Raw genomic sequence first — 57,671 nt, 5'->3', positions numbered from 1 at the left:
TTGATCATATGTGGTTAAATAAATAAATTTTGAATTTTTAGTATTTGTTAATCCTTCTCCAACAACTTTCTCAACATTTTTATATGGATTTAATGAGTTTGTTGGATCTTGAAAAATCATTTGTACTTTATTAACCATAAAGTCAATTATATCTTTATGTTTTTTACTAAATTTTCAACCTTTTTCAACATTTTTAGGAATTACTCTATCAAGTATTTTTATGTAACCAAATGAATGTGGAGTTAACCCAATAATAGCTCTACCTGTTGTTGATTTACCTGAACCTGATTCACCAACTAAACCTAATATTTCACCTTCGTAAACATTTAAATTTAAATCTTTTATAGCTTTAAATTTTTTAAGTCCCACACCATAATCAACATCTAAGTGTCTCAATTCAACAACAGTTTTAGAATCAGGATAAGCATTTAACATTTCCTCAACACCTTCCCTTATTGGACGAACAATTTTCTTAAATCCCTTTTTCTCAACATAATATTTTTGCATATTATTTCTCACTTTCTTGTTGTTGAACTAACTCTTCTACTTCTTTATTATATTTAAGTGATTTGTTTTTGTAAAACTGATATGTTGCAGGTCCTGCATAAGACTTTTCTTTTGAACCATAAATATTGATTAAATTAGATTCATATTTGTCTCAAAGCATTTTAATAATTTTTGGAGGTTCATACTTTGGTGCTTCTTCATTAATTAAATTTGATTTAACAAAATGCGTTGTGGAAATTTGATAAAATGGAGGTTCTTTTTCAAAATCAATTCCTAGTGCATAATCATTACGAACTGCAAAAGCATCTCCTTTTATACTATTTAAATTTGATGGTACAGCCCCACGTATAACTTGAAGTTTTGTGCCTTTGTTAAAATCAGGCATAGAAACAATTAATCCTCAAGTATATGGATGCTGTGGATTAGTTAAAATTTCTTCTTTTGTTCCACTTTCAACAATTTGTCCTGCATACATAATATTAATAAAATCGGCAATGGATGCAACAACACCTAAATCATGAGTAATGAATGCAATAGAAATATTGAATTTTTCCTGTAATTCGCGAATTATATCTAAAACTAAGGCTTGTACTGTTGGATCAAGTGCTGTTGTTGGCTCATCCATAACTAAAATTTTTGGTTTTAATGAAACTATTGCTGCAATAGCAATACGTTGAATCATACCACCTGAAAGTTCATGTGGGTATAAATTCATTACAGCTTCTGGATTTGAAATTTTAGTCATTTCTAAATATTTAATAGCCTCTTCTCTTGCTTCTTTTTTGTTTTTAACAATTTTGTTAATTAACATTCCTTCCATAATTTGTTTTCCAACTTTCATAGTTGGGTCCAAAATGGACATAGGATTTTGAAAAACAGCTGAAACAACACGACCACGTAATTTAGATTTTTCTCAATTAAATAATGAAAATTCTTGAACCTCTAAACCATATAATTTAACTTTACCACTCTCAATAATAGCATTTGCTCCAGTTAATCCATATAACAATGATGTTATAACAGATTTACCTGAACCCGATTCACCTATAATCGCATGTATTTTACCTTCAAAAATTTTAAATGATGGTCCTCTTAAAACCAAATTCTTTTCTTTAGGATCGGCAGGATTTTTAAATGTTAAATAAATATCTTCAATTTCTGCAGCTATTTTTGTTTCTTTGCCAAAAACAAATTCTGTTTCTGCATTCTCGATATATTTATCTATATCGACACCGTTTTGGTTTGTTTTTTTGACAATATGTAATAGTTCACCAATTTTTCTAAAGCCTTTTGCTATGCTTTTGAAAAAATTAGCCCAAAAATCTTTTATTCTTTTTAAAATATTATTTTTTTTGTCTTTTTTTACCACCATCATTTCTTTAGGTTCTGGCTTCAAATTATAAACTAATGGCTTCATAAAACGTTTTGAATAACCATAATGATTATCAACACTTGTATTTATCTCACCATATTCAGAAACTACATCCTTAATATTCGGATTTTTGATTGATGTGTTTTTATATTTTTCGATATCCATATTTTTTTCTTCTCTAAATTTACTTTCTTGAACAAATTCAATTCTATCTCCAGAAATGCTTTGTTCATTAATATTCACATTTTCTTCTTTTGCTGTAGCGTCAAATGTATTATTAGAAATGTTATTTTCCAAAATACTTGTGTCTATTATCATATTATTTTCGTTTTGTTTTATTGCTTTTTTTGTTGGAGCACTACTTTTTCTAGCTTTGCTCAATCTTGATCTTTTTTTTGCCATAATTATCTTTGTCTCAATAAACTATCTTGAACAGCAGCAGACATCAATTGAATTGATGTTGTTACAATTATTAACATAAATGATGGAATTAAAACAAAACGAGGATAGGTTGTGAATATTTTTGAACCTTCAGTGATTAAATTACCTAAAGTTGGAAGAGAAGGAATAGAAAGTCCAATGAAAGCTAACGATGTCTCTGAAAGTATAATACCCGGAATATGGAAAACAATTTCAGTAACTAATAAAGGAATAACAACTGGTAAATAATTTATAAGAACTTTATATGTAGGTGTTCCTAAAATTTTTGAAGCTGAAACTCACTCAAATGTTTTAGCTCTCATAACTTGTGAACGCATTTGATTTGCAATACCTGTTCATGAAGTAAAAGTCAATGCAAAAACAATTACTCAAAATGTAGGTTTTAAAACAATTGTAAATACAATAAGAATAATTATTGAAGGAACATTTGACACTATTTTGATGAAAAAGGTCATAACTTTATCAAATATTCTAAAATGTCCCATCATAATTCCAATTATTAAACCGATGAAAACTTGAATAAATGTTGCAACAAATGCTAATGCTAATGAATATCTTAAACCTCATCATAATCTTGCGAATAAATCTCTACCTAAAGCATCAGTACCAAAAATATGGCCGTCGGTAAAAAAGGTAAGAAATCTATCTTTTTCTTGAACCAATAAAGGATCTTGTGTAAAGAATGGAATAACTAATGCACATATTATTAGTAATAACAATGTAACAAATCCAAATACTCCCGCAAATGAACGACTAAAACGATAAAAGAATTCAACAAATGGTTTTTTTTGTTTATGTAGGGTTCCTGATTCATGATATTCAAAAATATTACCCATAATTTCTCACTTTTTATAGTTAAGTGGTTGCAATATTGGATTTGGTGCTAAATCGCGACCATGAACATTATTAGGGCTTTCTTTTGCCCTTTTGTTATTAAACAATTTCATAAAACAACCTCCTAACTTCTTCTTCTAATACGTGGATCAATAATTTGATAAAGAGCATCACGCATTGTAAATGATAATATTGTAATAAGTGAGAATAATGTAACCATAAATAAAATGATATTATAGTCTTTTGATGTGATAGCTTGTAATAATAAACCACCAGAACCAGTAATAAAGAAGATTTGTTCAACGAATAATGAACCAATAAAACTTCCGAAAATAACTACTGGGAAAAATGTTGCAATTGGAAATAATGATGGTTTAAGAGCATGAGTTCAAACGAATCTAGTTTTGCTTAAACCTTTTAAATAACAAAATTTAGCATGTTGTGAATTTAACTCACGGTTTAATTCTGTTCTTATATATTTTATATAAACAATAATCGAACCAAGAGATAAAGCTAAACCTGGTAAAACATAAGTTGCAATATTTCGTTCATCAAATAAATATGGTAAATTCATTTTACGGCCAATTAATAATAATCATAAAGCAAATACTAATGAAGGAATTGATGAAAATATTGAAACAACTAGTGTTGCCAAATGATCAGGTAATTTATCAGGATTCATACCAACATAAACTCCTAATGGAATACCAATTACTAAAGTTAACATAACTGAAAAAATTCCAATTAAAAAACTTTTATAAAATCTAATTCAAACAAAATCATTAATTTCACTACCTGGAAATACAGATAAAGAAATTCCAAAATCGCCATTAAATATATTTTTTATATAAATTAAATACCTTTGAAATAGAGGTAAATTTAATCCATATTTAGTTTCAACAGCAATTCTAGCTGAATCATCCAAACCAGCAGTTAATGTTGTTGCACCTGGAATAGAATTAATTAAAAAGAATGTAATTGTAATAACTATTCAAGCAACAACTAAGAATTCGATTAGCATTTTAGCAGTATTATATAATATCTTAGAAGTTGATGATTGTGGATTAAACATTTTTTCGTATCACGTCATTTTACGCCTTTTGCCAACAAAATCAACGTGAGCATTTTGAAGAATATATTTACCTTTTATTTTTTTAAGATTATCTTCATAATTATATCTTGTTTGTTTTTTCATTTTATCCTTCCTTTGTTACTCTTGGTAAGTTTGGTCTTGATGGATTAGCTACATCATAAGCAAATTGTAATGAATATGTAAATAATCCTGCCACGCCACCAACACGAGAAACTTCTCAATATGTATCAACTTCCATAAGTGGAACAACTGGTGCTCCATCACGAATAATTTTTTCTAATGCCGCAATAACTGCGAATACTTTTTTCTCGGTTCAACCTTCAATCGTTTCTTCCTTAGTAAATTGATTTGAAAAGAAACTCAAATGACGCTTATTAAAATCACTAGCATCTTCATCGTCTTTTACAAATACTAATTCAAGAATTTTGCTTCAAATTGAACGATCTCAAATTCTTAATCTCTTTCTAGTTTTTTCTGCTAATTCAGGAAAAATAGAAATAACTTTATCAATACTTTTTTCATATCTAAAACCTAATTTTTCGAAATATTTTTGATATGTTCAGCCACCTGAAGGATTGTTTCTAAATCCTGTTTGTTTTTGATTAGCTTTATTTATTTCATCTGTTTTGAAAAAAGCTTTTACATAACTATATGTATCAGAACCGAAGGCATCAAAGTTACGATACAATAAATCAAATTGACCAGTTGTTCTTGAATCTTCATAAACATTTTCTGGTAACCCTTTAATTTCAATTTCTACAAAATCACCAAAAGCTTTTTTCATAAAGTCTTGTAATGCTATACCAGCGTTTTGTTGTTCATCTGTTGAGTTAGAAATATATTTAAGATGAACTTTTTCAACACCAGGGTGTGTTTTTTTAAATTCTTCTAAGTAGAATCTTGCAATATCTAAATGATATGCTTTATCAGTTCTATCAACATGTTCAAAATTATAAATTTTAGACAAGTGATCAATATGTGAATAATTTTGAACTGGGATTGATTTTAATTTTTTATTTAAATTTAATTTTTGTTGTTTTTCAACTTCGGTTAATTCACTATCTTTTTTACCTTTAAATGCATTATAAAATTCATCAAATTGATATTTAGTATACATAAAATCATGATCAAAAGACATTTCAACAGGATCTCCAAAACTTGAAGAACCGTTACCAAAAGCGGTTCAAGTTATAACAGGATAAGAAGAGTTTCATCCAACAATATTTAGCATTGAATCACGATCTATAGCATAATAAATTGCATTTCTTAAATTCTCGTCTTGAATATATGAGGAACCATTAGTTTCTTGATCTAAATTAAACGCAAGAGCAATAGTACCAAATCCTGCTGACTTATTCATATTTTTTCTATATTCTAAATTTGTTCAGTAATTTAATTGTTGAACAGCAGGAATTCTTGTTGCAGCAATATAATTATCATCATACATTGCTGAATTAATATTTGGATCTGAACTAAAGAAAATTTTTATTTTATTACTAATTGTTTTATCAGCTGAATAATATTGATTGTTTTTCTTTAACATTATATATCCTTGAGGACCTAATACTAAATCATCAATATCAAAAGCACCATTAGTTAAAAACTTAGATTTATCTAAACCAAATTCAGTTATTCCACCGATACTTTCAACAAATTTTCTATTTATTGGAATTAAATCTGTTAAATCACGATAGCCATTAGTAATAGAAGTAGGTTGATATGAATCATATTCAACTCTTACAGAATACTCATCAAAAGCAAATGTTCTAAATTCAAAGAAATCTCTTGGTTTGAAATTTAAAATATCATCATTAGAAAGAACATTCTCACCTTTATATAATTTGTTTACTGCATCATTATAAATGTTTGGATTTTCTTCATCAAATTTAATATTATTTAATCTTATTTTTAACAATTTGCTTGCTTTAAGTAATTTAGCAAATTCTTTATTAGTTTTTGATAAAGGATCTGAATATAAATATTTTCTTACTTTCACAGCAATACGTTGATTAATGTTTTTCAACTCTTCTTTTGTGTGTTTTGCAAGAGAATATTCAGGATTAGGCAGCATAACAATAGTTTCCTCTGCATTAAAATCAAAATCAGGTGAATATTTAATTGCATCAAATATTTCTTTATTTGAATGATTTCAATACATTCTACCGTTATAAATACCCAAATTTAAGGCAGCTTTTTTAATCGCTGCAACTTCTTCATCATCATTTGGATTTTGTGAAGATCATGGTTTATATGAAGAACTAAATACATCATATACATAATGATCACCTTGCTTTATTAATTCAGGGTAACCAAAAGGATTGATATATGGCTTTTTATGTTTTTTAATATATTGTTGTTGCGCTTCAATCATTTCACTACTTGATTTAAATTTACGTTGTAATGTAGCAGTTTGTTTTTGACTACCAGTATTTAAATCTAAAATATAATGCATTGCATCAACATAATCATCTGCTTGAACTGGGTCTCCATTACTTCATTTACTTTCACCTTCATTTAACAAAATGTGCATAGATAAAATATTGTTATTTTTTGTAAAAATACCTGAAATAGGTTGATATTCACCAGTTTTGCCAATAGAATTTCCTGTTGTTGCTCCAAATTGATCTAATGAATAAAAACGTCCAGACACTGATTTTGCAGCATTTTCATGATTTTTTAAAAAGTCTTCCATTGTATTACTATTAGCATCATTACCAAAAATACCCATTGGAATTTCTGGTAAGTTCAAAATTCTTTTTACAGATTCATTTGGACCTGTTTTTAAAGGACCTTCTACAAGAGTGGGTAGTATTTTATTTACTGAAGCAAATTTAATGTAATTTAAAGAGTTAATAGGATTTGTTGCTAAACCTAAATCATAAGTACTAGAATCTCTATTATATTGTTTAGTAGTTGGATTTTGCTTTTCACTTGCGTTTGAACAGCTGGCAATCATCAATGTTGAACCAACTACAATAGGCATTCCTAAATTTAATAATATTTTTTTTCTCATATTTTATCTCCTAACTTATGAATTAAGCTATAACACCATTAAATTGGTGATCAACTTTAATTCTTGTTTCATACTCTTTATTTACATTAGGGTTTGTTCAGTGTTTAAATACTGCTATTGGTGCTTGAGAAAATGTTTTACCATTTTCAGATACTGATTCATTTTCTCCTAAATCCATTTCTAAGACTTTATTACCTTTTGCATCAGCAAAATACACTCTATATTCATGTCCTGGAGTTAATAATCTATCACGATATTGTGACATTACTGCATAATCAGACACCCAAGCTGTAAACCCTTTTCCTATATGTGTTCCATTTTTATCAGTGTAATTATATTCTTCATCATCTAATGTATGACGAACACTCTTATCACCATTCATGAATTTTTCTTCATTTTCAGGATTTTGTGTTTTGTAATAAAACATATTATTAGTATGTTGTTTAGTTATATGTAATTTTTTCACTTCACCTGTTTTTACATCTTCAAAAGCAATAAATTCTGCTTGACTTGCAACATCGTTTGATAAATAACCAAACATTGCAACAGCATCTTTATCACTATCTCTTCAAATTGTTGATAATGTTCTCTTACCTACACCTTGTGATTGTATATAAAATTGTCAATAAGCTTCAACTCTATTTGTTACTTTTTCATTCTTAAGGTTTTTAATTCTAATTGTATCATCTTCAACAGGTTTTCCTTGATCATCATACATTTGGAAGTTTAAAAATTCACGATATCATCTATCTTTAAATCAACCATTATTTATTGTTCTAAATGAACCAAAGAAACTATTACTATATGCACTAATACCATCGTTGAAATCTTTATTATTTGCAAACACTTTTTGTTTATATTTTAAACCTAAATTATCAGCAACACGTTTTCTTTCTTCATCATCATATGTTTCTGATTCAAAAATAATATTCTTGATACCAATTTTACTTGAGCCAGCATCAAATTTATTTAATAAATTATTTCACTTAGCAGTGGCTTCTCCATCAACAACATATTCTAAACCGGTTGTAGCTTCAGAAATACCTGTAAGAAAACCAGGCATATTTCCAAACTGTTCACTTGATGGTGAATATGTTATTTGTAAATTATCACGGTTGATAATTTCTGCATAATTATATGTATAATCTGAGAAAAATTCGTTAAATTTACGTTCTGTTTTAGCCGCATAATATTCAATAACATTATTAGTTGGTTTTGCTTTTTTAAAGAATCCATTGATCATATTTGACATAACGCCAATTAATGACGTATCATTATGATTTATATAACGCGCTATAACTTGATCACTAAATGTTTGAATTTTATTTTCAAATATCATAACTTCAAACATACCTAATTGATTTAATTGTAAATTATTCTCATAAGCAAATGATTGAAATGTTTTTAAGAATTCATCAATATCGATTTCTCATTTTTCTTTATTAGGATCAATAACATTAAATCCTTCAACTTTTAATAAACCATAACCAAGTTTTTGATCAAATACTCATGCTAAATCATGGTTATCTAAAATATCTTGCATTGTAAAATATTGAATATTCATAGCTAATTTACTTTCACTATATCTTCTCATAATTTCATTAGCTAATCTTTGTTTATCATTTGAATTCAATAATTCTAAATATTTATCTTTCGATTCTTGATCTAAAATTTTATCTTTATCTAGGGCTTTTTGGAAATTCAATTTAAATAAATCTATATCAAATTTTTGTTGCACATATGAAATATCTCAATTTACTACTTTGTTTACTTTATCTAAAGTTGCTTTAGATAAATCGATAGATGTAAAGTCAATAAATTCATCAAAATTATCTTTAAATTTAATATTTTTACCAAATAGTTTTGTTCCGCCTTGATTTACAAAAAATGAATCAAATAAACTATTATCAATATTATCACTTAAACTATTTACATTTAATGCTAAATTATTAAAATTAGTAAAATCAGGAACATTTCCCAAATAAGAACTATCTTTTGGCAAGACATTATTTTTATTGTCTTGCAACAATCATGTTGATTCTGATTTATTAATACCAATAATTTTTCCAACATATTGACTATAGTTAGATAAAAGTTTTCTAAATTTAAATATCTCATCATACCCAGCTGGTAAATAGCTTAAAAAACCTATTGTATGTAATGAATCATCTAATTTAACATTAGGAATAAATTGTTTTTTATTTGCTACATGTAGCACTTGGCCCATAGATCTTGAAAATTGATCTAAATTATTAGGTGGTTGCGCAGCTATAAACATATATTTAATTTTATCTACCAAATTAGGTAATGGAACTCTTGGTATTTTTTCAACATTTAAGAAGAATGATCTATCAGTAAAACTATTTTCGTTTAATTCGTTACCTTCTTTGTCATAAATTTTAACACGTCTATTTGGATCTAATAATCCACCATTTATTACATCTCTGTTTCTAATTTGATCCATAAATGACAATTGAGCAGGTATATTAAATCCATCCGGAAAACTCTTTGGCAATAACGATTTTAGATGTGAATATTCTAATATTAATTTACTATCTAAATCAATGTTAGTATCTGAATCATCTCAACCATTTATTGAAAATTTTTCAACTATTAATGATTTAATTGATGATCTAATTGTTTCAATTTGTTTATTTACATATTCTAACGCGCCAGCATCATAATATGGAGAATTTGTATCTTCTAAATCAACATTTAGTGGAACTTTTATAACAGGTACTAATTCGTAAATATCATTACCATTAGCATCCTTCACAGCATTACCATTAGCATCTAATTTTAGATGTTTAGTTTTCATAGCAACTTCTGTAATTTCGACATATTTTCCATCTGCGTTTTTTCTACCCTTAACAATTATTGGTTCAACTTCACCATTAATGTTTTCGAATTCAATTTCTTTGCCGCTACCATCTTTTAAAATACCTTTTAAAATTGCTAAAGAACCTGGTGTAAATACATAACTTTGTTTTGTTTCATCTCATACTAAATATTTAGCAGTTCCATTGAACACACTAGGATTTAATGTTCCTGATAAATGATCCAATGAGTTCATAATTCAAATATCAAATGCTTGTAAATATTTTTCATCCTTACCAGTTAAATTATTTGCAGCTCTACGGGCTCTTACAGCATCAATAATGCCTTTAAATGTTAATAAGAAACGACGTTTTTTATTATTAATTGTTTCTTTAATATCATTGTCATCTAATTTAGTTCCTCAAATATCAGCTTCTTTTTCATCTTCATACTCAAGTTTAAATGAACCATCAGATTGTTCAACCATTTTTGGTAATTTTCAAACACCATATTCACCATAGTCTACAACAACATTATTTTCATCTAATAAACGTGTAGTGCCAATATTTAAGTGTGTACGTGCTTTTAAATATAATTCTAAAACATTCTTATTGTAATAATTATCAATTCTTGAAGGTGTACCAGGTGTTAATGAACTAACATACAATGGATTAGAACCTTTATCCCCTAAATCACTTGCTGAATTTAATGTCATATGGTGGCCATATTCATGAGCTCCAACAAATTTTAAGAAATCAGTTGAAATACCTTTAAAATTAGGATCACTCATTTTTAAAATAGCTCATAAACCAACACGTGTATCTTTTGTAAATCCTAAATAAGGACCATTAACAATTCTATAATCCATAACGCCTTTTTCATTAATAAATGACTCTAGGTGTTCCCCATTTAATCATTCCCCTGAATAAGGAACGTTTGTTAATAATTGTCTTGTCAATCCTTGATATGCATCAGCAAACACACTATAACCTTTTACAGATTTATTTGTAATTGGATCTTTAACTTTACCGTCTTCTTTTATGATAACTGGTGCAACTGTTTTATTATATTTTAGTGTTGCAAATAAATCATTAATTGCACTTAGTCTTCTATCATTTTTAGTATCTTCAACATTTGCGTCTAAATGGTATTTTAAATAATATTGATTATAATTATCTCCAAAATCAACTTCACCAGGTTTTCTTGTTTCTCTTAAGGTAATTACTAATTTTGAATCTTTTTTATCAATATTTGTTAAATTCATTTTATGAATAAATTTATTAATTTCTTCAGGTTGAGCATTTTTGTCTACAACACCTTTTTTAGTTAAAATGTCAATCAATTCAATTCTAGATTTTGCAACAATTAAATCATTAGCACTTTGTAATTCGTCACCTAAATTATTAGAATCATATAGTGTTTCTTGTCTATTTTTATTAACCAATAATTTAACTTTAATTTCTCTCATTTTTTCAACAGAAAACTTAATAGCGGTGCGATATACTTCATCTAATCTAACATCTTTGTCACTGTCAGAAATATATAATTTAAAGTAATTTTTAAAATCTAATAAAAATTCCTTAACTTTTAAAATTTTATCATCAAGATTTTTAATACTTGAAATATATTTATCAACTGCTGAATTTAGAAAAACTCTACGATCAAATGGACTTGTAATAGTTGCTGGATCATATTTAATAGAATCATCAATTTCGTATTCATTGTCTCCAAAATATTCAAGCAAATTATCATAACTATCTTTTAATTCTTCTATTTCATTATATCTAGTTTCAATATCAGATATTTGTTGTTCTAAATCAGCAATACGTGTTTCTATATTATTAAGTTCCACATCAATTTCTGCTTGTCTATCTAATTTATCTTTGTATGCTGATTCAGGTTGTCCTTGATTTTTTAACTCATCTATTTCTTCTTGTAAAGAATTTCATTCATCTTCTAATTCAGATTTAGTATTTTCTTCAGTTTCTTTTTCATTATTAATTGGATTATATTCGTCTTGTTCAATTTTTGTTAATTGTTCATCTAATTCATCAATTTTGTTTGAATTATTTTCAACAAATCATTTTCCATACATTAAATATAAATATTTATCTTTATTATCATTTTGAAAATTTTTATTATTCATTATTGAACGTAAATAACTTGTTGTTGAATCAATAGCTTTTTCAAAATCTAATTTTAAATAAAGTTCCTTCAATAATTTTTGAACATTATCGATTTTTGTTTTATACTCTTGAATTGATTTATCTTTTTTAAATGATTTTGAAAGTTCTCGTGTAATATTTGCAATTTTTACACCTAAATTAGATAATTCTTCGTTTATGAATTCTTTTTGTAAATCGTTAGCATCAAAATAACTATATATTTTCATAGTATAGTTTTTAAATAAATCTTGTAATTTGTTTATATAAGCTTTAGACTCAGGAGAAATTTCTGCTGTTTTTTGCGAAATACTATCTGCCATAGCAATTAAATTAGCAGCTAATTGAACAGCTCTTTTAGGAATATTGTCAACAACCATTTGTTGTTTTTCAACATAAGTTGATGTGTTATCAATTAAATCGAAAAATTTATCAAGAATTTCATCTTTAGCATTACCAATTTCAGTTGATCTAATTTCATCTTTAGCATCTTGTCTAGCTTGAATTGTATTAAATCTTCCAGATAAAAATTTCAACTGAATAAGCTTTTTATATTCATCATTTAATTCATTAATAATGTTTGAATATTCTTCTAATTTATCATTAAATTTAGAAATAGAATCATTAAATCCTGATGATTCTTTTTTAGCATCTAATGCTTCTTTTAAAGATGTTAATTCACTAGAAGTATTAGTAAGATCTAATTCTTTGCTTATTTCATTTTCCTCTTTTAAAATTTCTTCAACACTTTTTTGAATATTATTTTGTAATTGAATTCATAACTCTTCGGTTTGTGTTGGATCACTCTTGTTAACATTTGGTTTGTAAAATGGAAAAATTTCATTGACTTCTTTACGTTTTGTTTTTTGGTCCTTATCAAGTTGATCGGTGGTTGTATGTAATTGTTTAATGTTTTCTACTTCACGTTTATAGTCTGTATTATTTAAAATTTCATTAAAAATATCTAATTTATTTTTACTTGTTTGGAAATTATCGAATTTGCTATTTGTTGCTTTTTCTTTAGCTGAAAAATCAGATAATGCTTCATCATATGAACGAGACAATGAAGCAACTCCATTTAATAATGCTTCAATATTTATAGTAAATGAACGACGTAACTCTCTAGCATTATTTCTAAGTCTAACCATAAATTTTCTTGAATATTCAGGAACAAAATTACCAAATCCAGGATTATCAATAACATTAGACAATTCTGAAACAAATCTATCACTGATACTAATAAATATGCGATATGTTTCTCGATCATTCTCAACTTCTGATAATCTTTCCTCAAGATTCTTGCGAATAATAGAATATGATTTGACAAATTCTTTATTCATTCTAATTGAATCGTTAATATTTCTTATTTCAATAGTAGTCTGATCAATTTTAGCTTCTACAGTAGCTCTCTCAGCATCATTTTTTGCATTATTATATTCAAGTGAAAATTGATCTAATTCTTGAGCTTTTTGTGCTGCTAATGTTCTAGATAGCAACAATTGTTGGTCTAAACCACTTTCATAATCTGTAAAAATTTTAATTTGATCTAATATTAATTGTTTTGCTCTATCATTAGCTGTTTCATTTGTGCCTTGTAGAGTTTCTTTATATTTATTAATTAATGATAATTTAGCGGTATCTAAAGTTGTTTTAGCAACATTTAATTGCTCTTTTAAAGCATTATACTGTCTTTCTAAATTAGAAACATTTTCTTCTAATTTAGAAACATCTCCATTATTTTCAATATAGATATCAAATGCTGGCTCAATATCTAGACTTTTAATTCTATTTAAAGTAATTTCAGCTCTTGATTTAAATCAATTAATTAACATTTGAGATGCTTCAATTGCTTTGGATTTAGCTTTTGATCTTAAATTAGTTACATAGTTAATAAGTTCTGTATATTTTTTATTTACTTCATCATTTGTAAATGTAGGAGTATTGGTTAAAAAGTCTAATTTAAATTTAATAATGCGTCTGTCTAAAGAAGTTAATAAAGCTTCTGCAGAATCTTCAATATATTGATCTCTTTCAGCAATTTGTTTTTTAACTTGTTTAATTGCTAATTTAAAATCTTCATTTAATTGATATAAATTTAAAATTTGACTAAATGATAAATATCAAGTTTCGTTTTTATATTTATTTTCTCAATCTTGAGCTTTATTTATAGATTCAATGAATAATTTATGAATTTGAATTTTGTCATTAATATCTTGTGTCTCTGAATGTGATATTTTTTTAGCTAAATTTAGTCTTTCTTTAACTAAATTTAGTAATAAATCAAAATCACCTGGCTGAGCAGACTTGATTTTATTCATTAAATTCTCATAATATAGTTTAAATCCATTTTTAATACTTGGAATTCTACTGCTTGGCATACCATTATATGCATAGTTTAAATATTCTTCTAACACTTCATAAGAAGTTGCTGTGAAACGTAGAAATGCGTTTCTATCAGGAAATACAGGTTCTGAACCTGATGTACCTAATAATTTATAATTTTCAGGTAGATCAATACTATTTGTAAATCATTTACCCATTATTGTGCTAACACTATCAACATTCTTAGCAGATGAATCTCAAGTTAAATTTTCATGAGCTATTTTCTTTTCATATAATTCATTAGATCTTTGACCTAATTGTTGATATTCTTCTTGTAATTCTTTAAAATTTAGAGTTATAGCACTATTTGGATATTTCTTTTTAAATTCTTCTTCTAGTGATTTTAATTTTGTTGAATAAACATAAACCTCAGTATTGTTTTCATTAGAATTTGGATCGGTTAATCTATCCTTTTCACTTCTAAATCATCCGTCTAAATTATAGAAATCTCTTCAATTTAATTGAGCTGATGTCGAAAGATCAATTAAACTTTCAGATGAAATTATTTGGTTTGGTAAATATGCAATATCATTTGTGTAATAAATATATGGTTCGTACTTTGGTCTTGTGTAACTTTTTTGACCATCTTGACCTAAAATTGGAGCTGTTAGTTCTTTTAATGATTCGTCATAGTTAAAATACAACGCATCATAATTCGTTGCTTTATCTTTTAAAACACTTGGTTCAATAGTTTTAGGATCTTCATCATCAGTAAGTGCATTTTTATATAAATCATTATTCTTATATTCAAAAAGTTTAATAATAGTTTCTTTTAATTCATTTTTAAATTTATAATCTTTTAAAAAGTCATCAACCAATATTGTAAGAGATCTTGATCTTGAATTTAATTCATTTAGTCTATTATCAATTTCTGTTTTTCTATCTATTTTCTTATTTTTAACTTCGCTTGAAAAAACTTGTTGTGATTTTTCATTTATTTTATTTTCAGCATTCTGAAGAGAAGACACTATATTTTTTAATATATTCTCAATTTTTTGTTTATTTTGTTGTAAAGTGTTTAATTCTCTTTCCTCATCATCATATGGTGAATTTGACTCTTTCAAATTATTAATTCTTATTTCTAAATCAGATATTTGTTGACTTAATGTTTGAATTTCTTGTTCTTTATTTTGTTTCTGAGATGTTAAATTGTTAATCTTATTTCTTAGATTTGTTAATTCATTATTAAGTATTTCATTGTTATTAATTTCGTTTATTAATGTATCTAATTCTGTTGTAAGTAACGAAATTTCTTCTTGAGTTTCTAGTAATGTATTGAAATATTCTAAAAAATCATTAAAATCTTTGTCATTTCAACCAGCTTTGATTGCAATAGTTTTTAAATTATCTTCATATTTGTTAAATAATTCGATAATTCTATTTTTAGAATCGTTAAAACCTCTAACAATTTCTCTACTTTTATCACTTGTAAATCTAGTCCCACCTGCCGCATATTGAACATCAGCAAAAGAACGGAAAAGGTTAAATGTTGTGCCATCATCAAAAACAACATTTAAATATCTATCTAACGTATCTTCAGAGTCTAAATATAGATTTGGATCAATAGATACAAAACTAATTTTTTTCTCAACAAGATTTAATGAATCTATATCTTTTAAAAGTTCGTATTTGTCAAATTCTAAATATTTGGCTAATTTTGATTTCAAATTTTTCTTAGCTTCTGTTTCATTAGAACCATTTATCAACAATAAATAATCATTTGGAATTTCATATCTTCCTTTTTCAACATTGTTAATTGGTTTAGCTAAAGATTTAACTTTAGAAACTCAATTTGAATTCTTAACAACAAAAACTTTTTTACCAATTAATGAACGATAATCATGAATATTTCTAAATTGAAATCTTTCAAGCGTTGTATTATTAATGTTAACCAATGAATTATATTTAGGAACACTACTTAAAAATGTTTTCAATTCTTCGCTTGTTAATAATTTATTATTAAGTTTATAAAGCAATGATTCTTGAGCATTACCTTGTCCAGCCGTTTCTGAATAAAGAGGGAGCGCGCCAAAAAATGCATCAGGGAAAAACTGAATAGTGGTATATTCTTTATTTTTGTTTGCGTGCGAACCTAAAGTAATAGAATTACCTTTTTGTTCAACACCTTTAACAATAGAAAATGATTTTAGAGTAATTATTTCAGGACCTCACGATACATTATTCATGAATCATTGTGTAAATTTAAAAAATTCTTTTGGACTTACAGCTTCAATATATTCATTGTAAAAAGTAAATGTACCATAATTAATTTTTTGAATTGGTAATGATTTATTTTCTTTGTAATACTTATCCAAAAAATCTTCAATAGTTTGACCATTGAGTGTATTGTTATTAATATCATAATCTCCAATATATTTTGTTTTATCCGAACTTATAAATGATGCTTTTGCCTCATTTGTTTGAGCAAATGTATTTCTTAAATATGCTGGTGAAGTTGGATTAACTTTACCTTTTTTAGCATCTGAATTTTGTGAATATCCATATATTGAACCAAGAGTAATTGCTGTTGCAGCAACCAAGACTCCAGCTGATAATACATATTTAGGTCATACAAGAGTTCTAAAATTTAATTTAGGTTTCTTTTTCATATGTTTCCTTCCATATTTTAATTGCATATTATTACCAAAAATATAATCATCTAAATAAATTAAAGTGTGCTAGTCCAACTAGCACACCTATAAAATTAGTATGAAACTAGAATGGAAAATTAATAACAAAATCAGAATTTCTTTGGGAAATTCATAATGCTCTTAATATTTAGGCATGTGATTTTGCTCATTGCTTCCATCCTTATTTATATTGATAATAATGATTATATTTTAGCATAAAACATAATTTTTAGTTCTTTTTTCATTTTATTTTAAAAAAATACCAATTGAAACTATTTTATAGATATAAAAAATAAATACAGTTAATAAAATTAATTTTTATGAAAAATTAGAGTATTGCTATATTTTCAAATTCCTATATTTTTTCGTCTTATACTTTGCTCAATGCTTTTCAATTTATTTATGTAACCCTTCAATTTTGAATCATTAATTCAGTATGGAGAAAATTTATTTAAAGAAACATAATTTACTCTAGCTAAGCCGTTTAATATTAATAATTCTGATAAATCTTTATTGTCACATCAAACAATACAAACTCAGCGATTATATTTATCATTGGATATCTTTTTTAGCGAAATAGGTTTTTGATAAGTAATACTTCTAATAAATGATTTTGCTTTTGAAGCATAAAAATTTTCTAATTTACTTAAATCGTTTTTTACAAACAATTTGCTAGTTTCAGGCGTATCAATACCAAATAATCTAACCTTTAAATTTTTATTAATTTTTATTGTATCACCATCAATAACCGAATAGGGTCATTCTACTTTTTTTGTTTCAAAATTTAATGTATTTGAATTGATGCAACCGCAACTTAAAAAAGATAAAAATAAACTTATACCTTTCAATAATTTTCATTTCATATTTTATATTTAATTGAAAAATAAATTTAATTTAGAATTTGAAAAAAAATAATAAAAAAGTACCAAAAATGGTACATAAGTATAAATTAAGCTTTATTTTGTGATCCAAATTCATGTATTTTTTGTTTAACTGTTTCACACATTGCTTTATAACCAGGAGCATATAGTTTTCTAGGATCAAAATTTTTGCCTTTTAAATCTTCGCCAGCTAAAACGTATTCTCTTAAGGCTTTGTGATTTGCTTGTTGCAATTCTGTATTAACATTAATTTTTGTAACACCTAAACTAATTGCTTTTTGTATTTGGTCAGTAGGAATTCCTGAGCCACCATGTAAAACAATACCAATTCCAGCTGCATTGCTAATTTCAACCAATTTATCAAAATTTAATGATTTTCATGTTGAAGGATATGGTCCATGAATATTTCCAATTCCAGCTGCTAAAACATCAATTCCTAATTCAGCCATTTGTTTAGCTTCACTTGGATCAGCAAATTCTCCAGATCCAATAATGCCATCTTCTTCGCCTCCAATAGTTCCAACTTCAGCTTCAATTGACATATCGTGTTTTTTAGCTAATTTAACTAAATGTTGTGTTTTTTCATAATTTTCTTCAAAAGGAAGATGTGAACCATCAAACATAATAGATGTATATCCTGCTTTAATTGCATTTAAACAACCTTCATATGAACCGTGATCTAAATGTAAAGCAACAGGAACGGTTATTTTATAATCTTTTACCATTGCCTTTACCATTGAAACAACTATATTCATTCCACCCATATATTTAATTGCACCTTCACTTGTTGCCACAATAATTGGTGATTTTTCTTCTTCAGCAGTTAATAAAACTGCTTTCGCTCATTCTAAATTATTGATATTGATATGTGGTACTGCATATTTACCTTTTTTTGCTTTTTTTAGCATATTTTTCGCGTTTTTAATCATAATAACTCCTTTTATTTAAGACCTGTTCTAGTAGATCATAAACCTTCTTCATTTCTTATAAAGCGAGAATCCACTGTAAGCAAACGATATAGTTCGCCTATTTTGTTAATTCTGATTTTGTCATAACTTTTTCCTTTTAAATCAGCTTCTTCCATTCATTTATTTTTTAATTCTGTTTCGACTTCATTAAAAATTTTATCAAATTCAACATAATAATTGTTTGAACATTCTTTTAGAGTATATTCGACAACAATATCTAACATTGTCTTCATTTTAAACCTCCTACTATAATTATCATTATTATTAATATTATAAATAGTAATCTCAAATTGACAAATTAATAACAATTAAATTTGATTTTTTAAATAATTGAATATCATTATTTTTAAATTAACATTAGTTAGTTAATATAAAATTCATCATAAATGAAAAATAATAAGATATAAATTGTAATGTTTCATTTTGTGTTGAAAAACCAAGAATTTATCTACTTAGTTTTTATTTTTTGTACAACCTAAAAATTAATGTAAGTAATAATTTATAATTAATAAGTAAATATATTCAAATATAAGGAGAAAATATGTTAAATATAGTACTTTTTGAACCAGAAATACCGCCAAATACAGGAAACATAATAAGAACTTGTTTTGCTTTAGGTGCGAAACTACATATAATTAAACCCATAAGTTTTGATTTAGATCCTAAATATTTATCTCGCCCTGCTGCAGGTAGATTATTAAGTGATATTCAACATGAAATTCATGATTCATATCAAGATTTTTATAAAAAATATAAGAATAAAAATATTTTTTACTTGACAAGATATGGCCAAAATACATATAGTGATGTTGATTTTCAAAAAATTTATTCTAATGATAAAGAAATATGAATAATGTTTGGAAAAGAATCAACTGGTATTGATAAATATATCTTAAAAAATAATTTGAAAAATTGTTTAAGAATTCCAATGGTGAGCGAAATGAGAAGCATTAATTTAGCTAATTGTGTGGCAATAGTAGGTTTTGAAATAATGAGACAATTAAATTTTATAAATCTAAATAAGTTTGAAACTCAAAAAGGTAGAGATTTTTTAATTAATTATGAGTAAATTTAATAGAAAAGATGTTATTACAAGTATTAAAAACCCAATAATTCAAGAAGTTTTAAATATACAAAAAAATCAAAAAAACAATGATTTATTTGTAGGCGAAGGAATAAACATTTACTACGAAAGTTTAAAACATAAATCGTTAGTATATTCCTTAGAGTTATATAATGAAAATAATAATTATATTTCTAACACCTCCATAATTATTAGCGATAATGTATTAAAAAAAATCAGTAGCTATAAAAATCCATTTAATCTTATAGGAGTTTATAAAAAAAATCAAATTATAAAACAACATAATAAAATTTTATTTTTAGATAATGTTCAAGACCCTGGAAATATTGGCACATTGATAAGAACTGCTACTGCATTTCAATTTGATGCTGTATATAATAAAAACAATTTTTTTACACCAAAAATAATTAATTCAACACAAGGTTCAATATTTAATATATATTTAGGAAAAATTGATGATACTGTTGCCGAAATTTCTAAATTAAAAGAAAATGGTTATAAAATAATTTGTGCTACCATTAACTCCGGGTCAAAAGAATTGAATAAAATTGAATTTAAGTTTGAAAAAATTGTATTAGTGCTTGGAAATGAAGGGCATGGAATAAATAAAGAAATTGAAGATCTTGCAGATTTAAAAATTTATATACCCATTTCCTTTGAAAGCCTTAATGTTGCAATTGCTGGATCAATTATTATGTATGAAATTAACCAAAATAACTATAAAAAAGACTAAGAGGTAAATGTGAAAGATAAAAAAAATAAATTTTTAAATATTGAATTTAATAGAGAATTTAATGGATATGTAACAATTGAAGTTGAAAAAAAGATTGATGATTTATTAAAAATGTACTCTGAATTAGAAAATGAAAATGCTGTTTTAAAAGATATTATTGAAAAAAATAAATCAGAGTATCAAAATAAAATAAATAAATTAAATCAAGACATTCTAGAATTAAAAATGAAAACAAACATTCAAAATTAGGGAGAAAAATGAGTGATAATGAAAAAACTTTAATAAATTGATATCCAGGTCACATGGCAAAAGGATTTAGAGAAATTAAACAAAATGCCACCTTAGCTGATGTTTTTATAATTGTTCTAGATGCAAGATGTCCAATAAGTAGTTACAATGAAGATTTTGATAGTGTTGCACCACAAAAACCAAGATTATTTGTTGTAACTAAAAGCGATTTAATGGATAGAAATAAAAAAGATTTAATACAAAAAAGATTTCAAAATGAAAAAATGTTATGACTAGACCTAAGACAATCAAAAAGTAGAAAATTAATTCTTCAAGAAATAAAAAAAATGACTAAAGAAAAAGTCATGAGAGATAAGGAAAAAGGTTTTATTTCTTCTAAAATAAAAATTTTTGTTTTAGGGATTCCTAATGCAGGTAAAAGTACACTGATTAATTTAATGTCTCAAAAAAAATCACTCAAAGTTGCAAATTATCCCGGCGTAACAAGAGTAAAAAAATGAGTAAATATTGATAATTTCTTTTTTATGGATACTCCTGGAATATTGATTCCTAAATTGACTGATCAAAATGCTGCAACAAAACTTGCGATGATAGGTTCTATTGAAACCAAAATTTTTCCGCTAAGTTTTCTTGCAAATAGTTTTTACAAAATGATAGTTCAATATTACCCTGAAAAAATAGAAAATTATTACAAAATTAAAATTAATAAATTTACCGATATAACTGATTCCGATATTTATACTTTTTTTACTGAAGTTGCTAATACGATGGGCCTAAAATATAATATTAAGAATGATTTAGATAAAGTTTATTTGCATTTTATTAATTTTGTTAAAAATTTAAAAGGTATCACATACGACTAGTAATTTTTTGTTTTTCTAAAATATATAAAAGGACATGCATATATTTACATGTCCTTTTATATTAAAATTCGTATTTTTCTGGATGCTCTTTCATCATTTTTTGAACAAATTCTTTTTTAGGCATTTTTCCGTATTTGTTCATTAAATCTATGCATTCTTCTAATTCATCAAGTGCTCATTTTTCACTTTCAAAACCTTGAACAATTGTTGAACCAGGTTTTTTTCAATTTTTATAATTGCTAAAAAATGTTTCAATATTCTTTAAAAATGGCTCAGGCAAATCATCAATATTTTTTATATTATCTAAACGATAATCATCAGCATGAACCGCAATTAATTTTGTATCTGTTTCGCCTGAATCAATCATTTTCATTGCACCTATAATACGAGCATTAAGCATTACCCCAGGAATAAATGATTCGTTTGAATATAATAATACATCTAACTCATCTCCATCTCAATCTAAAGCATTTGGGATAAAACCATAATTAGCGGGATATTTAAAGTCTCCTCTCAAAATTCTATCTACATGAATTTGACCGTCAGCACGATCGTATTCATATTTAATGTTAGATCCTTTTTGGATCTCTATTTTTATTTCTACTATTTTTGACATAACTTACTAATTATAGTAAATAAAACTATACATACTAAGAAGAAAATTTTCTTTTATATCATCTGTGTGAAGTGTAAAACAAAACCGAGAACTTAACAGATAAAACAAAAATTTTTGAAAATTAGGAAGGAACTAATTTATAATTTATTTAGTTTGTTTCAGGGAGGGTTCCTTCCTGATTTTCATTTTTTTCGATAAAAAATACAAGACCCTTTCCTGATCTTGCATTTTTATTCACCCCTTCATTTTCCTATACTTTCATTTTTATACTATATTTTTCATTCATTTGTTTCTCAAAAAATAAGTCTCTATGAATTTCATAGCTTTCTAACACTCATCTAACCAAATTTATGCTTACGTTAAAATTTTCGCAATCTGATTCATAGATCACCTAGACTTGTATAAGTTGACTATTTCTTGTTTTTGTTTCTTTGTATGTTTTTGTTATATCACTAGGTAGTGCATTTCATTTTAAAATTTAAGAATTAATTATTGTCTGCAAGCAAGTCTTTTCATTTTTCTAATATTTCTTCATTATCAAACGAACTCTCATAAAACATTTCATCCATATTGGTTACTTTGGAAGTGTTTCAATTACTTACGTTAGGGTTTGCAACCTTTGCTCTATAAAACATTGCTCTCATATCAGTTACTTTGGAAGTATCTCAATTACTTACGTTAGGGTTTGCTTTTGAAGTATGACTAAACATCTCACTCATATCAGTTACTTTGGAAGTGTTTCAATTACTTACGTTAGGGTTTGCTTTTGAAGTAAAGCTAAACATTGAACTCATATTAGTTACTTTGGAAGTATCTCAATTACTTACGTTAGGGTTTGCTTTTGAAGTATGACGAAACATTGAACTCATATTAGTTACTTTGGAAGTATCTCAATTACTTACGTTAGGGTTTGCTTTTGAAGCATCACTAAACATTGAACTCATATTAGTTACTTTGGAAGTGTTTCAATTACTTACGTCGGGGTTTGCAACCTTTGCTCTATAAAACATTGCTCTCATATCAGTTACACTTGAAGTGTTTCAATTACTTACGTCGGGGTTTGCTTTTGAAGCATCACTAAACATTGAACTCATGTCAGTTACTTTGGAAGTGTTTCAATTACTTACGTCGGGGTTTGCTTTTTTAGCATCACTAAACATCTCACTCATATCAGTTACTTTGGAAGTATCTCAATTACTTACGTTAGGATTTGCTTTTGAAGCATCACTAAACATTGAACTCATATCAGTTACACTTGAAGTATCCCACTTACTTACGTCGGGGTTTGCTTTTTTAGTACCACTAAACATTCAACTCATATCAGTTACATTTGATGTATCTCAATTACTTACGTTAGGGTTTGCAACCTTTGCTCCATAAAACATCCCGCTCATATTAGTTACACTTGAAGTATCCCACTTACTTACGTCGGGGTTTGCTTTTGAAGTATCACTAAACATCTCACTCATATCAGTTACATTTGAAGTGTCTATAGTTCCATAAATATGAATATTTTTCTTAAAATTATAAAAAAGTTTAGATGAGTCTTCAGGAAATAAAACCCCTTCACAAATTGTTATGTTTTTGTTACTATATTTTGCTAGTGTTTCTTTGTTAATTATGTTCCCTGAAATGTTTGAAATTGAAATTTTATCAAGGCATATTGAAACAACATCATTCGTTACATTATAAATTAGGTTATTTTCTTTCATATTTTTATTTCTTACTCCTACTTTTTCTATTTTTTACTTCTCAGCTATTGTTATTATTTTAATTTTCTATTTAATAATACTAATTTTAGTTTGATAACAACTCATTGATTTATAAAAAATATTTCTACAAATAATTATACACAATTACATATATGCTGTGAAGCGCAAAACAAAAGTAGGAACTTTTATAATTTTTTGGATATAAAAAAATATCAATATAAAATAATTGCAAATAATTTGGACAAATCAATAAATTGAATAAGTAAAAAATTAGAATTAAGTTGGCAAATAGTTAAAAAAATAAAATACGATATTTTAAATAAAAATGTTGTTATTTCTCATAAAAATAAAGAGAATGAATTCACAAGAAAAATTTCAATAGAAGATGTCGATGAATTGATAATTAAATATTATGAACTTATTCAAAAATAAAGTAGACTATGCCATTTCATTAAACTGTTTTATGAATTTTGTATTGAGGGTGAAACTAAAGCAAAAATGAAATATCGCTCTTTTTTAAATAACTTAGTTTCTCGCAGTTTTTCAACGAATGATGAAAAGATATAGAAAAAATCATCTCTTTGACATAAAGTGGTTAACGAGATGATCAGCTTAAAACTATAGTTTCTTACGAATTATAGTTTTTTTATGCAATTTTTATTAACAAAAAACGCCAAAAAGTTCTCGGTTTTGATTTGTACTTCACATATACATACTAAGAAGAAAATTTTCTTTTATATCATCTGTCTAAAATATTTTTAGTACGCGATAATTTGTTCATATAATCTGGATATTTTGTAATTAAACAATCAAACAACAAATCAATAATTAATATTTGACTAACTTTTGATGAAATTGGAACCTCTTTTATAGTGTTTCTTATATTTTGATAAATTATGGTTCCATCAAAGCAATATTTATAATTAACTAATGAATTTGAAGTTACTGCAACGATTTTAGCATTATTGTCTTTTGCTAACTGTGCCGAAAATGTTAATTCTAAATTTTCAAATTTATTAGAAATAATAAAAAGTAAATCATTAGATGTAATATTTGCTAAAATTGGAACAAAAACATGGAAATCTTCACAAACAAAACAAGGTTTTCCAATTTTTAATAAATTTGCAGCTAATTCCATTGCTGGTTTTTGTGAAGAACCTAAGGCAAGAATATAAACATTTTGTGCTTGATGAATTAGTCTAGATATACTATCTATATCTCACTTTAATGTACCACTCAAAATATCATCAATTGCAAATTTATGTGCTAACAAAATATCTTTTTGACTATTTATTGAGTTTTCATATTCTTTGTTGAAATATTGTGTTTTAAAATCTCTAATAAGCAAATTTAAATGAGCAAAAAACGCTCTATAGTTTTCAAATCCCATTTTTCTTACAAAACGAGAAATAGTGCCCTCACTTGTATGAGTTTTTAATGCCAACTCCTTTTGAGAAAGTGTAAACTTATCTCCCGTAAAAGTATTTATATATTCTAAAATAGATTTATCACTATGACTAAGCTCAGGTGATAAATTTAAATATGGTTTAATTAATTCTTTATTTTTATTTGTCATAAATCTATTATAAAAAATAATGAAAGTTTATTGCAAAAAGATGAAAGTTTATTTAATATTATTAAAAAGTATAAAATATATGTTGGTATAAAGATGTGAAAATAATTACAAAGGAGGAATATGAAATACTCGCAAAGTGTTTGCGCATTAAATTTATTCCAAGCAATAGATAAATTAGATAAATTAGTAAATGATGGAATGATGCATATGCACCTGGATTTAATGGATTTTCATTATACCGAAAGTTTTGGTTTAAATCTAGAATCTATTAACTATTTGGTTGAAAGATACCCTAATGTTGAATTTGATGTTCATTGTATGGTTGATGACATTATGAAAATTTTACATAAGCTAACACAAATTAAAGTGAAAAGAATTTCATTTCCTTTAGACAAAGCGTCTTTAAAAATGGTTAAGAAACTAAAATCTTTATACCAAGGTTTTGAATTTGGTGTGATGATAGAATCGCACAACCAGATTGCAAGATATCAACAAATTTTAAAGAGTGTTGATTTTGTTGTATTAATGACAATTGATAAAATTGGTGGTACTGGTGTTTTATTAAATCCTGATCTTTTAAAAAAGATTGAAGAAATTAAACAAATAAACAAAGATTTATTAATTATTTCTGATGGTGGTTTAAGATCAAACAACATTCATTTATTTAATAAAGCAAAAGTCGATATTGCTGTAGGTGGATCAATTATTGATAACTACCCAAATAAGCAAAACACTTCATTTATGGATTATTGAAGGCGGGAGGTAGAATAGATGAAAATTAATTTTAGTGAAAATAAAAATATAAAACTAGTTAGTTTTTGAGACTTTAATGACCCCACTCCTCAAAAAATTTTCTTTTGAGTTGCCGCCGGAATGATGTTGCTATTATTATTTGCTTTAATAATTTGAAGAATTGCTACAAAAAATAAGAATATTGGTATTAAAAATAAAAAACGTATTGGTTCATTGAACAAAAAAATGAATGATATTGTTTTAGATTTATCAGCTAACAAAAATATAAAAGTTCTATATAACATTATTTTTGAAAATAAGTATGCAAAAGATAAACATTCGCAATTGCCTATTTTAGCTATTTGTGATTCAAGATTATTTTTAATCTCGAATATAATTGACACAAAAAAAGCAAAAATAAAAATTACAAATGATTTAAAAATTGAAATAATTAAAAACAATAAAGCCAAAAATTATGGAATTGTAAATCCTAGATGGTATAACGAAATTGAAAAATATATATCTCGTGAATTAATAAAAGATAAGAAAATAAAAATTAATAAAATTTTATTAATCAATGAAGAGCTAGAATTAATTCAAAATCAAACAGACTTTATTGTTTCAAATCAATTTGATTTAATTAATATTTTTAAAAATTCAAACTCTATGCAAATTGATGAATATATGCAAAAGAAAATACTATTCAAATTAAACGAAATTAATTTGCTAAAACAAAAAGTAACAAAAGTGTAATATGTTTAAATTCGAATTTACATATACTGGGTTTGCATTAGCAATTGGACTTTTCTTTTTTTTACTAGTATATACTTATATTTTTCGTTATATGAGAAATGGCAAAGCAATTCATACAACAAGTTCTGCAACAAATAATGCAATAACAAATGCAAAAAATATCATTACCAAAAATAATCAAAAAAAAGGGATAATTAAATATAAAAATAATTATTTTTTACCTAGCGCAAGAAAAAATAAGAATATTTTATATTTAGAAAAAAATAATAAAAACAATAGTATTTATTACAATTGTTTATGTGTTTTTGAAGCATTTTTATATAATCAACACCAAAATAATTATTTTGGTTGAGAAATGTTTTATAGAATAAATTCCTTTCTAATTTTTCTTAATTCTTTATGATTATTTGCTTTTAATATGTGAATCATTGCTATTGTGTTACTACTTTATGGATTAATTGTTATGATTATCTTTAGTGTATCAAATAGAAAAAAAATTAAAAATGCACAATTGGCAACAATTGAATATTTAAAATGACAATACTCTAATGAAGAAGATATTAAAATATTAGCTTCTGCTGTAGATTTTCACAAAATTCTATACCTAGATATTTTCTTAATTTCCTTTTTTGATACATTAAATAGAATTGCAAAGAATTTTAAACAATGAGGCCAATATGATGAATAAAAACAATGAACAAGATAGTAAAAACAACAAAGAATTAATTGAACACTATAAATTCATACTTACAACTGTATATGATAGAAAAATAGAAGAACTAGAAAATTTGTCTATCGAAGATCTAAAAGCAATTTTAGAAGAAGCTCAGGAACAAAGAATTGAATTAGAAAAAAACCCTAACCGGTTTTGATTAGTAAAAGGTATGCCAGAACCAAAAAAAGTTAAAACCAAAACTTCTGCAAAGGCAGGAATTATTGTTGTTGTTGCTTTCTTTACTATGTTAGCTTTAACTTGTTTGACATTCTTATTGTTAGCATTTAAACCATGAAAAAAATAATATAAGGAGTAATATGTCAAAACTTTTTAATAAGTCTATGATGAAAGCAATAAATGTTGCTGATTTAAAAAATTGAAAAGAATTAGTTGAAAAAGGCGTAGATATTTTAGTTGAACACGGGTATGCAACAAATAAATTAACTGATGCTATTTTAGATTCAACTGAAAAATATGGGGCTTACTACGTATTAGAAAAAGGTTTAGCCTTCTTACATGCGCCGGTCGGAGAATATAATTTAAAGACCGGTATAAGTATTATTTTATTAGATGATTTTATTGAATTTAACAATCAATCAGACAAATTAGGCAAAATAATAATAACTTTATCTGCGATTGATAATTCTTCACATATGAATTTATTGGAGGAATTTGGTAAATATTTTATGAATGAAGAATTTAAAAAAGAAGCATTTAAAATCAATGATATTGATACATTTTTAAAATTAGTTGATAAATATAAATAACAAATATAAAAGGAGATTATATGGTTATTAAAACAGTATGTGGATCAGGTTTGGGTTCATCTCTATTAGTAGAAATCAACGTAAAAAGCGTTTTAGATTCACTTGGAGTAGAATACGATTCTGTTGAACACACAAACATTTCAAACTTTAACGCCAGAGGCGTTGACTGGGTCGTTGTTGGCGCAGATGTTGCACCAACATTAGAATTCCCAGAAGAAAAAAAGATTATCTTAACAAATATCTTATCTAAAGCTGAATTAACAGAAAAACTCAAAGATAAGTTAGGTATCAAATAATATTTCAAGAAAGTAAAAGGAGAAAGAGACAATGGATTTTTTATATTTCTTATTATCGTTCTTTAAAAACTTCCTTTCTGCACCAGCTTTTGTAGTTGGATTATTCACAATGATTGGAGCTATTGCATTACGCAAGAAGTTTTCACAAGTGATTATTTCAGCCTTTAAAGTTACAATTGGATTTATTATTCTAGGTGGAGGAGCTGGAGTTTTAGTTGGATCTCTAAATCAATTCCAACCAGTATTTCAACACGTTTATGGATTAAGTGGCGTTATTCCAAACAACGATGCTTTTGCAGGAGCTTTAATTGCAATTAACGCAATAGCAAATGTTGGATCATTAATTATGATTGTGGGTATGATTTTAAACATTATATTGGCAGCAGTATCAAGATTTAAATATATTTATCTTTCAGGACATGTTTTATTCTACACATCAATTATGATTTCAGCAGTGTTCATAACATTAGGTTTTGAACCACAAAATAGTTTAGGTGACTTCTTTATAGTGTTAATTAGTGGTTCTGCACTATTAGCATCATATATGGTTATTTCACCAGCTGTTCAACAAAGATATATGAATATGATTATCGGAACAGATGAAATTGGATTAGGACACACAGGTGGATTTGGATATGCACTTAGTGGTCTAATTGGTGAAGGTATTGGATTAGCAATGAAAGGAAAAGTTATTTCAACAGAAGAAATTAAATTCCCAAAAAGTTTATATTTCTTTAGAAATACATTAGTTTCATTAACAATTACAATATTCTTCTTCTACATGTTTGCATTCTTACCTGGTGGCATAATGTATGAATTAGGTAAAATTACAGCCGCAACAGCAAAAGATGCACACGCGGTATTATCAAGTGGTAACTGATTAGTTACAATGATTGTTTCAGCATTTACATTTACAGCAGGTGTTGAAATTATGTTAACTGGTGTTCGTTTATTTATTGGAGAATTAGTTCCAACATTTAAAGCATTCAGTGAAAAATTAATTAAAAATTCAAAAGCAGCAGTTGACTGTCCAGTTGTATTCCCATATGCACCAAATGCTGTTTTAATTGGATTTATTTCAAGCTTTATTGCTGGTTTAGTTGGAATGTTTATTACAATTGGACTTCACCATGGTGGTTTATTAGCAGTTGTTATTTTACCAGGATTAGTGCCACACTTCTTCCTTGGTGCTACATCAGGTGTATTCGGAAATGTTAAAGGTGGTATTTTAGGCGCTATTGTTGGTGCATTTGTACATGGACTAATTATTACAATAGTTCCTGCTATCTTTATCTGAGGACATTGAGTTCCTGCTACATCAACAACATTAAACGCAATTGCAATTGGTAATGGTGTAAAAACAGATGCAATTAATTCACTTAACTGAGGTGACACAGATTATATTATTGGAGCAATACCAGGAGTATTTGGTTTAATTAACAAATGAGTTGGTTTTGCAGTTCCATTAGTACTATACTTTGGTTTAATTGTTGATGGAGTTGTAAATTACTTTATCAAAAAAAATAAACCAAATTCAGCTAAAAAAGTAGAAGCTCAAGCTTAGTTATATAAAACAAAAAAATTACAGCATGTTTATGTTGTAATTTTGATTAATTTGTTCAATAACTATAAAAATTAAATTATCATTTAATTAATACATTAAGGAGGTTATATGAACAATAATGAAAAAATGCTAGTTGCTTCAATGAGAGGCATAGCACTAGATTCAATAAATAAAGCTGGTCAAGGACACATTGGTATGGCTATAGGTGCAGCAAACATTACATATGCATTAATAGCAAAAAACTTAATGTTTAGCTCCAAAGAACCTAAATGAATAAATAGAGATAGATTTATTTTATCTGCCGGCCATGGCTCAATGGCATATTATTCAATAATGCATTTTTTAGGACTTTTAAGTGTTAATGATATGAAAGCACACAAATGCTTATATTCAAAAACACCGTCTCATCCTGAAATTGATAGATTCGACTTTGTAGACGCTTCGACCGGTCCATTAGGGCAAGGTATTGCAATGGGTGTAGGTATGGCTATAGCAGAAAAACACTTAGCAACTAAATATAATACAAAGGAAGTACCATTATTAGATCATTATGTATACGTTTTACATGGTGATGGTTGTTTACAAGAAGGTGTAGCACTAGAAGCAATACAACTTGCAGGAACATTACAATTAGACAAATTAATTCTAATTCACGATTTTAATGAAGTGCAAATTGATTCTCGAGCAAATGAAGTAAATAATATTGATTTTATCAAATATTTTGAATCTCAAAATTTTGCGACATTTGATGTCCTTGAAGACGATCCTGATAAAATCGATGAGGCAATTCAGGCTGCTAAAAAAGCAGGAAAACCTTCATACATAAGAGTACATACAACTATTGCAAAAAACACTCCTAATGAAAACGTTTCAAAAGGACATAATGGTGTTTTAAATCCAGAAGACACAATTAATTTTAAGAAAAAATGTGGTTTAGAAACATTCGAACCTTTCGAATATCCTATTGAGGTTTATCAATATGCCCAAACATATTGAGAAGCAAAAGTTAAGAAATATGATGAATGAAATCAAATGTATGATAAAAATAATAAAAAACTCGATGATAAAATTAGATTTATTATCGAAGAATCAAAAAAATCAAAGAAAACATCATTCGCAGATTTAGTGCAATGATCTAATGTTAATTTTACTGAAAATGATGTTGCTATACGTAATCATTTTCCACACATAATGAATGCATTAGAAAACACTAATCTAGTATTAGGCGGATCAGCTGATTTATATGCTGCAACAAAAATAGGATTCAAAAACCGTTTTGATGAAAAAGGATTCAATATTAAATATGGAATTCGTGAATTTGCAATGTGTGCAATAAATAATGGTATTAATCTATATACAAATGCATTGCGTACTGTAGATTCAACATTTTTGGCTTTTGCTGACTATATGAAACCTGCGTTGCGTTTAGGCTCAATTATGGAATTACCACTTGTTCATGTGTTTACACATGATAGTTATCAAGTTGGTGGTGATGGTCCAACACACCAACCTGTTGATCAAATTCCAATGTTAAGAGCATTAAATGGAATGAAAGTTATTCGTCCTTGTGACCAAAATGAAGTGTTAGCTGCATTTAAATATGCATTTAGTGAAACTAAAAATCAAAGCGCTATAATAGGTTGTCGCCAACCCATTAAATCCTTTAAAATACTTAAAGGTGATTTAGTGCCAGCTTATGTTATTAAAGAAACTAAAGATTTTGATATATCTTTATTAGCATCTGGATCGGAAGTTGAATTAGCTTATACTATTGCTAACCAACTAGAAGAAACAACTGATATTAAAGCAAGAGTTATTTCTGTACCATTATTACAAGATTTAGTTAAAAATGAAAAACTTGTAAAAGAATTAAAATTAGATCAAAAACCAATGTTTGCAATCGAAGCAACAAGTGATAGTATGTGATATCAATTATCAAGATATAACAAAATTGAAGCACATCTAGCAGATGGTTTTGGTCACTCTGCAGACGGACAAGAAGTTTATGAACTTAAAGGTTTTACGCCAGAATTTATTATTGAAAAAATTAAACGTTTTCTTATTAAATAAATAGTTTTTTACCAAGCAAATTGCTTGGTTTTTTATATCATTTATGAAAAATTTTCATATTTTTTACAAACTTTTTTATGTTAAAAATTTTAATTCAGAAAATAATTTTCAAACTTTTTCTTATTATTTTTTTATAATAAAGCATATAAAATTACCATTTTTATCTAATTTATAGCATTAATTAAAAATATAAAGATATAAATTATATTTTTTGGAATTAATTTCCAAATAAATCGAATGACAATATTACAATAATAATTAAAATTTAATATAGAACAAAAAGAAATTTTAGTTCTTAAATGTTGAAAAACAAAGGAGAAATATATGAAAGAAAAGTTTGTCAGAACCGTTCTAGGGGATGTTCCTGCTAGTTCAATCGGAATCACTGACTGTCATGATCACCTAATTAAAAATGGTGGTCCTGAAATGGAAGAACATATTGATTTTTTAATGATTAATGTTGATGCTGCCAAAAAAGAAGTACAAGAATACATTGATCATGGTGGTAAAACAATTGTAACAATGGATCCACCTAATGTTGGACGTGATGTCTTTAGAATGTTAGAAATTGCTGAAGCATTTAAAGGAAAAGCAAACATTGTTATGTCAACAGGATTTCATAAAGCAAAATTTTATGATAAATATTGCTCATGATTAGCTTGTGTTCCTACAGACGACATTGTTAAAATGATGGTTGCTGAAATCGAAGAAGGAATGGATGTTTATAATTACAACGGCCCTGTTGTTAAACGTTCAAAAGCTAAAGCAGGTATTATAAAAGCTGGTACAGGTTATGCAGCTATTGATAGATTAGAATTAAAAGCTCTTGAAGTTGCTGCAAGAACCTCAATTGAAACTGGTTGTCCTATTTTAGTACATACACAATTAGGTACAATGGCTCTTGAAGTAGCAAAACACTTAATTGGTTTTGGAGCAAATCCAAGAAAAATTCAAATTTCACACTTAAATAAAAACCCAGATCGTTACTACTATGAAAAAGTTATTAAGGAAACTGGTGTTACACTTTGTTTAGATGGTCCAGACCGTGTTAAATACTACCCAGATTCAGAATTAGCAGATAATATTAAATATTTAGTAGACAAAGGTTTACAAAAAAATATTACTTTAAGTTTAGATGCAGGTAGAATTCTTTACCAAAGAAATTATGGTTTAACAAAAGGTAAAGAAACATTTGGTTTTTCATACTTGTTTGAAAGATTTATACCTTTATTAAAACAAGTTGGTGTATCACAAGAAGCTATTGATGACATTTTAATCAATAACCCTCGTGAAATTCTTGCGTTTGATGAACCAAGAAAATTTGATAAATCTAAAGTTGCAAAAGAAGTTGTGCAACTAAAAAAAGATTTAAATTTAGATTAATAAATTAGATAATTATTTATTATACGTATGTACATATAAATAATTTTGAAAAAGGAGAATTATGTCAAATAATACAAAGACAAAAAGACCTTTTAATTGGAAAGCATTAGTTGCTGTTTTAGTTGTTGTTGTATTGTTAGTTACTATTTGAGTATTATCATTATGATATTCAAAATGGAACTTTAACGATGGAACTAACTTCTTTATTAAAAGAATTTTAGTTGACAACTTTTTAGGAGTAAATGCTGTTTTAATCGGGCTTTTAATATTAGTTGGTTACCTCATATTAGGTAGAGGTGTTACCGATTCACTAGTTGGTATGCTAAAAGGTATGATTGGTGTACTAATTCTAAGTATTGGTGCCGGAACATTAGTAAAAATTGCAAAACCTATTTTCAATTCTTTCAAATCATTCGGTACACTTACACCATTAGATCCATATTTAGGCTGAACAAGTGCAAATAACTTTTTAGGTCAATATGTTTCATGAGTATCATACGCATTAATTATCGGATTATTCGTTAATATATTATTAATTGTTCTAAGAAAATGAACAAATGTACATTCATTAATGGTTACTGGACACGTTATGTTCCAACAAGCCGCAATGGTTGTTGCTGTTGTTGCGCTATTAATGTTTGCTGTAGATCCTACTCAATCTGTTGGCGCAGGTTTATCTTCAGGTGTTATTATAGTATCTGGAATTTTATTAGGTACTTATTGAGGTGTTGCATCAACTGCAACAATTAAAGGTTCAGACGTTGTTACACAAGGTGCTGGATTCGCTGTTGGTCACCAACAAATGTTTGGTGTTTCATTAGCATATGGAATTGGTAAATTCTTCGGTAAAAAAGAAGACTCTGCTGAAACCAAAAAATTATCAAACAAAATTAAAATTTTTGAAGATAACATCTTCACACAATCATTAATTATTTTAGTTGTATTTTTAATACTAGTATTAATCTTACAATTTGCTGGTCCAGATGCTGTTAAATTCGCTAATTTAAAAACTGGAAAAGTAAATCTTACAGTATATAGTGACTGAAATGCTGCTGGTAAAGAAGCATTTTGAGTTACAAACCTTGTATTAACATCATTAAAATTAGTTGGTTCTATTTTAGTATTACAAATGGGTGTTCGTATGTTTGTTACAGAATTACAACAATCATTCCAAGGAATTAGTGAAAAATTAGTTCCAGGTGCTGTTGTTGCTGTTGATGTTGCTGCTACATATGGTTTTTCACCAAACTCAGTAACATACGGATTTATTTCTGGTACAATTGGACAATTTATAGCTGTTGCTCTTACAATTGGATTATATTTTGCTACAAAAGGTCACTCATTTGAATATGTAATGGTAATTCCATTGTTTATTACATTATTCTTTAACTCTGGATCAATAGGTGTATTCGCAAATGCATCAGGTGGATTTAAAGCTTCAATTATTGTTCCAGCATTATTTGGATTTGTTGAAATTTTAGTAGTTTCACTTGGATTATCAGTTATGAAATATTCACAAGCTGCTTATCCATTTTCAACAGGTTACATTGGAATGTTTGACTGAAACGTTGCTTTTGGTTCAATAATTACATTATCAAGTTGATCAAAAATTGCTGCATACATTGTATTCCCAGCATACATAGTATTGATGCTTGTATTAGCACAAATTGTTGATTCAAACAGACAATCAAAACCAACATTTATGCAAAAAGCATTTAATATTAAACCTAACTTAGAATTTGCAAAAGCTGAAGCAGAATTCGCAAAAGCAAACGCTTAATTTAGGTTTTAAATAAAAGCAGTTTTCTGCTTTTATTTTTATAAGTAAAATAATAAATTATAAAATTTTTAAGGAGTAAAAATGAAAGTATTATGTTTATGTGGATCTGGAATGGGAACCAGTATGATTATTAAATTAAAAACCCAACAAGCTTTAAAAGAATTAGGAATTCAAGGTAGTGTTGAAGCACTAGGTTTAGGACAAGGTAAAGCAATGGTAAACTCATTTGATGTTGTTTTATGTACTGCTAACTTTGTTTCTGAAGTTCAAAATGCTAAAGCTCTTGCTTATGGATTAAAAAATGTTATGAATATTGAAGAAATTAAAGGAGCTTTAGCAGATGCTAAAGAAAAATTGAAATAATGAAAGCAAAATTAAATTTATTAGACAATTTAAAAATTAATGACTCAATTATTACTAATGTTGAAGTTAAAGACTGAAAAGAAGCTATTCATAAAGCATTAGAACCATTAGTTAATAAAAATGTTATTAATTGAAATTATTACGATGCTATTTTAAAATCAACTCAAGAACATGGTCCATACTATATTTTGGTTGATGGTTTAGCAATGCCACATGCATCTGCAACTAAGGATTGCGTGTTTTCAAATGGTTTTAGTTTAATTACTTTAAAAGAACCAATTAAATTTGAAGGCGATGATAGAGAAGTAAAAATAATAATGGGACTTGCTGCAATTGATGGTGAAACACATACAGCAGTTGCAATTCCTCAAATAATTGCAGTGTTTGAAGAACCTAAAAATATTGAAATTATCGCAAATTGCAAAACAAAAGATGAAGTAATCAAATTTATTGAAAGTGTGGATTACACAAAATATTTATCATAGATTTAAGGAGAATTATATATGAAACCAATGTTACAAATAGCTTTAGATAATCAAACAATTGAAGAAGCTATTCAAAGTGCTAAAAAAGTTGAAAAATACATAGATATTATTGAAGTTGGAACTATCTTAATAGCTTCAGAAGGTAAAAAGGCTATTAAGGCATTAAAAGAAGCATTTCCAAATAAAATTATTGTTGCAGATGGAAAAATAGCTGATGCAGGAAAAATATTTGGAAAAATGTTTTTTGAAAACGGTGCTGACTATACAACATGTATTTGCGCTGCTGAAGTACCAACAATAGTTGAAACAATGAATATTGCCAAAGAATATGGAGATAATAAAGAAGTTCAAATTGAACTAACTTCAAATTTCACTTGGGAACAAGTAGAACAATGAAAAAAAGCAGGAGTTCCACAAGTTGTTTGACATAGATCAAGAGATAGTCAAGCAAGTGGAGTAAAATGAGGTTCTAGAGATATTGAAGCTGTTAAAAAACTTGCTGATAAAGGATTTAAAGTCACAATAACTGGTGGTGTAAGTTTAGAAGATATAAAATTATTCAAAGATATTCCAGTTTATATTTTTATTGCAGGTAGATCACTAAGAGATGCTGAAAATCCAGAACAAGCAGCGAAAGAATTTAAAGATGAATTTGCAAAATATTGAAAATAAAAATAGATTGCTTGGAATATATGAAAAAGCAATAAATAATAAATTTACATTAGAAGAAAAAATTATTATCGCTAAAACAGCAGGATATGATTTTATGGAATTTTCTGTGGATGAAAGCGATGAGAGATTAGCAAGATTAGATTGAAATGAACAACAAATTAAAGAAGTTCAATCATTATTAATTAAACACAATTTTAATTTTAATTCTATGACATTAAGCGGGCATAGAAAATATCCTTTTGGCTCTAAAAATAAAGATACTAGAGTTAAAGCAATGAGTATCATGCATAAAGCGATCATTTTGGCTAAAAAATTAGGAATTAGAACAGTTCAATTAGCAGGATACGATGTTTACTATGAAGAAGCTGACAATGAAACTAAAAAATATTTTATTGAGGGAATTAAAGAAGCTGTCAAATTAGCAAGTAAATATTCTGTTGTTTTAGCTTTTGAAATTATGGACACACGTTTTATGGGTACAAATACACGCGCTTTAACATATCTTAATATTGTGGATAGCCCTTATTTACAAATATATCCTGATTTAGGCAATATTTATCAATGAGCTAATAAAGAGGACTTATATAATGAATTTGAAATAGCTAAAAATCACTTAGTTGCATTCCATTTTAAAGATACAGTTCCAGGAAAATTTAGAGATACACCTTTTGGCACCGGAACAGTAGATTTTCCATATATGCTAAAAATATTAAAAGATTTAAAACTAAATCAACCAATAATGATAGAAATGTGATCTTTAAATAAAAAAGATGAAACAAAAGAAGAAGCTATTAAATATATTTCTGATGCAAAAATATTTTATGAACAACAATGAAAAATTATTGGAGGAGATAATTAATGCTACATCTGGATCCAAAATATTTAGAAGAAATTCAACAATTAAAAGAAGAAGTTTTTAAAGCTAATTTGTTATTAGTTAAATATGGTTTAGTTATTCATACTTGAGGAAATGTATCAGGCATTACAAAAGATAGAAAATATATGGTAATTAAACCTAGTGGTGTTTCATATGAAAATATGAAGGCAGACGATATGGTTGTTACAGATTTAAATAACAATGTTATTGATTCTAAATATAAACCTTCAAGCGATACGCCAACACACACATTGCTATATAAAGAAAACCCTGAATTAAAAGGAATTGTACATACACATTCAGTAAATGCTGTTTCTTTTGCACAAGCAGGTAAAGATATTCCTTGTTTTGGTACAACTCATGCGGATAACTTTTATGGACCTGTACCTTGCGCTAGATCACTAACTCCTGAGGAAATCAACGGAGAATACGAACACAATACAGGTTTAGTAATAATTGAAACATTTAAGAAAAGAAAAATAGATTGAAAAGCTTGTTCTGCAACATTAGTTAAAGAACACGGTCCTTTTGTATGAAGTTTTAAAAGTCCTAAAGATGCTGTTGATTTAGCTCTTACATTAGAAACTGTTGCCAAAATGGCAATTAATACATTGATAATAAATAATAACGAGGCACCACAAGCACAAAAAAGTTTAATTGAAAAACATTATAATAGGAAACATGGTAAAAATGCTTACTATGGACAAAAAAATTAAAGATTTTGATACATTTGTATTTGATCTAGATGGCACACTATATAATTCTCAAAAAGTAATAAGCGAAAATACTAGAAATACTATAAAACAGTTACATAAGTTAAATAAAAATGTAATCATAGCTACTGGTAGACCATATTATATGAATTATAAAATTATCGAAGATTTAAATATTAAACTGCCAATTATTGCTGGAAATGGTTCAATGATTTATGATGTAATCACAAAACAAGTATTATTTTTTAAAAGCATTGAAAAAAAATCTGCCAAAAATATTGTTGACTATTTAGAAAATAACAAAATAGATTATCTTGGGTATTCTAAATTCGAAATGATTGGAAATAACTATTCAAATCCCGATTGATTCGCCAAAATTATTTATCCTCATTTAAAAAAGGATAATTTATATAAATGAAAATATGAAGAAAAAGAAATTAATAATTTTGTTGATGAATATGATTTTTCTAAATTTCTAATTATTACTCAAAATATTTCTGATGAAAAAATAAAAGAACTTATTGATTTTTTAAACACTTTAAAAAACGATATATATTATGTGTCTTCAGCTAAAGGTGTAATAGACATAATGTCTAAAAATATTTCAAAAGGTGATGCATTATTAAAATTAATGAATCTAAAAAATATAACAAATGACAAATCCATATCTTTTGGTGATGCTGCTAATGACATTCCTATGTTGAAAACAACTAGTTTTAGTGTTGCTATGGGCAATGCTATAAATGAAGTAAAAGAAACTGCTAGCTTTGTAACTAAAACTAATGACGAAGATGGAGTATCTTATTTCATTAATTTATTGGAAGGCAAAAATGAATGTTAAACACAATATTTACAAAATAAATTTTATTGCAGATAAATATTGATATCAACCATCAATGTGAACTTTGAGTAGGAGACTTTGAGCAGGAAGACCTTTTTTAAATCTCACAGATTTAATAAATTCATTAGATATAAAGTATCAACCTTCGTTTTTTAGTTTTAATGGAGATCCAAGGTTTTTTCATTTTAATAACATTCAAAAAAATTATGGATGTGAATTCTCTATAAATCCTAGTTCTATAAAAGATAAAAATAATTCATTTATCATAAAAATTAATTCACAAATTCATATAATAATTGATGATTTAGGAATTAAATATATTAAACAAGGATATATATTTGGAGCACCAATATATTATTATGAAGATTTGTTAAAAAGTAATAATGTACTTGAAAATGAAATATTAGAAATTAGATGAAGAAAAAAATATTTTGAAATTTCCAAAAAAGTTATTAACGAATAATTTTTATAAAAAGCACTAATAAGAGTGAAATGCAAAACAAAAGTAAGAATTTTTTTATGTTTAATTTGCTTTTAAAATTTATGTAAAAAAACTATAATTCCATAAGAACTATAGTTCTATTGGACCCGTCTCATTAGTCTGAAAAATCAACGAGATGGGTTTTTTCTATATCCTTTCTTCAATTCATAATCTGTTTTTGAATTTTTTTGATATTTTTTCATATCAAAAAAATTATAAAAGCTCTCACTTTTGATTTACCGCTTAAGTTCTCACTTTTGTTTTACACTTCACAAGATAAGTCATTTTTTATTAATTAAAAGTAAACCAACTATTATAGATATATAATTTAAAAAACGAAAGGATTTTTTTATGAACAAGAAAAAAATATTATTAACATTTAGTGCAACATCGTTTATTGCTTTTTCACCCGTTATTATGATAAGTTGTAATAACAATAAAAAAATATCTAATTTATTAAAAATCGAAAACAATACTATTGTTGAATGTTTAGATAAAGAAGTAAAAGAAATAAAAATACCAAATAATGTTACAAGTATTTCAAATAATGCATTTAAAGGATGTAGCAATTTAACATCTATTACTATACCTGAAAGCGTTACAAATATTGAGGATAACGCATTTAAAGGATGTAGTAGTTTAACATCTATTACTATACCCAATGGTGTTACAAATATTGGAGATTCTGCATTCAGCGGTTGTAGTAGTCTAACATCTATTACTATACCTGAAAGCGTTACAAATATTGGAGATTATTTATTCAGATGATGTAAGGGCTTAACATCTATTACTATACCTGATGGTGTTACAAATATTGGACGTAGTGCTTTTGAAGGATGTAGTAGTTTAACATCTATTACTATACCTGAAAGTGTTACAAATATTGAAAGTGCTGCATTTAATGGATGTAGTAGTTTAACGTCCATTACTATACCTAATAATATTATAAGTATTAATGATTCTGCGTTTGGTGAATGTAGTGCTCTGACATCTATTACTATACCTAAAGGTGTTACAAATATTGGAATTTTTGCATTTGGTGAATGTAGTGGTCTGACATCTATTACTATACCTGATGGTGTTACAAATATTGGACGTTTTGCATTCAGTCGTTGTAGTAGTTTAACATCTATTACTATACCCGATGGTGTTACAAATATTGGGGAAGGTGCATTTGAAGGATGTAGTAGTCTAACATCTATTACTATACCCGATGGTGTTTCAAATATTGAGGATTCTGCATTCAGTCGTTGTAGTAGTTTAACATCTATTACTATACCCGATAGTGTTACAGATATCAGAAATTCTGCATTCAGCGGTTGTAGTAGTCTAACATCTATTACTATACCTGAAAGTGTTGCATATATTGGGGTAGGTGCATTTGAAGGATGTAGTAGTCTAACATCTATTACTATACCCGATGGTGTTACAAATATTGGGGATTTTGCATTTTCTGAATGTAATTCTTTAACATCTATTACTATACCTGACGAAGTTGAAAGTATTGGAATGGGAGCATTCAATAGATGTAGTAATTTAACATCTATTACTATACCTGATAATATTTTAAGTATTGGGGAAAGTGCATTTCATAAATGCTACAAATTAACAATTCGCATTAGTAAAGATAAATATAATGAATTTGATTGAAACTTAATAAATCCAAATAATAGACCTGTTATTAAAGTTTAAAACAATAAAAAGGGAGAAAAACGCATAAATTTAAAAGAATGATAATAAGAAATAGGACTAAATAAAAATTACATTATTTTAGGGTTTTTTTATATAGTTGAATTAACTTTTTCACAAAGCGTTTAGTTTCTACTTTTGTGTTTTTTATTATGTGTGAGTTACAAAACAAAACCTAGAACTTTTTTGTTAAATTTACTTTTAAAATTAATATAAAAAAACTATAATTCCATAGGAACTATAGTTCTATTTTGACCTATCTCATTCTTCTGAAAATTCAACGAGGTAGGTTTTTTCTATATTTTTTCTTCATTCATTAAAAAATCTAAGAATTTCTTCATTTTGAACAGTAATTTTTTCAATGTTTGATTATCTGGGTTAAATTTAATTAACCTTTTATTTAACTTGTTAACTAAATCACTAAACATCATATAAAATGAACGACTTCTTTTACATCAGTTGTATATTTCTCCTGCATAATTTTGAGTAGAGTCAAACTTGAATTGGATACAGAATTTTTAAAAATTTTCTAAGTCCTTTTCACTTAAAATTTCTGTTTTATATTATTTGTAATTTATTAAAAAAACATAGCCTCTAGAACTTTAATTATGAATTGAACATCATCGTCAGAAGAGATAAATTCTCGTTTACCTTCTTCATTAATTGTAACATAAAATTTATTCTTAAATTGAACTGTAGAAGCATAAATTTTTAGTAAATAAAGATGTGCTGAAAGAAATTTTTGCAAAGAGTCATTGGTGCATTCAACATGTGGCTTGAAGATAACTATGCTCGAAGTTTATAATTCAATACATTTTGTATTTAAAGCTTTTTTTAAAGGAGTATTGGTTAAATCTGGCCTCAAAATGTTCTTCTTTTATCAGTACGAATTGTCTTTGGTTTATTATATTGTTTTAAACATATCTTCGAGTAATTTCATATATCCTAAATTGGTTTCATCTTTTCAATATGAAGAGATAAAAGTCGTGAAGTTGCTGCATCTACAGCTACATAAATGTGTGATTTTTCACCGTTTATTCACTCGTGTTGACATGCATCAATTTCTACGATTTCACCAAATTTTAGATTGTTTTTATTACATTTTCTAGCTCTTTTAATAGCTTCTTCTTTGCTCTTATTTAACTTAATTATTTCTTTTAAAACATTTGATATTTTTGATCTTTTTTTAAATTTCTCAATTTTTTTCTTGCATCACTTTATTTCTTTTTAGACATAAATTTTGTTCAAAACCACGGGAAACTAAGTTGTTTAAAAAAGAGCGATATTTCATCTTTTTTTAATTTCATCTTCAATACAAAATTCGTAAAAATAGTTTAGTGAAATATCATGATCGACTTTATTTTTAAATACTTTTTTAATAAGTTTATAATATTAATTATTAATTTGTCGACATCTTCTATTGAAATTTTTCTTGTGAATTCATTACCTTTATTTTTATGAGAAACAACAACATTTTTATTTAAAATATCTTTTTTCATTTTTTTAACTATTCGTCAATTTAATTTTATTTTTTGCTGAGTCAATTTATAGATTTGTCCATATTATTTGCAATTATTTTATATTCATATTCTTTTTTAAGTCATAATCTGTCCTCGAATTATTTTGATACTTTTTCATATCAAAAAAATATAAAAGTTTTTACTTTTGTTTTGCACTTGACATTATTAACGAATAATTTTTATAAAAAGCACTAATAAGAGTGCTTTTTTGTATAATTTTGATTAAATATAAAAGGAGGATATTATGACAAAAATAATTCTTGCTGGCACACCAGAGTTTAGCGTACCTATTTTTGAAAAAATAATTAATAATTTTGAAGTTTTAGCAATAATTTCTCAACCGGATCGTCCTTCAATTAGAGGTAGAAAAACAATTCATACACCTGTTAAATTATTAGCAGATAAATACAACATTCCTTGTTTTCAACCAGAAAAAATAAATGATATTTATCATCAATTACAAGCAATGGATTTTGATTATTTGATAACTTGTGCCTTTGGACAATATATTCCAACCAAAATTTTAGATCTAGCAAAAAAATATAATTTAAATGTTCATGGATCTTTACTACCAAAATATAGAGGAGCTGCTCCAATTCAATATTCATTATTAAATAATGACAACGAAACAGGAATTTCTCTTATGGAAATGGTTAAAGAAATGGACGCTGGAGATATTTTTATTCAAGAATCTATAAAAATTGAAAAAAGAGACACGTCATCTTCGTTATTTAATAAGCTATCTCATCTCGCAACAGACAATATTGTAAAATGAATAAAAGATATTGAAAGCAATAAAGTGAAACCAATAAAACAAAATGAAAATTTAGTTATATATAGCCCAAAATTAAATAAAAATGATGGTGAAATAAATGCAAATCTATCTTGTCAAAGAGCTATAAATATAATTAGAGCTTTTGCTGATAATCCAGGTGCATATACTTATATTAATAATAAACGCGTAAAACTATTTTATGGTACTAAAGAAAAAATTAAAAATTCTTTAGAATTAAAAATGAAAGATGGAATTTTATATATAACTGATTATCAATTCGAAAGCAAAAAAAGAATAACTTTATTTTAATATATTTATTTTTTTAGAACTATTACATTAATATATCTAATGCCAACTAATATTCAATTCAAATTTAATACTTAGTCAAAATTATGATAAGAAAATTTTTAAAAATCAAAAATTAATAAGATTTCAAAACCAACTTTAGCATCTATAAACTAAAGTTGGTTTTTTGATATTCGATTAATAGAGGAACTTTTACTCTTATTTTGCACTTCGCATATAGTTTATAAAAACAAATAAACAATTTTGCAAAATTATATATTTTTGTATAATATTTACACTAACTTTGTAGGAGTATAGTTCAATGGTAGAACAACGGGCTTCAACCCCGTGTGTTATGGGTTCGAGTCCTGTTACTCCTGCCATTTTTTTATTCTCTTTTTTATATAAAATAGATTTAAAAACCTATCATTTCTTTCCAATCAACTCCATTTTTTCAAAAATATATTTTTTTAGTTCTGGATCGACTTCAAAAATCAAACATGCAAAAGCTTCTGGACCTGTATGGATAGAAACAACTGGTGCAATATAATCTACAATTGGATCTTGATTGAACTTATTCCTAAATTCACTTATATATGCTTTTTTATCCTCTTCGCTTGCATTTGAATGTAAATAAAAAGTTAATAATTGTCCTTTATGTTTTGGTTTAAAACTTTTTGATTTTTCACCAATATATTTAAGAGTTGCTTTTGAAAAAACTCTTCCTAATGATTCCTTTACAAGCATACCTTTTTCTCATTTAATTATAGGTACAATTTTCAACATTCTTGCAACAACAGCTGCTGAAGAATGTAATCTTCCACCTTTAACCAAAAATTGATTGTATTTGGGAATTAATGTTGCGCTTTTATTTAAGCCTCCGCTTTCTATTCAAGAAATATATTCTTCAAATTTAGAGGAATTATTTTTCATTTCTCTCTCAAATCATAAACATTCTAATGTAATCATATTTAAAACTTGTATCGATTCAATAACTACTACTTTTGGAAAATCGTTAGCTAAAGTTTTAATTTGTTGATAAGCTCCAGATAAATGTTTAGATATAGGGTAAACAACAATCTTTTCATAATTTTTAGAAAGTTCATTAAAAAGTTGTTCAGCTTCACCTATATTAAAAGCTGAAGTTTTTACATCTGATTTTAAATTATAAAAATTGAATAATGTTGAAGAATCAACATCTATTCCATCTCTAAATTCCTTTCCATCTATTGAGATATGTAATGGGAGATAATATCATCCTAATTTTTTGGCTTCTTCTTTAGTTAATCCACAAGAAGAATCTACTACTATTGCATAATTCATATGTGTAATTATATTAAAATTAATATATAATAAAGAAATTATGTATTTATTTTTTAATTTAGAAAAAGAATTTCCTAATACAAGGGTCATTTATATTAACACAACTGTAAAAGTTAATCAAATAGATGGATTTGAAAATTTTATCATATTTAGAGATGAAAACTTTAATATTCATTCTATAAATCAATTAAATTTACCAAACAGTAATACTGAAAAAAAATTCGGTTTTTTAAATTCACAAGAAACTAACCAAATAAATGAACAAATAATTAAATTAAATTCTCGGTATAAAGTATCTAACATAAATTATTTTAGAATTGGAAAAATAATTAGTAGAAATATACACCCTAAAAGTGATAAATTATTTGTCTTAAATGTTGATTTTGGAGATACAACTAAGCAAATTATCACAAATACAAATTACACTTTAATAAATAAATGTTTTGTTTTTGCTTTGCCAGGTTCAATAACATCACAAGGAACTGAAATTATTGAAAATCAGGTTATGGGTGTTTTAAGTCAAGGTATGTTAGCAACAGGCATTTCTTTAGGTTTGAAAGATAAAGATGTATTTAAAGGAAAAATGTTTGAAGGTGAGAATGAAACATATATAAATAATCAAATTGGTAAAAATGTTTGAAGCATTTTTCCAGAAATAATTGCAAAATAATAAAAGAAGGTAATATGACAATATTAGATGAATTAAAAGAAAGAAAACTTCTAAAACAAATTAGTAATGAAGATAAATTATTAAAATTAGATCCAACAAAAATTGCTATTTATGGTGGATTTGATCCAACAGCTAAAAGTTTACATTTAGGGAATTATGTGCTTATTTGTACTTTAAGAATGTTTCAAAAATATGGTTTTAAAACTTATGCGCTTATTGGTGGGGCAACAGGTATGATTGGAGACCCATCATTTAAAGATTCTGAAAGAGTATTATTAGATAATAAAACTGTCTTAGATAATAAAGAAAAAATAAAAAAACAACTAGAATCATTTAATTTAGAAGTTGTAGATAATTATGATTTTTACAAAAATATGTCTGTACTTGATTTTTTAAGAGATGCTGGAAAAATGGTTAATGTTTCCTATATGATGGCAAAAGAATCAGTAACTAGAAGAATTGAGAGGGGCTTATCATATACTGAATTTAGCTACCAAATTTTACAAGGTTATGATTTCTTAACACTCTATAGAGATAAAAATGTAAAAATTCAAGTTGGTGGAAGTGATCAATGAGGAAATTTAATTACTGGTCTTGATATGATTAACACCATATATGGTAATAATCATGATGCTGTAGTATTAACACATGATTTATTAACGGATGAAAATGGAAATAAAATTGGAAAATCTACAGGGGGCGGGAAATTATGATTAGATAAAAAAATGACCTCTCCATATCAAATGTATCAATTTTTATTAAATCAACCAGATTCTTTAGTAGAAAAATTATTAAATTGAATAACATTAATGCCTACTGACGAGATAAAAAATATTATGAAAATTCATAATATGAATCCTCAAAAACATTATGCTCAAGAAATGCTAGCAAAAGAAGTTGTAAAAGATATTTTTAGTGAACAAGATTTAAAAATAAGCATTACATTAACAAATATTTTATACAATAAACATTACTCAACCAAAGAAATAAATATTGATGAATTGGTTACTTTAGAAAAATATTTACCTCTTGTAGAAATTGAAAAAAATCAAAATATAATTGATAAATTAATCGAAACCAAACACATTGCATCTAAAAGAGAAGCAAGAGAATTTATTAATTCCGGCGCATTGAAAATAGATGGTGAATTAGTTAACGAAAACACACTATATAACCCTAATTTATTTAATAAAAAATATGCTTTTTTTAAAAAAGGTAAAAAACAAACAATATTATTAAAAACTAAGTAAATATTAGTTTTTTATGCCAAATTCGCTTAGTGGTAAAGCAGTTGACTCGTAATCAATAGCCACGAGTTCGATTCTCGTATTTGGCACCATATGTAAAAAACATTAAAAAAATGAGCAAATTTTGCTCATTTTTTAATTGTTGTTTTTAATTTTATTTAAAAGACTATCTATTTTCATACCGTTATCAGTGACATCATCTAAATAAAAATGAATTTCTGGTACTTTTCTTCAATTTAAACTTTTTGACAACATTTTTTTAACAAAACCCGCTGCATTACAAAGTGCTTCTAAACCTTTTTGTTGTTTTGAAGTAAATGTTACAAAAACTTTAACATGAGATAAATCTCCTGATAAAACACAATCCACAATTGTAGGATTTATAACGTTAGAATTTGTTATATCATTTGTAACAATATCTGCTATTAAATCGCGGATTTGTGATTCTCTTCTTAATGTATTTATACTTTTTTTCACAATTTTCTCCTAATTTTTATTTTTTTAGTATTCTAATAATTTGTTTTTTGAAAAATTTTTAAGATCGTTTCTACGTTTTCTGATATACATCAATTTTAAAGCACAATTCTATTATATTTTTTCGAACAGCTGTTTCTATTTTATTTAAAATCATTTTCAATTCAATTATTAGCTCCAACAAATAATAGAGCTCTTATAAATGATACAATAAATCCATTCTATTCTTCTAACAAGTTAATCAATGAATATGATTTTTATACTTTTGAAATATTTCTTGGCTAATTTTATTAAAAAATTTAAGAATGTAAAACGCGCTAAACATTTTTGCTATTATTTTATTTTCTAAACTTTTATTTCTTCAAATAAATTTAATATTCTTAATTAATACTTCTTTTAATTTCGCAATAAAAAGTTTTGTATTTTTATCTTTTAAATTTTTAAAAATATATTAAAATAATAAAGCAAATTGCTTGGTGTCAAGCACTTGCACTTGACACATCAAGTATTTTAAAAATTAAAGGAGATATTTTACTTATGGTAAAAATTAGACTAAAAAGAATGGGAAGCAAATTTAATGCTTGCTATAAAATAGTTGCTACTGATTCTCGTTCTCCTCGTGATGGTAGATTTATTGAAGCCTTAGGCCAATATAACCCTCACACAAAGGATTTCTTTTTAAACGAGGAAGCAACACAAAAATGAATTAACGATGGTGCACAATTAACAGAAGTTGTTTACAATTTATTCAGAAAACATAAACTAAACGAAAAATTCGCTAAAAAAACATCTACTAAAAAATTAAACAAATAATGAAAATTAATTTTCTTACTCTTTTTCCAAATTACTATAAACCATTTATTGAAGAATCTATTATTGCAAAAGCTATTGATAAAAAAATTATTGAAATTAATATAATAGATTTTCGTGAATTTAGTAAAGATAAACATCATAAAGTAGATGATGAAATTTTCGGTGGAGGTCATGGTATGCTTCTTCAAATAGAGCCAATAGATCTCGCATTAGAATCATTAAAAAATAAAGGCGGGTACAAAATTTTAGTATCACCTCAAGGTAAAAAATTCAATCAACAAATAGCTAATCGTTTAAGTACTTTAGACGAAATAACCTTTATTTCGGGTAGATATGAAGGTTTTGATGAAAGAGTGGTTGAATTAGTAAATGAAGAAATTTCAATTGGTGATTATGTTTTAACAGGTGGAGAATTGCCATCAATGGTAATGGCCGATTCAATAATTAGATTAGTTCCTTCTGTTATCAAAAAAGATAGTTTTGTAAATGATTCATTTCAAAATGATGGTTTGCTTGATTATCCCCAATACACTCGTCCTAGAGAATATAAGGGAATGAAAGTTCCAGAAGTATTATTAAATGGAAACCATAAAGAAATTGAAAAGTGAAAAAGAGAAGCACAATATAAAAAAACATTAAAAAATCGTCCCGATATTATTGAAAGGATAAATAATGAGAAATAAATTATTAGAATTAGTAGAATCAAATCAATTACGTACAGATCACCCAGATTTTCGTGTTGGAGATAATGTTAAAGTTTACGTTCGTATTCGTGAAGGTGAAAAAGAGCGTATTCAAATTTTTGAAGGTTTAGTTATTAGTAAAAAAGAATCAGGTACACGTGAAACATTCACAGTTAGAAAAACTTCGTTTGGTGTTGGGGTTAATAGAACTTTCCCATTACACTCACCATTAATTGCACAAATCCAAGTTGTTCGTTCAAATAAAGTTCGTCGTTCAAAACTTTACTACATGGAAAACCGTAGTGGTAAAAAAGCGCGTCTTAAAGAAATTAAAAGAAATACACAAAAATAATAAAAATGCTGATTCGTCAGCATTTTTATTATTATGATTAATTATAAATTTGGTTTTTTTGTTCTATTTCCTTTTTATATTCTATTTCAGCCTTTTCTGCTCTTTCAAAAAATTTGTGTTCGATCTTTCTACTTCATGAAAGTTTTAAACTATCAATTTTTGGTAGTTTTTTAATAATATATCAATATGAATATCCCATTAAAATAACTGAGGCAATTAAAGAATTAATAACAAAAAATCAAATGATAATTGTATTTGCTATATCCACACTACCTGTTGATTTAAATATTGCAGCGGCAACACCATAACCTATTGGAATTATAATTGAAAAGCAAAAGAAACTTTCCATCATTGATGAAACAATTGATTTTTCAACGTCGTTTGTTCCTTGAAACGCTAATAAACAACTAATTGATAATGATATTGCTACAAGTCTTAAGGTAATGATTTTCATAAATTTAGCAGTCTCAGATTTCATATCTGATGTAACATTTAGAACAGTAACTAATAAATTAGATGAAGTTAGAAGAATAAAAGTGTAAGTTAATAATGAATAACATATAGCAACAAGCATTGTCCATAAATATACTTGTTTACAACGATCAAATTGTCTTCTTGTATAATTATATGACATCAAACTTCTTGCACCATCATTTATACCAAAAATACTTGTTAAAAATAAAGCTAAAATAGGCATACTTTTAGACCAATAAAATAAATAATGTAGAGGAGATGCAAATGCTGTTTTAGATAAAAGTATATTCATAATTGCAAATGTAACCGCAACACCAAAAGTTCTAATAAAACCACTAAATCCTAAAAGAATGGTTGGACCCAACAATTTTTTATTAAATTTAAACTTAAATAAATAAGATAAAGAAAGTCAAGTTTTATTTTTTCTTTCATGATAGATAATATAAATTAAATAAGCAATCAAATTAATAGCTCAGCCAATTAATGTTGCTAATACACCTCCTAAAACACCTAATTTAAGAGGAATTATAAAAATTGCATCAAAGAGTATATTAACAACATTAGCTAATATTCCCCAAAACATTACATATGAATTATATCCTTCAGCTCTAATAAAATATGATAACAACAATGATATTCCTTGCATTATTGTACCTGCTGCATATATATAAACATATTTACTTGCTCAATTAATTACCATTTTATAACTTGCATCATAATATGCTTGCAAAGTTTCATGTTCTGAAAAGCCCGGTTTTACATCTAAAATACTATGACCGGCAAACATTTTTATTAAACCAGATCATACAAATATAAATGACATTAAAGTTGCAAATAAGGACACTATTGCTGTGCACCAAAACATAGTAGCTCATAAATCTCTTCCACTTTTTTCTAAATTTTTACTTACACATTTTGTATAGTAAACAGATGCTCCAACAGGAATCAAAAAAACAACTGAGTTGGAAAAAATTATCAATGGTTGAAATGCAACACTTGTAGAAGAAACCACGCTATTAGGTGTTAAATAAGCTATTTGTTGACCTCCCAATCCATTATAATTATCAAATAATATTTTGTATTCTTGTTCATTTAACTTTGCAATACCACTAGATAAATAATCATAAATTTGACCATGTCTACCTAAAATTAAATCATCAAAAATAAAAGTATTTCTAGGAACAAAGTTTTGAATAAATACTTGATCAACAAATGTGTATAATCCAACCATCATCGCAGACATTAAACTTGGTATAGCAACAATTCATATGGCTTTTTTTATAGGTGTTTTTCCAAATAATAGTTCCGCCCGTTCTTGTTTAGCTTGTTTTTTATCCATCGCTCTCCTTTCGTTATAAATTTATAAAAATAAAAAATTTAATGTTATAAATCATATTACAACATTAAAAAGTTTATAAATATTTTGATACTTTTTAGTATATGGTGCCATCAACAGGAATCGAACCTGCGACCCCATCCTTACCATGGATGTGCTCTACCGACTGAGCTATGATGGCATTTTAGCGATTAAAATTATAACAAACAATTAAAAAATATGAAATTTAACCTGTAATTTATAGATTAATATATATCTTTGTGTAAGTAGTATAATTAAAATAAGAAATAAATTACAATATTTCCACAAATAGAAATGTGAAAGCAGGCAAAAATGAATAAAAAACTTAAATTTTCAACCATGTTATTATCAACAACATTAGTTGGTACAACAACTATTGTAACTAGCTGTAACAAAGCTGTTACACAAGACATTGTAGATAAAAAAGTTCAAGAATTAAAATACAATGTTAATACAGAAAATAAATTACCATCAGAATTTACTAAAAACGATATTATATTTACAAACCTAGGTGATTATAAAGCAACTATAATTTTAGAAAATATAAATGATGATTTAGGAACATTAACAGTTAAAGTAACATTAACTAAAGATAATATAACTTCGAAAGAAAGAAGCATTAATTTATCTGATCTTGAAACCACTGAATCTAGAAATGCGAAAGAACTTAAGAAAGCTAAAGAAGCATATAATAGTGCTTTAGCAGAAATTCAAGGACAAAAAGATAATTTAACAGATTACCCTGAAACCTTGAATACATATACAATAGAAACAGATGTTGCTAAAGCTTTAGTGGAACAAGAAGCTGATCAAACAATAGCAAACTATAAAAAAGCTACGACTGATATTGAAAATGCCAATAACAATCTCGAAGAAAACAAAGAGAATGAACTTAATAATTCAAAAGCAAATTATGAAACAGTGTTAAATGAAGCAAGACAATTAAGAGATGATTTATACGGATACGGAGCAAACGAACACAAGTGAAGAGCTACTCAAAAATGATTAAGTGTTTCACTTTCTAAAATAACAATTGATTTTGAAACGCCAAAAGTTTATAATGACGCAACAACTAATATAAATAATTTAATGTCAAAAGTTCCGTCTGAACAAAAAAAAGAATTGACTGAATTCGCTAATGCATTTTCTATAAAATCAAATACTTATAGAATAAAAGCTTCAGAATTTAATAGAACAAACCTTTCATATCATTTTCAAGTAAAAGGAATAGTTATTCTTTTTGAAGGTGAATTTGTTGCTGATGATGCAGAAGGAACTGTTAAAGTTTCGTTCACAATGCATTACGATAACATAGCTACTGATTTAATAACAAGAACAATAAAAGGTTTCAACAAAACAAGCAGCTAAATAATATTACGAAAATTAGTGCCTTATAGCACTAGTTTTTTATTTAGAAAATTCGAATATAGTGAGTTTTAATTATTATTTATGTTTCTAAAACATTTAAATTACTAAAAATTTTAAAATGTCTTTTACTATAACAACATTAAAAACAAAATCATAAAAAATTAATAAACTCAAAAAAAGCTATATTAATTGAAAATACTATATTTTAAACAACACAAAAAATTAATAATTTATAGTTAACATCATTTGATTTATTCACATGCGTTTTATTTAATGTAAAATAATATTTATGATAAATGACACAATTGTAGCAATATCGTCTGGCGGAAAAATAAATCAAGCTATTTCAATAATTAGAATGAGCGGTTCAGACAGTATTAAAATTTTAAAAAAAATATTTAAAGGTAAAACAGGAGAAAATCAAAAAATAACCTATGGGCATATAATAAACAATCTTAGTGAAAATGAAATTATTGACGAAGTGTTAGTTATGTGATATATTGGAAGCAATAATTTTGTTGGTGAAGACACTGTGGAAATTAATTGCCATGGTGGAGTTATAGTAACAAATCAAATTTTAGAATTACTTCTTGCTAATGGAGCCAGACTAGCCTTACCAGGTGAATTTAGTAGAAGATCATTTTTAAATGGTAAGATGGATTTAATTAAAGCAGAGGCTATAAATGATTTAATTCATGCACAAACTATCTCTCAAACTAATTTAGCAATTAAAAAATTTAATGGAAATACTAGCAAAATGATTCAGTCTCTAATTGACGAATTATCTTATTTAATAGGACAAATCGAAGTAAATATAGATTATCCAGAATATGATGACATTGAACAAATATTTGATAAAGATTTAAAAACAAGACTATTAAACTATTCAAAAAAATTAGATACTATTATAAAAAACAGCGAGAATAGTAGATTAATTTTTGATGGCATCAAAGTAGCAATTATAGGTAGACCTAATGTAGGTAAATCTTCAATATTAAATTGTCTACTAGAAGAAGATAAAGCTATTGTTACAGATATTGCTGGAACAACACGCGATATTGTCGAAGCTTCATGACAATTTGAAGGAATGTTATTTAAATTGATTGATACAGCGGGAATTAGGCAAACAAAACATAAAATTGAAAAAATAGGTATCGAAAAATCAATAAAACAAATAAAAGAATCAGATGTTGTTATCTATGTAAAAGAAATAAATAAAAAAGATTCAAATGACAATAAATTAATCGAGGAAGTTGCTCAAAAATATAATAAACCCGTTATTAAAGTAATAAATAAAATTGATATAGCACAAAATTTTATAAAAAATTCTCATTACTGCTATGTTAGTGCAATTAATAATGATATTGAAAATCTAAAGATAGAGTTAAAAAATCATTTTAAAGATATAAAAATAAATAATGATGATTATTTATCTAACACAAGACAATTATCACTCATTAAACAAGCCCAAATCAATATTAAAGAAGCTATTGTTAATCTTGATTTTGGATATGGCTATGATGTTGTAATTGTTGATATACGAGAAGCATGAAAAAACTTACAAGATATTTCGGGTAGAGCAGATAATGAAAAATTATTAGATGAAATGTTTAAAAATTTTTGTTTGGGTAAATAAACATTTTTAATAAAACCAACTTAAAGTTTTATGTTTTTTACAAAAACAAAAAAGCAGTGTTTCTACTGCTTTTTTGTTTAGATTTTAACTATATAAATCAATTTGATCAGGTGATACAGGATTTGGATTAACTACAATTTTTTCAATTCTTCCCTTAACCACATGAACTACACGATCAGCCATTGCTGCCATTGCTGGATTATGGCTTACCATAACAACTGTTGCATCAGTTGTTTTATTTATATTATATAAAGTCTTTAAAACTATTTTAGTGGTTTGTTCGTCTAATGCTCCTGTAGGTTCATCGGCAAATATAATTTCAGAATTCTTAGCTAAAGCTCTCATAATAGAAACTCTTTGTTGCTGTCCCCCAGACATTTGAGATGGGAACTTATTAATTTCCTCATTCATTTCAAATTGTTCAAATAGTTTCACAACATCTACTTTACGTTTAGGATCTTTTTGTAAATAAGCTCCTGTTTGAACATTATCAAATGAATTTAAATTATTTAATAAATTGTAATTTTGAAAAATAAAACTTACGTGTTTTCTTCTAAATAATGTTAATTGAGAATTAGATAAATAAGGTAAATTTTTATCACAAACTATAACTTGACCTTTAGATGGTCTATCAAGACCAGAAATTAAATTTAATAAAGTACTCTTTCCACCACCAGACACACCATAAATTAATAATAATTCATTTTTTTTGACAGACATTGAAACATCTTTTAAAACTCTTGTTGTTACGTTTCCATTAATATAATATTTGCTAACATTTTTTACTTCAATAATATTATCATCAGAATTTTTTAAATTAAAATTAGCATCTTTTTTTCTTTTTTTCTTACTTACTTTGGTTAATAACCTTTGAATTTTTTTAGGAACCACAATATTTTTTTTATTAGAATCTTGATCTAAGAGTTCAAAAACATTGTCTTTAGTAATTTTAATTTTTTTATCTATTTCCAATGTATATTGTTGTTCTTCTAAAATTTTTTCTTCTTGCGTTATTGCAGCAAGTTTAGAAGATTTTTTCATTTTTGGTTTCTTGTTGTTTTTCATATTATTACTTTCCTTTCAGCAAATCAACAGGTTTCATTTTATTTATACTAATTCATGTTGTTAGAGATGTAATTATAAAAATAGTAATGATAAATATAAAAGTTAATAACACATGTCATCATTTTAATGTCAGAGGTAGAGCAATTGAACTCGAGGATAATAGCGCAGCATTAAATGATGCAATTAAAGCAAATACAGCTGGAACACATAGCATGAAGAAGAATAAAATGAAAGGAATAAACACTCCAAAAAACATTGTTAATTTTTCTTTTTGTGTGTATCCTAATATTGATCAAATAGCAATGTTTTTTTCATTTTCACTAATCATAATAGTTGCCATAATTATTAATATAATTAAAGCAATTATAAAGCTTAATGCAATAACACCTATGGTAATTTGTCCTATAGTATTACCTACTTGGCTCGTAAAGCCAACTTCAATATCTTTTGAATTAATCGAAGCACCTAATGCTATATAAAGTTTATTTTCATATAAATTAGCATATTCACTTAATGCAGTTTTAACATCTTTATTTTTAACAAAATCTTGAATTTTATCTATCTTCATAAAATCTTTTAATAAACCTGAATTTAAATCAAATATTTGATTATACATGCTCTTTAAAACAGCTTCATCTAAAGACTCTAAATCAAATGATCCATATCCAGATCAATATCCACTTAATGAATATAAGGAAGTTGAATCTGTTACTTGTATTGGAGTTTTATTATTTGTTGCAACACCATTAAATAGATTTATTTTTGGTTGATTTGGATCTTGAAGTTTATCTAAGCCAATCAATTTATTTGCTGCTGTTTGTGTAGTAATATATTCTTCGTTTATATATGTCGGATTAATTCCAACAACTTCAAATGTTGCAATATGTTTAATATTTTGATTATTAAGTTTGTTTAAATAACGATCAACATAATTTTGTACATCAATCGTAAATTTAGAACCAACACTATAATGATATTTATCAGCAACTACTTGATTAATTACAATTGGATATATATCATCTTTAATAACGTAATTATATAAATTGTCGTATAGATTGTTTTTATTTGCATCAACAAGTTTAATTAACTCACTATTTTGTTTATAACCATATATTTTTATAGAACTATTATTTTGTAAGTTACCTTTTATATATGTATATTTTTCGTCTGTTTTATCATTAAATAAAACACCACCAAAACTTATGAAATAATCGTTAATTGTTGGTCCAAATAATTCAACATTTTCTAATCAATTATTAACAACAGGTATTTTTAAACTACCTAATTTAATTAAATTCGGTTCTAAAGCTTCTTTTTGAATTCTTTCATTTAATTGTTTGTATCCATTAATTAAAAATTCTCTATATTCTGTTCTAAATGAATCAGTAGTTATATTTAACATTTTATATTCTGTTCCGTCAAATAATGCATATTTGAAATTACCAACCTTTTCAAAAGGAGATTTATAGTATTTGAAGAAGCTGATAAATTCATCTTTTTCATTTTTTAAACCAA

General features: G+C 26.4%; 50 protein-coding genes and 3 tRNA genes (2 of these 53 cut by a window edge). 33 read left to right on the top strand and 20 right to left on the bottom strand.

Translation table 4 applies throughout. The features are described 5' to 3' along the window. The 9 genes from T388_RS0101515 to rpoE all read right to left on the bottom strand — a co-directional run. On the bottom strand, positions 1–507 hold the 5' portion of the coding sequence (locus T388_RS0101515) for an ABC transporter ATP-binding protein (RefSeq protein WP_027120571.1). The gene continues 813 nt to the left of window position 1, outside the view; the window shows 507 of its 1,320 coding nt (coding positions 1–507); the start codon lies at positions 505–507; its stop codon lies off the left edge, out of view. A gap of 1 nt (position 508) precedes the next feature. Further along, positions 509–1,924, bottom strand: a complete 1,416-nt coding sequence (locus T388_RS0101510) for an ABC transporter ATP-binding protein (RefSeq protein ID WP_051586188.1) — start codon at positions 1,922–1,924, stop codon at positions 509–511. A 359-nt stretch (positions 1,925–2,283) separates the two neighbouring features. Beyond that, a complete protein-coding gene (locus tag T388_RS0101505) occupies positions 2,284–3,267 on the bottom strand; it encodes an ABC transporter permease (protein WP_027120569.1) in 984 nt (327 codons plus the stop codon). Between the two features lie 11 nt (positions 3,268–3,278). Continuing rightward, entirely contained in the window at positions 3,279–4,349 is a 1,071-nt protein-coding gene (locus T388_RS0101500; protein ID WP_027120568.1) for an ABC transporter permease, read from the bottom strand. A 1-nt stretch (position 4,350) separates the two neighbouring features. After that, entirely contained in the window at positions 4,351–7,260 is a 2,910-nt protein-coding gene (locus T388_RS0101495; protein ID WP_027120567.1) for an ABC transporter substrate-binding protein, read from the bottom strand. 22 nt (positions 7,261–7,282) lie between these two features. Beyond that, on the bottom strand, positions 7,283–17,230 hold the full coding sequence (locus T388_RS03665; RefSeq protein WP_036456808.1) for a PDxFFG protein: 9,948 nt from the start codon (positions 17,228–17,230) through the stop codon (positions 7,283–7,285). Positions 17,231–17,562: 332 nt separating this feature from the next. After that, complete coding sequence (locus tag T388_RS0101480; protein ID WP_027120566.1) at positions 17,563–18,114, bottom strand: thermonuclease family protein; 552 nt, start codon at positions 18,112–18,114, stop codon at positions 17,563–17,565. A gap of 86 nt (positions 18,115–18,200) precedes the next feature. Further along, positions 18,201–19,064, bottom strand: a complete 864-nt coding sequence (gene fba / locus T388_RS0101475; protein ID WP_027120565.1) for a class II fructose-1,6-bisphosphate aldolase — start codon at positions 19,062–19,064, stop codon at positions 18,201–18,203. Positions 19,065–19,072: 8 nt separating this feature from the next. Then, a complete protein-coding gene (gene rpoE, locus T388_RS0101470) occupies positions 19,073–19,333 on the bottom strand; it encodes a DNA-directed RNA polymerase subunit delta (RefSeq protein ID WP_027120564.1) in 261 nt (86 codons plus the stop codon). A gap of 308 nt (positions 19,334–19,641) precedes the next feature. Between rpoE and T388_RS0101465 the strand changes: the two genes are divergently transcribed. Genes T388_RS0101465 through ylqF form a run of 4 tightly spaced genes read left to right on the top strand, consistent with a single transcriptional unit; the run spans position 19,642 to position 22,029 of the window. After that, positions 19,642–20,169 (top strand): tRNA (cytidine(34)-2'-O)-methyltransferase, encoded by a 528-nt coding sequence (locus T388_RS0101465; RefSeq protein ID WP_027120563.1) that lies wholly within the window; start codon positions 19,642–19,644, stop codon positions 20,167–20,169. Beyond that, positions 20,162–20,917 (top strand): TrmH family RNA methyltransferase, encoded by a 756-nt coding sequence (locus T388_RS0101460; protein ID WP_036456800.1) that lies wholly within the window; start codon positions 20,162–20,164, stop codon positions 20,915–20,917. The genes T388_RS0101465 and T388_RS0101460 overlap by 8 nt, the downstream gene beginning before the upstream one ends. A 9-nt stretch (positions 20,918–20,926) precedes the next feature. Then, complete coding sequence (locus T388_RS0101455) at positions 20,927–21,166, top strand: MAG0865 family DivIVA-related protein (RefSeq protein ID WP_027120561.1); 240 nt, start codon at positions 20,927–20,929, stop codon at positions 21,164–21,166. 8 nt (positions 21,167–21,174) lie between these two features. Continuing rightward, positions 21,175–22,029, top strand: a complete 855-nt coding sequence (ylqF, locus tag T388_RS0101450; RefSeq protein WP_027120560.1) for a ribosome biogenesis GTPase YlqF — start codon at positions 21,175–21,177, stop codon at positions 22,027–22,029. 61 nt (positions 22,030–22,090) lie between these two features. On the opposite strand, the gene T388_RS0101445 is transcribed toward ylqF, so the two are convergent. Then, positions 22,091–22,645, bottom strand: a complete 555-nt coding sequence (locus T388_RS0101445; RefSeq protein ID WP_027120559.1) for an inorganic diphosphatase — start codon at positions 22,643–22,645, stop codon at positions 22,091–22,093. Positions 22,646–23,130: 485 nt separating this feature from the next. Continuing rightward, on the bottom strand, positions 23,131–24,357 hold the full coding sequence (locus T388_RS03660; RefSeq protein ID WP_051586184.1) for a BspA family leucine-rich repeat surface protein: 1,227 nt from the start codon (positions 24,355–24,357) through the stop codon (positions 23,131–23,133). Positions 24,358–24,552: 195 nt separating this feature from the next. Here T388_RS03660 and T388_RS0101435 point away from each other — a divergent pair, with 195 nt between their 5' ends. Then, positions 24,553–24,789 (top strand): hypothetical protein, encoded by a 237-nt coding sequence (locus T388_RS0101435; protein WP_027120558.1) that lies wholly within the window; start codon positions 24,553–24,555, stop codon positions 24,787–24,789. Between the two features lie 283 nt (positions 24,790–25,072). Here T388_RS0101435 and T388_RS0101430 read toward each other — a convergent pair whose 3' ends face one another. After that, positions 25,073–25,933 (bottom strand): MurR/RpiR family transcriptional regulator, encoded by an 861-nt coding sequence (locus T388_RS0101430; protein ID WP_027120557.1) that lies wholly within the window; start codon positions 25,931–25,933, stop codon positions 25,073–25,075. A 120-nt stretch (positions 25,934–26,053) separates the two neighbouring features. On the opposite strand from T388_RS0101430, the gene T388_RS0101425 reads away from it, so the two are divergent. The 18 genes from T388_RS0101425 (at position 26,054) to T388_RS03655 (ending at position 42,117) form a co-directional block, all read left to right on the top strand. Next, positions 26,054–26,704, top strand: coding sequence for a beta/alpha barrel domain-containing protein (locus T388_RS0101425; RefSeq protein WP_027120556.1), 651 nt, complete (start codon positions 26,054–26,056; stop codon positions 26,702–26,704). Next, positions 26,705–27,418 carry a hypothetical protein gene (locus T388_RS0101420; protein ID WP_027120555.1) on the top strand — a complete coding sequence of 238 codons (714 nt, stop codon included), beginning with the start codon at positions 26,705–26,707 and terminating at the stop codon, positions 27,416–27,418. A gap of 1 nt (position 27,419) precedes the next feature. After that, a complete protein-coding gene (locus tag T388_RS0101415; RefSeq protein ID WP_027120554.1) occupies positions 27,420–28,106 on the top strand; it encodes a hypothetical protein in 687 nt (228 codons plus the stop codon). Continuing rightward, positions 28,096–28,437, top strand: a complete 342-nt coding sequence (locus T388_RS0101410) for a flagellar assembly protein FliH (RefSeq protein ID WP_051586183.1) — start codon at positions 28,096–28,098, stop codon at positions 28,435–28,437. Before T388_RS0101415 ends, T388_RS0101410 begins: the two co-directional genes overlap by 11 nt. A gap of 13 nt (positions 28,438–28,450) precedes the next feature. Next, positions 28,451–28,900 (top strand): PTS sugar transporter subunit IIA, encoded by a 450-nt coding sequence (locus T388_RS0101405; protein ID WP_027120552.1) that lies wholly within the window; start codon positions 28,451–28,453, stop codon positions 28,898–28,900. 20 nt (positions 28,901–28,920) lie between these two features. Beyond that, entirely contained in the window at positions 28,921–29,196 is a 276-nt protein-coding gene (locus T388_RS0101400; RefSeq protein WP_027120551.1) for a PTS sugar transporter subunit IIB, read from the top strand. A gap of 31 nt (positions 29,197–29,227) precedes the next feature. Next, positions 29,228–30,760 (top strand): PTS sugar transporter subunit IIC, encoded by a 1,533-nt coding sequence (locus T388_RS0101395; RefSeq protein ID WP_027120550.1) that lies wholly within the window; start codon positions 29,228–29,230, stop codon positions 30,758–30,760. A 108-nt stretch (positions 30,761–30,868) separates the two neighbouring features. Continuing rightward, positions 30,869–32,830, top strand: a complete 1,962-nt coding sequence (locus tag T388_RS0101390) for a transketolase-like TK C-terminal-containing protein (protein ID WP_027120549.1) — start codon at positions 30,869–30,871, stop codon at positions 32,828–32,830. Positions 32,831–33,154: 324 nt separating this feature from the next. Further along, positions 33,155–34,213 (top strand): phospho-furanose lactonase, encoded by a 1,059-nt coding sequence (locus T388_RS0101380; protein ID WP_027120548.1) that lies wholly within the window; start codon positions 33,155–33,157, stop codon positions 34,211–34,213. Positions 34,214–34,274: 61 nt separating this feature from the next. Next, positions 34,275–35,993, top strand: a complete 1,719-nt coding sequence (locus tag T388_RS0101375) for a PTS ascorbate transporter subunit IIC (protein WP_027120547.1) — start codon at positions 34,275–34,277, stop codon at positions 35,991–35,993. An 81-nt stretch (positions 35,994–36,074) separates the two neighbouring features. Further along, positions 36,075–36,356, top strand: a complete 282-nt coding sequence (locus tag T388_RS0101370; protein ID WP_027120546.1) for a PTS sugar transporter subunit IIB — start codon at positions 36,075–36,077, stop codon at positions 36,354–36,356. Next, the gene (locus T388_RS0101365; RefSeq protein WP_027120545.1) at positions 36,356–36,841 is read left to right on the top strand and encodes a PTS sugar transporter subunit IIA; all 486 of its coding nucleotides are present in this window, start codon (positions 36,356–36,358) and stop codon (positions 36,839–36,841) included. The genes T388_RS0101370 and T388_RS0101365 overlap by 1 nt, the downstream gene beginning before the upstream one ends. Positions 36,842–36,859: 18 nt before the next feature. Further along, the gene (locus T388_RS0101360; RefSeq protein ID WP_027120544.1) at positions 36,860–37,513 is read left to right on the top strand and encodes a 3-keto-L-gulonate-6-phosphate decarboxylase UlaD; all 654 of its coding nucleotides are present in this window, start codon (positions 36,860–36,862) and stop codon (positions 37,511–37,513) included. After that, on the top strand, positions 37,488–38,372 hold the full coding sequence (locus T388_RS0101355) for an L-ribulose-5-phosphate 3-epimerase (RefSeq protein ID WP_027120543.1): 885 nt from the start codon (positions 37,488–37,490) through the stop codon (positions 38,370–38,372). The genes T388_RS0101360 and T388_RS0101355 overlap by 26 nt, the downstream gene beginning before the upstream one ends. Next, positions 38,372–39,106 (top strand): L-ribulose-5-phosphate 4-epimerase, encoded by a 735-nt coding sequence (locus T388_RS0101350; protein WP_027120542.1) that lies wholly within the window; start codon positions 38,372–38,374, stop codon positions 39,104–39,106. The genes T388_RS0101355 and T388_RS0101350 overlap by 1 nt, the downstream gene beginning before the upstream one ends. Next, the gene (locus T388_RS0101345) at positions 39,072–39,944 is read left to right on the top strand and encodes a Cof-type HAD-IIB family hydrolase (RefSeq protein WP_245598348.1); all 873 of its coding nucleotides are present in this window, start codon (positions 39,072–39,074) and stop codon (positions 39,942–39,944) included. The genes T388_RS0101350 and T388_RS0101345 overlap by 35 nt, the downstream gene beginning before the upstream one ends. Beyond that, on the top strand, positions 39,934–40,407 hold the full coding sequence (locus tag T388_RS0101340; protein WP_027120540.1) for an MPN499 family protein: 474 nt from the start codon (positions 39,934–39,936) through the stop codon (positions 40,405–40,407). Before T388_RS0101345 ends, T388_RS0101340 begins: the two co-directional genes overlap by 11 nt. Before the next feature lie 369 nt (positions 40,408–40,776). Next, complete coding sequence (locus T388_RS03655; RefSeq protein WP_051586182.1) at positions 40,777–42,117, top strand: leucine-rich repeat domain-containing protein; 1,341 nt, start codon at positions 40,777–40,779, stop codon at positions 42,115–42,117. Positions 42,118–42,691: 574 nt separating this feature from the next. On the opposite strand, the gene T388_RS03880 is transcribed toward T388_RS03655, so the two are convergent. After that, complete coding sequence (locus tag T388_RS03880; RefSeq protein WP_156930246.1) at positions 42,692–42,862, bottom strand: hypothetical protein; 171 nt, start codon at positions 42,860–42,862, stop codon at positions 42,692–42,694. Positions 42,863–43,448: 586 nt separating this feature from the next. Continuing rightward, positions 43,449–43,613, bottom strand: coding sequence for a hypothetical protein (locus tag T388_RS03875; RefSeq protein ID WP_156930245.1), 165 nt, complete (start codon positions 43,611–43,613; stop codon positions 43,449–43,451). Between the two features lie 265 nt (positions 43,614–43,878). Here T388_RS03875 and fmt point away from each other — a divergent pair, with 265 nt between their 5' ends. Both fmt and T388_RS0101310 read left to right on the top strand, forming a co-directional pair. Continuing rightward, positions 43,879–44,718, top strand: coding sequence for a methionyl-tRNA formyltransferase (fmt, locus tag T388_RS0101315; protein WP_027120539.1), 840 nt, complete (start codon positions 43,879–43,881; stop codon positions 44,716–44,718). Positions 44,719–45,002: 284 nt separating this feature from the next. Next, positions 45,003–45,077 (top strand) — tRNA-Trp (locus T388_RS0101310). A 40-nt stretch (positions 45,078–45,117) separates the two neighbouring features. Here T388_RS0101310 and T388_RS0101305 read toward each other — a convergent pair. After that, positions 45,118–46,017: a DegV family protein gene (locus tag T388_RS0101305; RefSeq protein WP_027120538.1), complete on the bottom strand. Its 900-nt coding sequence runs from the start codon at positions 46,015–46,017 to the stop codon at positions 45,118–45,120. A gap of 40 nt (positions 46,018–46,057) precedes the next feature. Here T388_RS0101305 and tapR point away from each other — a divergent pair, with 40 nt between their 5' ends. From tapR to T388_RS0101290, 3 genes are all read left to right on the top strand, one after another. After that, positions 46,058–46,687: a TyrS-associated PheT N-terminal domain-related protein TapR gene (gene tapR / locus T388_RS0101300; RefSeq protein WP_051586181.1), complete on the top strand. Its 630-nt coding sequence runs from the start codon at positions 46,058–46,060 to the stop codon at positions 46,685–46,687. Between the two features lie 14 nt (positions 46,688–46,701). Beyond that, positions 46,702–47,937, top strand: a complete 1,236-nt coding sequence (gene tyrS, locus T388_RS0101295; protein WP_027120536.1) for a tyrosine--tRNA ligase — start codon at positions 46,702–46,704, stop codon at positions 47,935–47,937. Between the two features lie 15 nt (positions 47,938–47,952). After that, positions 47,953–48,026, top strand: a tRNA-Thr gene (locus T388_RS0101290). Between the two features lie 43 nt (positions 48,027–48,069). Here the strand turns inward: T388_RS0101290 and rbfA are convergent. Further along, positions 48,070–48,411 (bottom strand): 30S ribosome-binding factor RbfA, encoded by a 342-nt coding sequence (gene rbfA / locus T388_RS0101285; RefSeq protein WP_027120535.1) that lies wholly within the window; start codon positions 48,409–48,411, stop codon positions 48,070–48,072. Between the two features lie 534 nt (positions 48,412–48,945). On the opposite strand from rbfA, the gene rpsP reads away from it, so the two are divergent. From rpsP to rplS, 3 genes are read left to right on the top strand one after another with little or no spacing between them, the layout of a single operon-like run. Continuing rightward, positions 48,946–49,221, top strand: coding sequence for a 30S ribosomal protein S16 (rpsP, locus tag T388_RS0101280; protein ID WP_027120534.1), 276 nt, complete (start codon positions 48,946–48,948; stop codon positions 49,219–49,221). Further along, the gene (gene trmD, locus T388_RS0101275; RefSeq protein ID WP_027120533.1) at positions 49,221–49,904 is read left to right on the top strand and encodes a tRNA (guanosine(37)-N1)-methyltransferase TrmD; all 684 of its coding nucleotides are present in this window, start codon (positions 49,221–49,223) and stop codon (positions 49,902–49,904) included. Before rpsP ends, trmD begins: the two co-directional genes overlap by 1 nt. Next, positions 49,894–50,256 (top strand): 50S ribosomal protein L19, encoded by a 363-nt coding sequence (gene rplS, locus T388_RS0101270; RefSeq protein ID WP_027120532.1) that lies wholly within the window; start codon positions 49,894–49,896, stop codon positions 50,254–50,256. The genes trmD and rplS overlap by 11 nt, the downstream gene beginning before the upstream one ends. A gap of 37 nt (positions 50,257–50,293) precedes the next feature. Here rplS and T388_RS0101265 read toward each other — a convergent pair whose 3' ends face one another. Together T388_RS0101265 and T388_RS0101260 are read right to left on the bottom strand one after the other, a co-directional pair. After that, the gene (locus T388_RS0101265; protein WP_027120531.1) at positions 50,294–52,069 is read right to left on the bottom strand and encodes an MATE family efflux transporter; all 1,776 of its coding nucleotides are present in this window, start codon (positions 52,067–52,069) and stop codon (positions 50,294–50,296) included. A 102-nt stretch (positions 52,070–52,171) separates the two neighbouring features. Then, a tRNA-Thr gene (locus T388_RS0101260) sits at positions 52,172–52,247 on the bottom strand. A gap of 152 nt (positions 52,248–52,399) precedes the next feature. Between T388_RS0101260 and T388_RS0101255 the strand changes: the two genes are divergently transcribed. Both T388_RS0101255 and mnmE read left to right on the top strand, forming a co-directional pair. Beyond that, complete coding sequence (locus T388_RS0101255; RefSeq protein ID WP_027120530.1) at positions 52,400–53,455, top strand: lipoprotein 17-related variable surface protein; 1,056 nt, start codon at positions 52,400–52,402, stop codon at positions 53,453–53,455. Between the two features lie 289 nt (positions 53,456–53,744). Beyond that, the gene (mnmE, locus tag T388_RS0101250; protein ID WP_027120529.1) at positions 53,745–55,091 is read left to right on the top strand and encodes a tRNA uridine-5-carboxymethylaminomethyl(34) synthesis GTPase MnmE; all 1,347 of its coding nucleotides are present in this window, start codon (positions 53,745–53,747) and stop codon (positions 55,089–55,091) included. Between the two features lie 84 nt (positions 55,092–55,175). Here the strand turns inward: mnmE and T388_RS0101245 are convergent, their stop codons facing one another. Next, positions 55,176–56,156: an ABC transporter ATP-binding protein gene (locus tag T388_RS0101245; protein WP_027120528.1), complete on the bottom strand. Its 981-nt coding sequence runs from the start codon at positions 56,154–56,156 to the stop codon at positions 55,176–55,178. 4 nt (positions 56,157–56,160) lie between these two features. Further along, a protein-coding gene (locus T388_RS0101240; protein ID WP_027120527.1) for an FtsX-like permease family protein crosses the window boundary here: on the bottom strand, positions 56,161–57,671 show its 3' end. It continues 6,505 nt past the right edge of the window; only the last 1,511 of its 8,016 coding nucleotides appear in the window; its start codon lies off the right edge, out of view; it ends in the stop codon at positions 56,161–56,163.

Source organism: Mycoplasmopsis lipofaciens ATCC 35015 (genome assembly GCF_000686585.1).
GTDB lineage: Bacteria > Bacillota_I > Bacilli_A > Mycoplasmatales > Metamycoplasmataceae > Mycoplasmopsis > Mycoplasmopsis lipofaciens.
Note: the sequence above shows the minus strand (reverse complement) of the source record. Positions and strands in the feature narration are given on the sequence as shown.